Here is a 54,875-nt window from a genome sequence, read left to right as displayed (position 1 = left end):
CGAACGGCCTGGTCCGGCGGGACGATCCGTACGCTGGGGCCGCTCTCGTAGTCGAGCAGGGTCGTGATGCTCACCCCTAGCGCGTCGGCGATCTTCACCACGGTGCCGACGCTGGGGTTGGTCCGGGCCTGCTCGATCTGGATGAGCATGCCGCGGCTGACTCCCGCGCGGGTGGCGAGCGCCTCCAGGGTGAGGCCGCGCTCGGCGCGCCTGCGCTTGACGTTGCGGGCCAGGGACTGGGTCAGCAGATCGAGGTCCGACACATTCCGTCCATCATGGGGGGCCGCCCCCAAGGCAGCCGGACAATATTTTGAATGACAGGTTCAGTATAGTGAACTACGGTCCGCCGCACCGGACCGTTCACCGCACTGTACTGCGACGCACTCTCATGACGGCACTCTTCGCCCTGGCCACCAGCCTGCCGTGGGGGCCGGCCGGCTTCGGCGGCGGGCTGCCCACCCGGCGCGTCCCCCTGGTGGGCACGTTGCTGCCGGCCACGGGCCGACCCCGCGACGGCCCGGCGCCCGGGACCGACGAGACCGCGGGCCGCGGCCCCCTACGCCTCGTCGGCCGCCAGCTCCGCGACCGCGAGCAGCTGCTGCGGGGTGACCCCCTCGGGGATCGGCACCGGGGCGGGCGTGCGCAGCGGCGGCTGCCAGCCGTTCTCCCGGTCCCACGTCCGTACGACCCGGGCGGGCGCCCCGGCCACCACCGCGTGGTCGGGTACCTCGCCCCGGACCACCGCGCCCGCCGCGACGACCACGTTGCGGCCGAGCCGGGCGCCCGGCAGCACCACGGCGCCGGTGCCCAGCCAGCAGCCCGGCCCGATCTCCACGGGCTCCATCCGGGGCCACTGCTTGCCCACGGGCTGGTGGGGGTCGTCGTAGCTGTGGTTGGTGGAGGTGATGTAGACGTACGGGCCGCAGTACGTGTTCGAGCCGATGGTCACCGTGGTGTCCGCGATGACATGGCTGCCCCGGCCGAGCACCACGCCGTCCCCGAGAGTGAGGATCGGCTCGGCGCCGAGGTCGAGGCCCGGCATCATCCCGGCCGTCAGCGTGACCTGTTCGCCGATGATGCAATGGTCGCCCAGCTCGATCCACGGCTCGCCGAAGACGGTGCCCTGCGGGAAGGCGAGCCGGGTCCCGGCGCCGATCCGGCGGAACCGCAGCCGCCCGGGGTGCTCGGCGGTGACCGCTCCGGCCTGCTGCACCCACTGCCAGCCGCGCTGGACCGCGCCCGCGGCCAGCCGGCGGCGCCAGGCGGCCAGCGAGGAGAACGTGTTTCTGTTCTTCGGCACCCGCACACGGTACTCACCGCCGACCGCGCCGGTCGGCGCCGGGACCTGTGATCTTCCGCTCAGGCCGGACCTCGGCGGCGGTCAGCCGCCGTGCGCCGCGCGGTGGTCCCGGGCCAGGCCCACGTACATCAGCGCGTTGACCTTGAGGCCCTCGCGCTCCTCCTCGGTGAGCTCGCGCCTGACCCGGGCTGGCACGCCCGCGACCAGCGAACCGGGCGGTACCACCATGCCCTGGGGCACCAGCGCCTGCGCGGCGACCAGCGAACCGGCGCCGATCACGGCCCCGTTGAGGACGGTCGCGCCCATGCCGACGAGCACGTCGTCCTCGACCGTGCAGCCGTGCAGCACCGCGTTGTGCCCGACCGAGACGCGCTCGCCGACCCTCACCGGGAAGCCGGGGTCGACGTGGACCGTGCAGTTGTCCTGGATGTTGCTGTCGGCGCCGACCACGATGGGACCGCAGTCGGCCCGCAGCACCGTGTGGTACCAGACGCTCGCCCCCGCGCCCAGGGTCACCTCGCCGAGCACCACCGAGGTCGGGGCGGTGAACGCCGCCGGATCGACATGCGGTTCCTTGCCGCCCACTGCCACGACCAACGCCTGCTCCGCCATGCGCCACCCCTTTTCGTACGGATCCCGTCGCACCCAGGGGCACGGTAGGCGACGGGTCGCCGGGACGTGCGCCCGGGTGGCCCGTAGGCTCCTGGGATGGCACTCTTCCGGATCGAACGGGCCACGGAGGCGGGCCCCGCCGAGGTGTGGCGGCGGCTCACCGACTGGCCACGCCACTCGGGCACCGTCCCGCTGACCCGGATCACCGTCACCACGCCCGGTCCCACCGGCGTCGGCACGGTCTTCGTGGCGCGCACCGGCCGGGGGCGCCTGGCGTTCGAGGACCCCATGGAGGTCGTGGTGTGGCGGCCGCCCGCGGAGGGACGGCCGGGCCGCTGCCGACTGGAGAAGCGCGGGCGGGCGGTCACCGGCTGGGCCGAGATCGAGGTGCGTCCGGGCCCGCCGGGCTCCGGGGCCGGGGCGCTGGTGGTGTGGCGCGAGGACCTGCGGGTGCGGCGGCTGCCGCGCGCGCTCGACACACTGACCGCCCGGGCCGGGCGGCTGGTCTTCGGCCGCGCGCTGACGAAGATCCTCGGGCGCTGACCGGGCCGCTCACCCGGCGGGCGGGCGGTTCACTCCGCGGCGGACACGTTCTCGGCCGGGGCGGCGGCCGTCTCCAGCTCGGCCGAGGCCTTCTTGGCGCGGTTCTTGACGACCAGCATCGAGACCACGCCCAGCACGGCCGCTACGCCAAGCCCCACGTACGAGAAGTTCTTCAGCCAGGACTCGGCGACCACGCCGATGTAATAGATCGCGGCCGTGGTGCCGCCCGCCCAGCAGATGCCGCCCAGGACGTTGGCGATGAGGAACTTCCAGTACGGCATGTGCAGTACACCGGCCAGCGGGCCCGCGAAGATGCGCAGCAGCGCGATGAAGCGGCCGAAGAAGACGGCCCACATGCCCCACTTCTTGAAGGACTTCTCGGCCATGGCGACATGGCCCTCGCTGAAGTGGCGCGGGAACCTGGCGCCGAGCCAGGCGAGCAGCGGCCGGCCGCCCTTGCGGCCGATCGCGTAGCCGATCGAGTCGCCGATGACCGCGCCGGCCACGGCGGCGGCGCCGAGGATCACCGGGTTGATGTGACCCTCCTGGGACGCCAGCAGCGCGGAGCTGACGAGGACGATCTCGCCCGGCAGCGGGATGCCGAGGCTCTCCAAGCCGATGACCAGCCCCACCAGGAGGTAGACACTGACGGCGGGGATGTTCTCCAGCCACTCCTGGATGTGCAACGCCCGTTCCTCCCGATCGCGACGGGCCGACGCCCGGCGTGCGCCCCCCTGGCGCACCCCGGGCAGCCTACCTGCTCCTCTCGCGCCGACGGCGTGCCGGAACCCGCGCCGAGCGGGCGGGCGCCCGCCTGCTCGGCGCGAACGGTGAGGGGGTGGGTCAGCCGTTGGGGCGCAGGGTCCACACGACGGTCATCTCGCCGGTGACGGCGCCGTCCTCGCGGGTGATCTCGATGGCGACCGGGAACTCGGGACGCTGTCCCGCGTCCAGCTCCGCGACGACCTCCGCGATCGGACGGCCCAGAGTGGCGGTGGCGGTGACCACGCCCATGGCGAGCTTCTTGTAGCCGATCTCCGCCTTGACGGCGAGCGGCACGGCGCGGTTCATCTGGTCGCCGAAGGCGGCGATCACGATGGCGCCGCTGGCGGACTCGGCCAGGGTGAACATCGCGCCGGCGTGCGGTCCGCCCACATGGTTGTGGTATTCGGCCTGGTCGGGCAGCCGGACCACGGCCCGCTCGGGGGTGGTCTCCAGGAACTCCAGCTTGAGGGTCCTGGCCATGGGAACGGTCGCGGCGAGCATCTCGCCGACGGACATCTGATCAGCGCTCATGCCGTCGGATGTTACCCGTGAGTAGTAGACCTTGACCATCCCCTCACAGGGGCGGCCGTTGGAGGGGCCCCCGGGCCCCTCTATGGTTACTCGCCATGTGGCAAGGACAGCAGCCGCCCGGGGGCGAGCAGAATCCGCAGGACCCTGACCGGAACCCGTACCAGCAGCCGGGGTATCAGGCACCCAATCCGTACCAGCAGCCGACACAGCCCGCGCAGCCCGCGGTCGGCGGCTACCAGCAGCCGGGATACGGCTATCCGCAGCAGCCCAACCCGTACCAGCAGCCGACCGTGCCGCAGTACCCGGTGGGGGCGCCGCCCGGACCGCCGATGCCGCCGCAGAACGGCGACGGCGGCAAGAAGAGGACGACCCTGATCGCCATCGTCGCGGCGACCGCGGTCGTGGTCGCGGCGGTCGTCACCGGCGTCGTGGTGATGAAGGACGACGGCAAGAAGGACGACAAGGCCGCCGACCAGCCGTCCAAGAGCTCCTCCGCCCCGGCGCAGCCCTCCTCCCCCGCCGCCCAGCCCAACCCGCGCGGCGGCTCCACGGAGGACATGAAGCCGACCATCGAGGGCTGGAAGGTCATCGTGAACCCCAAGTGGGGCACGGCCTTCGACGTCCCGTCGGACTGGGAGTTCAAGGGCCCCTCGTGGGCCGGCGGCTTCGAGGACCACGCCAACCCGACCGGGAAGCCGATCATCATGCAGTCGGCGCCCGCGTACTACAAGCCCAAGTGGTGCACCGAGGACTCCAACCACGACGGCAACACCGAGGACACCGAGCTCGCGGGCACCGGCACCAAGGGCGCCAACGGCGCCAAGAACACCGACGAGGTGGCCGGGAACCAGGTGCCGTGGTGGGTGTACGGCGCGTACACCCAGCCGGACAAGAACATCATCAAGACCACCAAGCCCGTCCCGTACACCACGAAGTCGGGCATCGTGGGCAGTGTCGCCCGCGCGTCGGCGACCGGGGTCAAGAAGACCAGCAAGTGCGACACCGACGGCCAGGCGATCACCTTCGGGTTCAAGAACGCCAAGGGCGACTTCGTCGCCTGGAGCCTGTACTCGGCCACCGGCGTCAGCGGCGCGGTGGACGAGGCGACCATCCAGAAGATCCTCAGCACGGTCCGCCTCGCCGCGGCGCCCACCGGCTGACGTCCCGTCGTCGCGCGGTGACACCCCCGGCACCGCGCACGGCACGGCACGGCGAAACGGTTTGGCACTTCGAGGCGGCGGCGGCGATAGTCCCCAGGTGACATCTGCCGCCGCCGCTTCCCGTTTCCGCCGCCCCACCTGGGCGGGCCGCAACTACTCCCTGCTGACCGCCGCCGCGATCGTGACCAACCTGGGCAGCCAGGGCGCGCTCATCGCCTCGGCGTTCGCGGTGCTCCAGTCGGGCGGCGACGGCGGCGACGTGGGTCTGGTGGCGGCGGCCCGCACCGTACCGCTCGTCCTCTTCCTGCTCGTCGGCGGGGCATTGGCGGACCGGATACCCCGGCACCGGGTGATGGTCGCCGCCAACACCCTCAACTTCCTCTCCCAGGGCGCCTTCGCGCTCCTCGTCCTGACCGGCACCCCCGCGCTCTGGCAGATGCTGGCGCTCAGCGCCCTCGGCGGTGTGGGCCAGGCGTTCTTCGGCCCCGCCTCCGAGGGCATGCTGATGTCCAGCGTGCAGGGCGAGGAGGCCGGGCGGGCCTTCGCGCTGTACCGGATGGCCATGCAGGGCGCGGGTATCGGCGGCGCCGCGCTCGGCGGGGCGCTGATCGCCGCCGTAGGACCCGGCTGGGTGCTCGCGGTCGACGCGGCCGCCTTCGCCGTCGCGGGCGCGCTGCGCGCCTTCATCGACGTGCGCCACCTCCCGCCGCGCGCGCCCGGCGGCGGGATGCTGGCCGATCTGCGCGACGGCTGGCGGGAGTTCACCGGCCGCCCCTGGCTGTGGGCGATCGTGGCGCAGTTCTCGGTCGTCAACGCCGTGGTGGTGGCCGCCGACGCGGTGTACGGGCCGCTGGTCGCCCGCGACCACCTGGGCGGGCCCGGGCCGTGGGGCCTGGCACTCGCCGCGTTCGGCGCGGGTACGGTCGGCGGCGCCCTGGTGATGACGCGCTGGAAGCCGCGCCGGCTGCTGTTCGCCGGTTCGCTCTGCGTCTTCCCGCTCGCACTGCCCTCGGCCGCGCTGGCCGTGCCGGTGCCGATCGGGGTGCTGGTCGCGGTGATGTTCGTGACCGGTGTGTCGATCGAGGTGTTCGGTGTCTCCTGGATGACCGCGATGCACCAGGAGATACCGGAGGAGAAACTGTCGCGGGTCTCGGCGTACGACTGGCTGGGCTCGCTCGCCGTGGTGCCGCTGGCCACCGCCCTCGCGGGCCCCGCCGAGACCGCCTTCGGCCGGACCTCCGCGCTGTGGGGCTGCGCGGCGGTGATCGTGGTCCTGACCGCCGCGGTGCTCACCGTCCCGGACGTCCGCAACCTCACCCGCCGCACCACACCGGTGACCGGCCCGGCGGAGGCGCCCCGGGCGGCGGTCGCCACCGTCTCAGCCGATGCCGAACGCCCCCTCGGGGGGCTCGGGTGAGGGCTTCGCCTCGCTGTCCGGTACGGGCGCGGCGCCCCGGGTGAACCGCCGCAGCGCGTCGCCGTGCGCGACCCGGGCAGGGAAGGCGTCCCCGGCGGTGAGCCGGGCGAGCGGGGCCAGTGGCAGCGGGGCGTGCGAGGCGAGCAGCACCACGTTGCCGAACCGCCGCCCGCGCAGCACCGACGGCTCCGCGATCAGCGCCACCTCCTCGAACACGGCCCGGAAGGTGGCCAGCTGGGGGCGGAGGAAGTCGAAGGGGCGGCCGTCGGCGAGGTTGGCCGCGTAGAGCCCGCCGGGGCGCAGCACCCGCTCGGCGACGCGCGCGTACTCGACCGAGGTGAGGTGCGCGGGCACCCGGGAGCCGCCGAACACGTCCGCGAGGAGCAGATCGGCCGAGTCCGCCGGGGCGGCCTCGGCCCAGGCGCGGGCGTCGGCCGCGTGCACCCGGATGCCGCTGCCGCCGGGGACCGGCAGATGCTCGGTGACCAGGGCGAGCAGTCCCCGGTCGGCCTCCACCACGTCCTGGCGTGAGCCCGGCCGGGTCGCCGCCAGATAGCGGGGCAGGGTGAGCGCGCCCCCGCCGAGGTGGAGCGCGTCGAGCGGCGCGCCCGGCTCGCCCGCGCAGTCGACGACATGGGCGAGCCTGCGGGCGTACTCGAACTCGATGTACGTCGGGTCGTCGAGGTCGACGTAGGACTGCGGCGCCCCGTTCACGGTGAGCAGCCAGGCGCGCTCCCGGTCCACGTCGGGCATGAGCTTGGCGGTGCCCCAGTCCACGGTCCGGCTGACCGGTATCGGCTCGTTCACCGTCCCATTGTGCGCCGACGCCACCCGGGCCCCCGACGGCCCGCTAGGCCCAGAGCCCGGCCACGGCCTCCGCGTGGACCGCCGCCTGGGCGCGGCCGGCGCGGGCGGCCGGGGCGCGGCGGGCGGGTTCGAGGGAGTTGCGGCCGAAGGCGCGGCGGGCGGCGGGCCCGGGGGTGATGAGCTCCACGCGCGCGCCCGCGCCGACCAGCCTGGCCACCTGGGTGCGCGGCGAGTCCAGCGGGCCGCCGCCGAGCGCGAGCGGCGCGAGGACCAGCACCCGGTCGTAGCCGGCGGCGAGCTGGGCGTTGGCCGGGGAGTGCGCTCCCCCGTCGATCCAGCGGCGGCCCTCGATGGTGACGGCGGGCCACACCCCGGGCACCGCGCAGCTGGCGGCGACCGCGTCCACCAGCCCCACCCCGCTCTCCCGGTCGAAGACCCGCAGTTCGCCGCTGTCGGACGCGACCGCGGTGATCGCCAGCCGCCGCTCCGGCCACTCGTGGGCGACCAGCCGTCCGGCGATCACCTTGCGCCGGGCCGCCTCCTGGCCCGCGCCCCGGGCGAGCGCCATCCGGCCCAGCTTCCTGCCGTACTCCTCCGGCGTGCGGGAGGTCAGCGCCGCGCGGGCGAAACGGAGGAGGGCGGCCGGGCCGAGCTGGGCCGGGATCTCGCCGTCCGGCGGGGCGAGCTGCCGCTCGTAGAGTTGGCGCAGTCCGATCCGCCCCGAGGTGATCTGCGCGGCGACCACCGAGCCCGCCGAGCTGCCGACCACCAGTTCGGCGCCGCTCACGTCGACGCCCGCCTCGGCGAGCCCGTACAGCATGCCGATCTCCCAGCCCACGCCGGTGATCCCGCCCGCGCCGAGCACCAGTGCCGTGTCCGTCATGCGGGAAGCATGACGGAACTCCCGGGGCGCGTCTCCCCCGGGGGGCGGAGGGGAGGGGTCCGGATGATCGCCGCTCGGAGGAGGACGGTGACCGTGCCGCGCTCGGCGGGGGCGGGCGCGGCCGTTCGACCGTCCCGCGACCGACGGCGGCCACGGCCGTGGTCCGGCGGTCCGCACCGCCCGGATTCCGGCGGCCGGGCATCCCCGGCAGGGGCGCGACCGCTCGCGTACAGGCCGTGACGCGACGCCCGTTACGGCGATCACTGCCCGCGTCGGTTAGTCTCCCCGGATGCTCGACGACGCCGTCCGCCCGTCCGCAGGGCTCGCCGCGCGCTGCACCAGGGTCCTGCTCTCGCCCTGGTCGCGCCTCGCCCTGCTGGTGCTGGTGCTCGCGGCCGCCGCCACGACCGTGCTGCTCCTGGAGCCGCAGCGGCTGCTCGCCGACGGCCTGCCGCACCGGCTCGGCGGAGGCGCGGCGGTCGTGCTGTTCGGGGTGGCGTACGGCCTGTGCACCGCCGCCTTCGTACCGCGCCCCCTGCTCAACCTGGCGGCCGGCGCGGTCTTCGGCTCGCAGGCCGGGCTGCCGTCCGCGCTCGCCGGGACGGTGCTGGGCGCCGGGATCTCCTTCGGGCTCGGCCGGGTGCTCGGCCAGGACGCGCTCCGTCCGCTCCTGCGGGGCCGCTGGCTGAAGGCGGCGGACGGCCAGCTCAGCCGGCACGGCTTCCGCTCGATGCTGGCGATCCGCCTCTTCCCGGGGGTGCCGTTCGCCGCGGCCAACTACTGCGCGGCCGTCTCCCGGATGGGCTGGCTGCCGTTCCTGCTCGCCACGGGGCTCGGCTCGGTGCCCAACACGGCGGCGTACGTGGTCGCGGGCAGCCGGGCCGCCTCCCCTACCTCCCCGGTGTTCCTGGTCGCGATGGCGTTCATCGGGGTGTCGGGCCTGGGCGCGGCGGCGGTGGCGTGGCGCAAGCGGCACCGGCTGGCCGGGCGGACGGCGGCGCCGGAGCCGCGGGCGGCCGAGGGCGCCGGGGAGCCCGCGCCCGACAGGACCGCATAACTCCCGCTTCATCTGCGGCCTGTACGCTGCCCTGCGACCGGGCCACCGATCATATGGTCGTACCGGCTGTCGGATCGTCGTGCCCGCAACCGTCTTCAGCATCCGGGATGGCCCTCGCCCCATGTCTTGGTTCGAATCGTTCATCCTCGGGCTCGTCCAGGGGCTGACGGAGTTCCTGCCGATCTCCTCCAGCGCGCACCTCCGCCTCACCGCGGCCTTCGCCGACTGGCAGGACCCGGGGCCGGCGTTCACCGCCATCACGCAGATCGGCACCGAGACGGCCGTCCTCATCTACTTCCGCAAGGACATCGTCCGGATCGTCGGGGCCTGGTTCCGCTCGCTCACCGACCGGCGGATGCGCTCCGACCCGGACGCCCGGATGGGCTGGCTGGTGATCGTGGGCTCGATCCCGATCGGGGTGCTCGGCATCGTCCTCAAGGACCAGATCGACACCACCTTCCGCGATCTGCGGGTCATCGCCACGACGCTGGTCGTGATGGGCGTCGTCCTCGGCATCGCCGACCGCCGCGCCGCGCGGGACGAGGCGGGCGGGCGCCACCGCGCGGTCAAGGAGCGCAAGTCGCTTCAGGACCTGAGCGTCAGGGACGGTCTGGTCTACGGAATGTGCCAGGCCATGGCCCTGATCCCGGGCGTCTCCCGCTCGGGCGCCACCATCAGCGGCGGTCTGCTGATGGGTTACACGCGCGAGTCCGCCGCCCGCTACTCCTTCCTGCTCGCCATCCCGGCGGTCCTGGCGTCCGGTGTCTTCGAGCTGAAGGACGCGGGCGGCGAGGGCCAGGCCCCGATGGCCGAGACGCTCTTCGCCACGGTGGTCGCCTTCGGTGTCGGATATGTCGTCATCGCGTGGTTCATGAAGTTCATCTCCAGCAAGAGCTTCATGCCGTTCGTCGTCTACCGGATCCTGCTGGGCCTGGCCCTCTTCGCCCTGATCGCCGCCGGCACCCTCAGCCCGCACGCGGGCGAGATCGCGGGCGGCTGACGCAGGGCCGGGCCGCCTCACTCCCCGAAGGACCCGTGCCGCCCCGCCCCCGCGAACCGGCCGCCCCCTCCGCCGCCCGCTCCAGCGACCGCGGGCCGTGCGCGAGTTCGTTCCGCAGCGCCTCCGGCTCGGACAGGCCCTTCTGTTCGATCAGTGGCCCGGCGCGTTCACTGCGGACGGCGGGACCGGCGGTTTCGCTGGGTACGGTCATGGCGCCCACGGGCAGCACGCGGCGCCGAGCACCCACAAGAGCGGGTCCGGCCGGACCGGCGGACGCCGGGGCTCTTGGCCCCTCGCGCCCGCTGCCCGACACTGTGGCGATGACCCAGCGTGTGGAACTCTCGACCGTGATGGACCGGCTCGCCATCGATGAGATCGTCACCGGCTACGCGGCCGCCGTCGACGACGCCGACTGGTCCGCGTACGGGGAGCTGTTCACACCGGACGGACGCGCCGACTACCGCGCGGCGGGCGGGACGGAGGGGCCGGCGGCCGAGGTCGCGGCCTGGCTCGCGGAGACGATGCGGCTCTTCCCCGTCCGCCAGCATCTGATCGTCAACCGGCTGCTCACCCTCCAGGACCTCGGCGGCTACCCCGGCGACCGGGCCCGGGTGCGGGCCGACTACCTCAACCCGATGCGGTTCGACGCCGGGGCGAACGGCGGCGGTGAGCCGGGGGAGCCGAACTTCTTCTCCGGCGGCCGGTACGACTTCGGGCTGCTGCGCACCGACGCGGGCTGGCGGCTGCGCGAGGTGACCGTGCACGAGAAGTGGCGGCATGTCTCGGGGGCGCTCGCCGGCCGGTGAGCGGGCGTACGGGAGCGCGGCGGGGGCAGACTTGCCCGGCGTGTACGGCCCCGGTGGGCGCGACCCCCCGGGTGCCGCACACTGAAGGACACACCAGGACAGGCGCCCGGGCGGCAACGCCGCTCACGGGCGGAGCGAGGAGAGCGCCGCATGCGAGTACCGGCCGGAGTGCGGGACCGTCTCACGGGACCGCGCCACCTGGTGAGGATGTCGCCGTGGTGGCGGGGCGCGGCGGCGGTGCTCGCCGGGGCGCTCCCGGCGCTGGCGTTCCCGGCGCCGGGCCTGTGGTGGTTCGCTTACGTCGCGCTCGTGCCGTGGCTGCTGCTGATCCGGTCGGCGCGCGACGGGCGGCGGGCCGCGCTCGACGGCTGGCTGGGCGGCACCGGGTTCATGCTGGCGGTGCACCACTGGCTGATGCCGAGCCTGACGGTCTTCATCGTCGTCCTGGCGGCCCTCCTCGGGCTGCTGTGGGCGCCCTGGGGCGTCCTCGTGCGCTCCCTGCTCGGCGGCCCCGGAGCGGGCGAGCCCTCGCCGCGCCGCGCCACGGCCGCCCTCGCGGTGCTGCCCTGCGGCTGGCTGATGGTGGAACTGGTCCGCTCCTGGCAGGGCTTGGGCGGCCCGTGGGGGGTGCTCGGCTCCAGCCAGTGGCAGGTGCCGATGGCCCTGCGCCTCGCCTCGGCCGGCGGGGTCTGGCTGGTGAGCCTCGTGGTGGTCGCCGTCAACGTCGCGGTGACGGTGCTGCTCGTCTCCCGCCCGGCCCGCACGCCGGTGGTGGCCGCGCTCCTCGCGGCTGCCGTCGCCGTCGGGTCCGTGTGGGCCTGGGCGCCCCGCCCGGAGAAGGCGGGCCGCACGCGGATCGCCGTCGTGCAGCCGGGTGTCATCGAGGGCCCCGACGCCCGCTTCGCCCGCAGCGAGAGCCTGACCCGGTCGCTGGCGGGCCGGGACGTGGACCTGGTGGTGTGGGGCGAGAGCAGCGTCGGCTCGGACCTGACGGCCCGGCCGGACCTCGCGGCCAGGATCGCCTCGCTCTCGCGGGCGGTGGGCGCGGACATCCTGGTGAACGTGGACGCCCGCCGCGCCGACCGGCCCGGCATCTTCAAGAGCTCGGTCCTGGTCGGACCGGACGGGCCGACCGGCGACCGCTACGACAAGATGCGGCTGGTGCCGTTCGGCGAGTACATCCCGGCCCGTTCGCTGCTCGGCTGGGCCACCTCCGTCGGCAAGGCCGCGGGCGAGGACCGGCGCCGGGGGACGACGCCTGTGGTGATGACGCTGCCGGACGGGCTGCGGATCGGCCCGCTGGTCTGCTTCGAGTCGGCGTTCCCCGACATGAGCCGCCATCTGGTGCGCGAGGGCGCCCGGGTGGTCATCGCCCAGTCCTCGACCTCGTCGTTCCAGCACAGCTGGGCGCCCGCGCAGCACGCCTCGCTCGCCGCGCTGCGCGCCGCCGAGACGGGCCGCCCGGCCGTGCACGCCACCCTCACCGGGATCAGCGCGGTGTACGGCCCGGACGGCGAGCGGATCGGCCACTGGCTCGGCACCGAGCGCAGCACCGCCGCCGTCTACGACGTGCCGCTCGCCGAGGGCAGCACGCTCTACCTCCGGTTCGGCGACTGGGCGGTGTACACGGCGCTCCTCGTCGTCGCCGCGTACGGCGCCCTGATCGGGCGGCGCTCGTTCAGGAGGCCTGCTCCAGAGCCTCCCGTACCACCCGCTCGCACAGCTCGTGCGTCGCAAGAGCGTCCCGTGCACTGAGGAGCTTGCCCGCCCGGACGGCGTCGAGGAAGGAGCGCACGGCCTGCTCGATGCCGCGCTGGCGGGCCACCGGCACCCAGTCGCCGCGCCGGCGCACGGTCGGCTGGCCCTTGTGGTCGACGACGTCGGCCAGGTTCAGCACCTGCCGCTTGGTGTCCTGTCCGGAGACCTCCAGGATCTCCTCGGTGGAGCCGTTGAGCCGGTTCATGGTGCCGATGGCGGTGAAGCCGTCGCCGGAGAGCTGGAGGACGACGTGCTCCATCAGGCCCGCGCGGACCCGGGCCCGCACCACCGTGTGCTCGACGGGTCCCGGGGCCAGGAAGCGCAGGGTGTCCACCACGTGGATGAAGTCGTCCAGGACCAGGGTGCGCGGGTCCTCCGGGAGCCCGACGCGGTTCTTCTGCATCAGGATCAGCTCGCGGGGATGCTCGGCGCACTGCGCGTAGCCGGGGGCGAGGCGCCGGTTGAAGCCGACGGCCAGGCTCACCCCGCGCTCCTCGGCGAGCTCCACGAGCCGCTGGGAGTCGGCGAGTTCGTACGCCAGCGGCTTGTCGACGTAGGTCGGTACGCCCGCTTCGAGCAGCCGGGTCACGATCGCCGGGTGCACGGCGGTCGGCGCGTGCACGAAGGCCGCGTCCAGGCCCTGGGCGAGGAGCGCGTCGAGTTCGGTGTGGCGCTGGGCGAGCGGGAGGTGGTGGGTGTCGGCGACCCGCGTCAGGGTGGCGGGGGTGCGGGTCTGCAGATGCAGCTCCGTCCCCGGCAGGGCGGTCAGGACCGGCAGATAGGCCTTCTGCGCGATGTCCCCGAGTCCGATGCAGCCGACCTTCACGAAGTCTCCTGTCGCCGTCCTTGGATCCTGCTTCCTTGCCTGGTCAGCATACGTGGGCCCGGGCACGGCCGACCGGCGCGGCGGACCGGGCCGGTGGCGATAACCCGTGGCGGTCGCGGTGATGATCCGTGAGGATGGCCGCCATGACGACGACCGAGACGCCCGAACGCCAGGAGCCCGCCCTCGACGCCGACGAGCAGACGATGCTCGTGGGCTGGCTGGAGTACCACCGCGAGACCCTCGCCCTGAAGTGCGCGGGGCTCACCGACGAACAGCTCAGGTCCGCCTCGATGCCGCCCTCCGGGCTGACCCTGATGGGTCTGGTACGGCACATGGCTGAGGTCGAACAGCACTGGTTCAACAATGTCTTCGCCGGCGAGGAGGGCGCGCCGCACTTCTTCACCGACGAGGACCCGGACGGCGACTTCCACGTCGGCCCCGAGGACACCTTCGAGGAGGCGCTCGCCACCTGGCGCGGCGAGATCGCCAAGTCCCGCGCCCACGCCGAGGGCCACGCCCTGGACGAGCTGAGCACCGGCACCTCGCGGGGCGGACAGCACTTCAGCCTGCGCTGGATCTACACCCACATGATCGAGGAGTACGCGCGCCACAACGGCCACGCCGATCTGCTGCGCGAGGGCGTCGACGGCGCCACCGGCGACTGAGCCGGGGCGCTCCGGCGCCCGCGGCGTCACCGCGCGCCGTCACTCGTGCGGGCCAATCCCGGCCCGCACACGCGCGCAACGGCCCTCGCACCCAGCAGAGTTGAGCGGGTGCACCGAACCCGTACCGCAGTCAGGCTCCTCGCCGGGATGGCCGCCCTGGCCGTTTCCGGATGTGTCAGCGTCGAGCAGGGCCCCGCCGCGGGGGCGCCCCCGACGCCGGGCCCGGGGACGAGCGCGCGGGCCGACCGGAACGTGCGGCCCCAGGTCGTCCAGGCTCCCGTCCGCGAGGCGCTGGAGGCGGCACTGCCGCCCGACCCGGCGCCCCGGACCCCCGCCGCGCACCCGGCCCCCGCGCCCGTCCCGCGCCCCCGCGCCCATCCGCCGGCGCCGCATCCTCACCCGCATCCGCGCCACCCGCGTTCCGCGCCGCATCCGGCCGTACCCCGGGTGCCGACTCCTGCGCCCTTCATCGGGGACGACGTGTGCGACCTGGGCCGGTCGCTGGGCGGCTGGCGGGCGGACAGTCCGCAGGCACGCATCTGCGAGGGGGCCTACGGCGAGTAGCGACAGGCCAGGGGGCCGCGCCGGAGCCTCAGCCCGATTGTCGGCGCGGGCGGCTAGCGTCGAGGCGACGGGATGCGTACGACAGGCTCGCGGAGGCCGCAGTGGTGGAGCAGCAGGAGGCGTCGGAGGACGTCGTCATGACCCGGATCGGGCAGGCGCTGATGCTCCTGCACGGCGGCGACCGGGAGGAGGCGCGCAACCGCTTCGGTGTCATCTGGGCCGAGATCGGCGAGCACGGCGACCCGCTGCACCGCTGCACGCTGGCGCACTACATGGCGGACGCGCAGGACGACGCGGGCGACGAACTGGCCTGGGACCTGCGGGCGTTGGCGGCGGCCGACGCGCTGGGCCAGGACCGGCTCGACGCGCACCACGCCTCGCTCGCGGTCCGCGCCTTCTACCCCTCGCTCCATCTGAACCTGGCGGCGGACTATGTGAAGCTGCACCGCCCGGACGCCGCCCGCCTCCATCTGGACCGCGCGCACACCGCCCTGGACGCGCTGGCGGACGACGCGTACGGAAACGGGATCCGCGCCGCCCTCGACCGGCTGGAGCAGCGGCTCGAAGGCGCCTGAGCCGCTCGCAGCCGGGCGACCGCGAGGTCCGTCGCACGGGCGGGCCCCAGGGGGGTCAGCCCAGGTCGGGGATGCGCCAGTCGATGGGCTCGTGCCCCTGCGCCGCGACCGCCTCGTTGATCTGGGTGAAGGGCCGCGAGCCGAAGAACCGCTTGGCCGACAGCGGCGAGGGGTGGGCGCCCTTCACCACGGTGTGCCGCTCCTCGTCGATGAGGGGGAGCTTCTTCTGCGCGTAGTTCCCCCAGAGCACGAAGACCGCCGGGTCCGGGCGGGTGGCGACCGCGCGGATCACCGCGTCGGTGAACTTCTCCCAGCCCTTGCCCTTGTGGGAGTTGGCCTCGCCCTCGCGCACGGTCAGCACCGCGTTGAGCAGCAGGACGCCCTGCTGGGCCCAGGGCATCAGATAGCCGTTGTCCGGCACCGGGTGGCCGAGCTCCTCGTGCATCTCCTTGTAGATGTTCCGCAGCGACGGGGGTGTCCTGACGCCCGGCCGCACCGAGAAGCACAGCCCGTGGCCCTGGCCGGGGCCGTGGTACGGGTCCTGGCCGAGGACCAGGACCTTCACCTGCTCGTACGGAGTCGCCTCCAGGGCGGCGAAGACCTCCTCGCGCGGCGGGTAGACGGGACCCTTCGCCCGCTCCTCCTCGATGAAGTCGGTGAGCTCCTTGAAGTACGGCTTCTGGAGCTCCTCGCCGAGGACGCCGCGCCAGGACTCGGGCAGCATGGCGATGTCGGTCACGTCAACAACCTCCGTGGGGTGTCCGGTTCCCGCACCTGCGGTGCGAGTTACCGAAAAACCTACCGGTCGCCACTGACAAAGCCCGCCGCGCCCGTCGCGCCGGGCCTCCTACCAGCTGGTCTTGCGGTGCAGCTCCCACATGCACATGACCGTCTGGGGGTCGATGGCACGCTCGCCGCCCGCGATGTCGTCGCTGGCGGCCACATAGAGCTTGCCCTGCCACAGCGGCAGCAGCCGCACGTCGTCGGAGAGCACGTCCTGGGCCCGCTCGAACTTCTTGCTGACCGCGCCGCGGTCGGAGACCTCGCGCGTCTGCGGGATCAGCTGGTCGACGATCTCCTGGGGCTCGTACGGGGTGCCGACCGCGTTCTCCTTGCCGACGAAGGGCGCGATGAAGTTGTCCGGGTCCGGGAAGTCCGGGAACCAGCCGCGCCCGAAGACGGGGAACTCCCCGTCCTGCATCCCCTGCGTGTACGCCTTCCAGGGGCGGTTGCGCAAGGTGACCCGGAACAGCCCGGAGGCCTCCAGCTGCCGCTTGATCTCGGCGAACTCCAGCGCCGTGGAGGAGCCGTAGCGGTCGGTGGTGTACCACAGGCTCAGCGGCACCGGATCGGTGATCCCGGCGCGGCGCAGGATGCCCTTGGCCTTGGGGACGCTGGGGGCGCCGAAGGAGTCGAAGAAGCTCACGGTGTGCCCGGCCACACCCTTGGGCACCATCGAGTACAGCGGCTCGGCCGTGCCCTTGTAGACCTTGGCCACCAGCGCGTCGCGGTCGACGAGCTGGGCGACGGCCCGGCGCACGGCAGGGTTGGCGGCGAGCGGGTCCTTGGGGTTGAAGACCAGGAAGCGGATCTCGGTGCCGACCGTCTCGACCATCTGGAGCGGCTTGCCCGCGGTCTTCTCGTTCTGGACGTCCACGACCTCGTCGGCGGTCAGGCCCCGGTAGGTGACGTCGATCTGCTTCTTCTTGAGGGAGTCCACCATGGCGCCGGAGTCCTTGAAGTAGCGGATCGAGACCGCGTCGTTCTTGAGCTGCGCGAACCCCGCGTAGTGGGGGTTCTTCTTCAGCTCGGCCCGGTCGCCCGCCCGGTAGGACTCCAGGGTGTACGGGCCGGAGCCGGTGAGCCCGCCGTCGTCGCGCAGCTCGTTCGCCGGGTAGGCCCCGGGGTCCACGATGGACATGGCCGGTGCGCCCAGCACGAAGGGGAACGTGGCGTCCGGCTTGTTCAGATGGAAGGTGACGGTCCGCTCGTCGTCGGCGGTCACCCGGTCCAGGCTGGTGAGCAGGCCCTTGGGGCCCGCCTTCACATTGATCTTCACGATGCGGTCGATCGAGTACTTCACCGCCGCCGCGTCGATCTTGTCCCCGTTGGAGAAGACCAGGCCCTTGCGGAGGGTGCACTGGTACGTACGGCTGCCGACGTCCTTGAACCGGCAGCTCTCCGCCGCGTCCGGCTGGGGCGTGTTGCTGCCGGTCGGGAACGACAGGAGCGTCTGGAAGACGTTGCGGAACAGCTCCCAGGAGCCGTCCCAGGACGCGGCCGGATCGAGGGTGCTGGGCTCGCTCACCGTGCCGACCCTGATCGTCTGCTCGGTCTCCGAACCGCTGCCGGAGAGCAGCCCGCAGCCGCTCAGCAGGGCCAACGACGACATGGACGCAAGGGCCGCGGTGGTGCGCAGGCATATGGTCCGGTTGAACACGTGCACGCTCCTCGTTCAGCCATGGGTCGGCAGACCATACCGCAGCGCCCCGCCCGGTCAACTGGTGGACCGAACGGGGCACTTGGCGCAACAAGGGGCAAACCGGAACGCTACTCACCGGTATGAAGATCACCCTACTCCGGACACGCGCGCGTGGGCGCCGCCGCGCGCGTGCGCGGGGCCCCCGCGCGCGGGACGTCAGTGCACGCCCGCGCCGAGGAAGAGCCCGCCGTCGACCACCAGCGTCTGCCCGGTCACCCAGGCGGACTGCTCGGAGGTGAGGAAGGCCACCGCTCCCCCGATGTCCGAGGGCACCCCGAGGCGCTTGAGGGGGTAGGCGGCGGCCGCCTCCTCCTCGCGGCCCTCGTAGAGCGCCTGGGCGAACTTGGTCTTGACCACCGCCGGGGCGATCGCGTTGACCCGCACGTCCGGCGCGAACTCGTGCGCCAGCTGGAGGGTCAGGTTGACCATGGCCGCCTTGCTCATCCCGTACGCGCCGATGAAGGGCGAGGGGGCCAGGCCCGCGACGGAGGCGATGTTGACGATCGCGCCGCCGTTCTCCTTCTGCCAGGCCTTCCAGGTCTGCTGGGCGAAGCCGAGCGCGGAGATCACATTGGTCTCGAAGACCTTGCGCGCCACGTTCAGGTCGAGCTCGGCCATCGGCGAGTAGACCGGGTTGGTGCCCGCGTTGTTGACCAGGAAGTCGATCCGGCCGAAGGCCTCCATGGCGCGCTCCACCGCGACGCCCTGGTGCGCCTCGTCGTGGGCCTTGCCGGCGACGCCGATGACCCGGTCCGCGCCGAGCCGCTCGACGGCCTCCTTGAGGGCGTCCTCGCCGCGGCCGGTGATGCAGACGCGGTCGCCACGGGCGACCAGCGCCTCGGCGACGCCGTAGCCGATGCCCCGGCTCGCGCCGGTGACCAGGGCGACCCGTCCGGAGAGCTCCGGGAGCTGAGTGTCCGTCATGATCTGTTCTCCCGGCTTCAGTTGAGGGGTCCGCCGGCCACGTACAGCACCTGGCCGGAGACGAAGCCGGCGTCGTCGCCGGTGAAGAAGGCGATGGCGTTGGCGATGTCCTCGGGGAAGCCGACGCGCTGCACGGGGATCTGGGTGGCGGCCGCGGCCTGGAAGTCCTCGAAGCCCATGCCGACCCGGGCGGCGGTCTGCGCGGTCATCTCCGTGACGATGAAGCCGGGGGCGACGGCGTTGGCGGTCACGCCGAACTTGCCGAGCTCCTTGGCCAGGGTCTTGGTGAAGCCCTGGAGGCCCGCCTTGACGGCGGAGTAGTTGGCCTGGCCGCGGTTGCCGAGCGCGGAGGACGAGGAGAGCGAGACGATACGGCCCCAGCCGGCGTCGACCATGTGCTTCTGGACGGCCTTGGCCATCAGGAACGCGCCCTTGAGGTGCACGTTCATCACGGTGTCCCAGTCGGACTCGCTCATCTTGAAGAGCAGGTTGTCGCGGAGCACGCCCGCGTTGTTGACGAGGATGGTGGGCGCCCCGAGCTCGGCGGCGACGCGCGCCACGGCGGCCTCGACCCGGGCGCTGTCGGAGACGTCGCAGCCGACGGCGATCGCCCTGCCGCCCGCCGCCGTGATCTTCTCGACGGTGTCCTTGCAGGCCGCCTCGTCGAGGTCGAGTACGGCGACCGCGCGGCCCTCGGCCGCGAGCCGGACGGCGGTCGCGGCGCCAATGCCCCGGGCCGCCCCGGTCACGATGGCTACCCGCTGCTCGGTGGTGGACATGCTGTTCTCCTCGCCCTGGGGATCCGCGGCTCCTCGTCCCTGAGCAACCGCTTAGTAGCTTCAGCAGACGAGACGCTAGAAGCCCTGGCACCCGGTGTCAACGGCACACGGATCCCGTCGGGTGAAGGTCACACCCGCGCGGCTGGCGCCAAGGCCTCCGAGTCGCTGCGGCTCCGCGCCCCGCGGGGGGGCGCGGGGAGCCGCGCGACCGGCCACGCACGGCCCCCGGACGCAACCGCGCGCTTGTGGCCGGGCGTCAGCGCACCAGCAGGTCGAGCAGCCGCTCGGTCTCCGCCGCCGGGTCCGCGGTGAGCCCGGTGTGCACCGGGCCGGGCTGGACGACCGTCGAGCGCGGCGCGATCAGCCAGCGGAAGCGCCGCCCGGGGTCGTCGCCCGCCGCCTGCCCGGCCGACGCGCCGCCTCCGCAGACCCCCTCGACCGCCCGCAGCGCCGCCCGCACCCCGACGACGTCCGCCCGCGGGTCGAGCGCCCTCAGCTTGGCCTCGTCCAGATGCGTACGGGCCGCGACGAAGGACCTGGCCCGGCAGTACACCAGCACCCCGGCGTTGAAGCACTCCCCGCGCTCGACGCGCGGCACCACGCGCAGCAGCGCGTACTCGAAGACATCGCGGTCGCTCACTTGCCGTCCTTCTTGCCGGGCTGTCCGGTCTCGCTGTTCCTGGTGGGGTGCGGCCACGGCTTGAGGTGGTCGGTGAGCCAGCCGGGCGCCCGCGAGGGGGTGGCCCTGGCGGGCGCGTCCAGCGTGATCCGCTCGTGGATGTCGGCGGCGCGCGCCAGCAGCGGCTCCGCATACGCCCGGCGCAGCGCTTGGGCCGTCTCGAAGCCGGGCTCGTCCACCAGCCACTCGTCGGGCACCAGCGCGGTGACCTCGGCCAGCAGCTCCTCCGTCACCAGGGGCGCCAACGCGGCGGCGGCCGAGGCCACATCGGGGCCGAACGGGGCGAGGGCGTGGTCCGAGGCGTTGTAGGGCTTGGCTGCCGAGGCGGACGCGCCCGGCCAGTTGTGGTGCCAGATCATCGTGGCGCCGTGGTCGATGAGCCAGAGATCACCGTGCCACACCAGCATGTTAGGGTTCCGCCACGAACGGTCGACGTTGTTGATCAACGCGTCGAACCAGACGACCCGGCCCGCCTCGGCGGGGCTCACCTGGTAGGCGAGCGGGTCGAACCCGATCGAACCGGGCAAGTAGTCCATTCCGAGATTCAGCCCGCCGCTCGCCTTCAGCAGCTCCTGCACCTCCTGGTCCGGCTCGGAGAGCCCGATCACGGGGTCGAGCTGAATGGCGACCAGTTCGGGTACGCGCAGGGCCAGCCGTCGGGCCAGCTCTCCGCAGATCACCTCCGCCACCAGGGTCTTGCGGCCCTGTCCCGCGCCGGTGAACTTCATGACGTACGTACCGAGATCGTCGGCCTCGACGATCCCCGGGAGCGAGCCGCCCTCACGCAAGGGCGTGACATAGCGGGTCGCTGTCACTTCATTGAGCATCCGGCCAGGCTACTGGCGCGGATGCGACTGTTCGATCACTCAGACCCCGAAGGGACGCTTCGCCATGCCCGTGGAAGAGAACACCCAGGAGAAGACCGCCCGGCCGCGGGCGGCCGAGGACTTCCCCCTCCAGTTCGCCCGCACCAGGCGCTTCTCGCTCGGAGCGCCGAAGAACATCACCGTCTCCCCCGACGGCGAACGGGTGCTGTTCGTCCGTACCGCCGACGGGCGTTCGCCACTCGGCTCGCTGTGGCTGTTCGAGGACGGCGAGGAGAAGGTCCTGGTCGACCCGCGCGCGCTCGGTGATCCGGGCGAGGTGCCGCAGGCGGAGCTGATCCGCCGGGAGCGGGCGCGCGAGAGCGGCGGCGGGATCGTCGCGTACGCCACCGACGCGGCCGTCCGTACCGTGGTCTTCGCCCTCTCCGGCGCGCTCTGGCTGGCCGGGACGGACGGGAGCGCCCCGCGCCCTGTGCCCACGGCGGGCCCGGCCGTCGACCCGCGGCTGTCCCCGGACGGCACGCTCGTCTCGTACGTGACCGAACGCGCCCTGCACGTCGTAGGGACCGACGGCACCGGCGACCGGCGGCTGCTCGCGCCGGAGGGCCCGGAGATCTCCTACGGGCTGACCGACCACGTCTCGGCCGAGTCCATCGGCCGTGCCCGCAGCTCCTGGTGGTCCCCGGACGGCTCGGCGCTCCTCGTCGCGCGCGTGGACGACTCACCCGTGCAGCGCTGGTATCTGAGCGACCCCTCCCAACCGGCGGAGCCGCCGCGGGTGCTGGCGTATCCGGCGGCGGGCACGGCCAACGCGGTGGTGTCGCTGGTCGTCGTCCGCGTCGACGGCCAGCGGGTCGCGGTGCGGCCGCCCCGCTCGGCGGACCCGGCCTCGCACCCGCCGGGCGCCTGGACCGACCCGGCCTTCGAGTACCTGGTGGAGGGCGGCTGGGACGCGGCGGGCCCGTTCGCCACCGTGCAGACCCGGGACCAGCGCACCGCCTACGGCCTCGCCATCGACCCGGTGAGCGGCGCGACCGAGGTGATGGAGCGCCACCATGACCGGCACTGGCTGGAGTTCCTTCCCGGCGCCTTCGCGCCGGCCCGTTCCGCGCTCCGGCCCTGGGGCGGCCTCCCGCCCGGTCTGGAGGTGCGCGCGATCCTCGGCTCGGCGGGCGACACGGTCTACTTCACCGCGAGCGACGAGCCGACCGAGACCCACGTCTGGGCGTACGCCCCGGGCTCCGGCTGCACCCGGCTCACCGAGGAGCCCGGGGTGCACACGGCGGTCGTCGGCGGCGGCACCCTCGTCCTCGACAGCCGCACCCCGCACGACCACACCGTCACCGTCCTGCGCGAGGGCAGGCCGGTGGGCCGGATCGGCGTGCTGAGCGAGCGGCCGCTGGTGACACCGGCGCCGCTCTTCCTCTCCCTGGGCGCACGCGAGCTGCGCACCGCGCTCTATCTGCCGTCCTGGCACCGCGAGGGCACGGCCCGGCTGCCCGTGGTGGTCCATTCGTACGGAGGCCCTGGCACGCAGACCGTCGTACGGACCGGCGCCTGGCACCACGCGGTCAACCAGTGGTTCGCCGAGCAGGGCTTCGCGGTCCTCTCCGTCGACGGGCGCGGCACCCCGGGCCGCGGCGAGGCGTGGCGCACCAGCATCCACGGCGACCAGCTCACCCCGGTCCTGGAGGACCAGATCGACGCGCTGCGGGCGGCCGCCGAGCGCTTCCCCGACCTCGACACCGGGCGGGTGGGCATCCGGGGCTGGTCGTTCGGGGGGTACCTGGCCGCGGCAGCCGTGCTGCACCGGCCGGATGTGTTCCACGCGGCCGTGGCGGGCGCGGCCCCGACGGACCTCTCCCTCTACGACACCCACTGGAAGGAGCGGTATCTCGGCCACCCGGACGTGCAGCCGGAGAACTACGAGCGCTGCTCGCTGGTCGCGCACGCGCACAAGCTGACCCGGCCCCTGAAGCTCGTCCATGGGATGGCGGACGACAATGTGGTGCCCGCACACCTGCTGCGGTTCTCGCAGGCGCTGCTCGCGGCGGGCAGACCGCACGACGTGCTTCCGCTGGCGGGGCAGAGCCATATGGTCACCGCGGAGGGTGTGGCCGACACCCTGCTGTGGCTGGATCTGGAGTTCCTGAAGAAATCCCTGGGCGCGTGAACAGCCGGCCGCGCCGGACCGTATCCCTTCACGCAGCCCCCTGTAGCAAGGTGAAGGGAAAGCCAGTATGAGCACCCAAGCGCTTCCGTCCGGGCCGGGCCCGGCCCGCCGTACCGTCGTCGCGGCGGTCGGCGGTGTCGGGCTCGCCGCCGCGCTCGCCGCCTGCGGCGACTCGGACTCGTCCGGTGCCGCCAAATCCTCCGGTGACGCCGGGACCGGCGGCACGGCCGGCAAAGGCGGCGCCGGGGCCGCGGGCGGCGGGGTGCTGGCGAAGACCGCCGACATCCCGCAGGGCGGCGGCAAGGTCTTCCCCGATCAGGGCGTGGTGGTGACCCAGCCGACGGCGGGCACCTTCAAGGCGTTCTCCGCCACCTGCACGCACCAGGGCTGCATGGTGAAGGAGGTCACCGGCGGCACCATCAACTGCCCCTGCCACGGCAGCAAGTTCGACCCGGCGACCGGAAGCGTGACCGCGGGCCCGGCACCGCGGCCGCTCCCCGCGAAGCCGATCAAGGTGGAGGGGGACTCGATCACGCTGGCGTGAGCCCGCCCCCGTCGCGGCCCCGGTGGTGGTCAAAGACAGGCTCTCAGGTCCGCCGGGGCCGGCGCGGTGCCTTGAGGCAGTCCAGGATGGCGTCGGTGGTGGCGACCGTGGCGACCAGGGCCAGCGTGTTGCGGATCATCGCGGGGGTGTACTCGGCGGGCACCCCCGCGATCGCGTCCGCCGCCACCACGGCGGTGTAGCCGAGGTTGACGGCGTCGAACACCGCGTTCGGAATCGCCACGTTGGCCGAGACACCACTGACGATGAGAGTGCGGCAGCCGAGGTTGCGCAGCAGCGGGTCGACGTCCGTGCCCGCGATCGGCGAGAGGCCGTGCAGTCTGCGGACCACGAGGTCCTCGTCCGCCACCTCGATGCCCTCGGCGATCCGTACCGCCGTCGAGCCCGCGTACTGCTGCACGGGCAGACGCTCGGCGGCCCGGAAGAGCCGGGCGTTGCGGGAGGCGCCGCGCCCGTCGGGTCTGCGCTCGGCCACGGCGTGCACGACCTGTACGCCCGTCTCGTGCGCGGCGGCGACGAGCCGGGCGATGTTGTGCAGGGCGCCGGAGGAGCGGGCCTCCTTGGCGAGTTCGGGCAGCGCGCTGTCGGGGCCGATGACGCCCTGCTGGCACTCCACGGTCATCAGCACGGTCGAGGCGGGGTCCAGTTCCCCGGCCAGCCGTTGCCCGCGCGCGTCCGCCCGCTCGTTGCTCGCCATGGCGCCGGAGGCTAACGGCCATTGCGCGCGGGGGGAAGGGCACGCCATGATTTCTGACACTCAGTCAGCTCGGAGTGCCGGGCCGACCCGTGGGAGGAGCCGCCCGATGACCGCCACACAGCGCCGGGGCCGCCGGATCATGATGACGGACGCGGAGCGCGACGCGTTCCTCGCCCAGCAGCGCACCTGCCGGGTCGCCACGGTGGCCCCCGACGGCGAGCCGCACGTCGGTGCGCTCTGGTACGTCTGGGACGGCGGTGCCCTGTGGCTGTACTCCATCACCCGCAGCCTGCGCTGGGCGCACCTGCGCGCGGACCCCAGGATCGCGGTGGTGGTGGACTCCGGCGAGGCGTACGGAGAGCTGCGCGGCGTCGAGCTGCGGGGCAGGGCGGTGCCGGTGGGCGAGACACCCCGCACGGGCGAGCCGTGCCCCGAACTGGACGGGCCGGAGCGGGAGTTCGCGCGCAAGAACTTCGGCCTGGAGGAGATGATCCACGACGGCCGGCACGCCTGGCTCCGGCTGGCACCGGAGACGATCGTGTCGTGGGACTTCCGGAAGCTGGGGCTGCCGGGATCAGGGGGCACGTGAGGCACCTGGGGCCGCGCGCCCCGGGTGCCTCAGCCCGTCACGCCACGCCCCGCCTCGGCCAGCGCCTCCACGGCCGCGCGGATGGAGGGCCGCCGGTCGGCGTCCGCGCGCCACACCGCGTACACATGCCGGCGCATCGCGTCCCGCACCGGCACCACCCGCACCCCGGCGGGCACCGGCCCCCGCCCGAGCCGGGGCGCGACGCTCACGCCGAGCCCGGCCTCGACGAGGGCGAGCTGGGTGGCGTGCTCGCGTGCCACATGGCCGATGCGCGGCTCGACCCCTTTGCCGCGCAGGGTGAACATCAGCCACTCGTGACAGAACTCGCCCTCGGGCCAGGTGATCCACTCGTCCGAGGCGAACTCCTCCAGGTCCACGCTGTCGCGCCCCGCGAGCCGGTGCCCCATCGGCATCGCCACATCCGCCGAGTCGTCGAGGACCGACCGCTTCGCCAGCCCGTCGGGCAGCGGCAGCGGCTTGTTGTACCAGTCCAGGACGACGGCGAGGTCGAGGTCGCCGAGCAGCACGCCCCGCACCGAGTCCTCGGCCTCCAGCTCGTCGGAGCGGACGCGGAGCTGGGGGTGGTCGGCGCGCAGCGCGGTGAGCGCCGCCGGGAACAGGCCGCGCGCCGCGGTGGCGAAGCCCGCGATCCGCAGCTCGCCCACGACCCGGCCGCGCTGGGCCTCCAGATCGGCCTGGGCGACCTGGACCTGGGAGAGGATCCGCGCGGCGTGCTCGGCGAGGAGCCGCCCCGCGTCGGTGAGGCGGACTCCGCGCCCGTTCTTGGCGAGCAGTGGCTGCCCCGCCTCCCGCTCCAGCTTGGCGAGCTGCTGGGAGACGGCCGAGGTCGTCACATGCAGATTGTCGGCGGCGCCGCCCACCGAGCCGTGGCGGGCCAGCGCGTCGAGGGTCCGCAGACGCTCCAGGTTCAACATATAAGAAATGCTAACCGATCCAATCCATCTTTTCTCGCTTGTGCTACGAGGTTGAACAGGCCAGGCTTGCCCTCATGACCACCGCCACCCCACCCCGGTCCGTTTCGGCCCCCTCCTCCGCCCTGCGCCGCCCGGCCCTCGACTGGCGTGTCCGGTTCGCGGCGCTCTCGCTGGTCTGGGGCTTCAGCTTTCTCCTGATCAAGGTGGGCACGGGCGGGTACGCCCCGTTCCAGGTCACCTTCGGGCGGCTCTTCTTCGGTACGGCCGTGCTCGCCGTCGCGATGGCGGTCAAGCGGGAGCGGCTGCCGCGCGGCGCCCGCACCTGGCTGCGCCTGGCGGTGGCCGCGCTGCTCCTGAACGCCCTGCCGTTCTCCCTCTTCGCCTACGCGGAGCTGACGATCCCCTCGACGCTGGCCGGTATCTGCAACGCGACCTCCCCGCTGTGGGGCATGGCGCTCTCGCTGGTGGCGCTCTCCGAGGACCGGCCGACCCGGCGCCGGGTGGCGGGCCTTGACCTGGGCTTCCTCGGGGTGCTCACGGTCCTGGGTGCCTGGCAGGGCTTCGACGGCCTGGATCTGCGGGGCACCGCATTGGCCCTGCTCGCCTCGCTCTGCTACCCGGTCGGCTGGATCTACGTCCGCCGCACGCTGGCCGGGCACGGCCACTCCAACCTGTCGCTGATCGGCTCCCAGCTGGGTGTCGCGACCCTCCAACTGGCGTTGGTCACCCCGCTGTTCGCGGGCTTCCCGACCGCCTTCCACCCCCTCCCGCTGCTCGCCGTCGCCGCGCTCGGCGCCCTCGGCACCGGCTTCGCGGTGCTCGTCCAGTACGGCCTGGTCAACGAGGTCGGGCCGACGACCGCCCAGATGGTCACGTACTTCATCCCGGTCATCGCCACGGCCGCCGGAGTCCTGCTCCTCGGCGAGGGCCTGAGCTGGAACACGCCGGTGGGCGCGGCGATCGTGCTGGCGGGGGCCGCCCTGACACAGACCCGCGGCCCGAAGGGAGCACGGCGGGACCGGTCACCCGCCCGGTGAACCGCCTGCCCGCCGCGGCCCGGGGCCAGTTGCAGGAACCGCGCGACAAGCTCCCACCGGCCGCACCCCGCGGAGCTAGTCGTACCGCCTCCCCGGCGACGACCCCGTCGCCGTCACCACCGCGTCGGCCGCGGGCCCGATGTCGGCCGGGGCGAGCCGGGAGACGGTGAGCCGGATTCCGGGCGCGGCCGACAGCCGGAAGCGGGCACCGGCCGCCACCGCCCACCCCGCGTGCAGCAGCCGCGCCACCGCGGCCGTCTCGTCCGGCACCGGCACCCACACACTGAACCCGCTGCGGCCGTGCGCCGCGACACCCCGCGAGCGCAGCGCCCGCACCAGGGTGTCGCGGCGTTCGCCGTAGGAGCGCGCCACGGCGGCGGAGTCGAGGACGTCCGAGGTCCACAGGTGCACGACGGTCCGCTGGAGCAGCCGGCTGACCCAGCCGGGCCCCAGCCGCTGGCGCCCGCGCACCCGGTCCAGGGTCACCGTGTCCCCGGTGAGCACCGCGAGCCGCAGATCCGGTCCGTACGCCTTGGCCACCGACCGTACGAACGCCCAGTGCGGGACCACCGGGGACAGCGGCGCGAGCGGCACGTCGACCATGCCGTGCCCGTGGTCGTCCTCGATCAGCAGGACCGACGGATGAGCGGACAGCACCTCGCGCAGCGCACGCGCGCGGTCCGCGCCGACGGCCGCCCCGGTCGGGTTCTGGGCGCGGCAGGTGACGACGAGCGCGCGCGCACCGGCCGCCAGCGCGCTCTCGACGGCCTCGGGCAGCGGCCCCTCGTCGTCGAGCGCCACCGGCACCGGCCGCAGCCCGAGCGCCGGGACGAGGTCGAGCAGCGCGCCCCAGCCCGGGTCCTCGATGGCGACGGCGTCCCCGGGCCGCAGATGCGCGGCCAGCACCCGCTCGATCGCGTCGAGCGAGCCGGAGAGGACGCCGACCGGTCCCGGCGGCACCCCGTCGGCGTCCAGGGCGGCCCGGGCGAGCCGGGCGAGGTCCGGGTCCACCGGCTCCTGCCCGTAGAGGGTGGGCCGCTCGGCGTGGTCGCGGGCGGCGGCCGCCAGCGCGTCGCCCAGCGGCGGCAGCAGGGCGGGGTCGGGGTTGCCGTCGGAGATGTCCCGCACCCCGGCGGGCACCTCGATGCGCTGGGCGTCGCGCGCGGTGCTGGCGGGACGCGGACGCACCCGGCTGCCCCGGCGGCCCCCGGTCTCGATGACACCCCGGTCGCGCAGCAGGCGGTAGGCCGCCGCGACCGTGTTGGGGTTGACACCCAGCTCGCTCGCCAACTCCCTGAGCGGCGGCAGCGGCTGCCCCGGCGCCAGCTGTCCGGCGCCCACCGCGCGCTCCACGTCGGCCGCGATGTCCGAGGCACGCCGACCCGAGATCCGATACTCTCCTAGCACAAACACGATTATGCACTAGTGCAATGGAGAATTCAAATGCCCGACACCCCTTCCTACGAGCCCACGGGGCGCACCGTGCCGACCCGCTCGCGCGAGCGGGCGTCGTACGACCGTGAGCTGGTGCACGCGATACTCGACGAGGGGTACGTCTGCCACCTCGGTTTCGTCCGCGACGGCGCCCCGGTCGTGCTGCCGACGCTCTACGGCCGGATCGGCGAGCGGCTGTACGTGCACGGCTCGACGGGTTCGCGGCCGCTGCGCATGACCGGCCAGGCCGATCCGGGGCTCCCGGTCTGCCTGACCGTCACGCACGTCGACGGCCTGGTCCTGGCCCGCTCCGCCTTCCACCACTCCCTCAACTACCGCTCGGTCGTGGTGCACGGCCTCGCGTACGAGGTCACCGACCCCGAGGAGCGCCGAAGCGCCCTGGACGCGCTGGTCGACCAGGTGGTGCCGGGCCGCTCCTACGACGCGCGGCAGGCCAACGCCAAGGAGCTCGCCGCGACCGCGGTGATCCGTCTGGACCTCGACGAGGTGTCGGCGAAGCTGCGCACCGGCGGCCCCAACGACGATCCCGAGGACAGCGGCCTGCCGCACTGGAGCGGGGTGATCCCGCTGGTCCGCACCCACGGGACGCCGGTGCCCGCCGACGACCTCGACCCGTCCGTGGCTCTGCCCGACTACCTCGCCGCGCTCTGACGCGGCAGGGGGGTTCCCCGGGTGTCCCGGGGAAGCCCCCCGAGGTTCAGGCCGCGACCGGTTCCCGGCGGGCCCGCACGGCGGTCCGCGCCTCGGCCCCGGCGAGCCCCACCACCGCGACCAGCAGCAGCACGGTGCCCAGGACCGTGGCGGCGGTCAGCCGTTCACCGAGCACCGCGACCGCGAGCAGCGCCGCGCTGACCGGCTCCAGAAGCATGATCACGGAAACGGTGGCGGAGCGGACGACGGCCGCGCCCGCGAAGTAGAGCGCGTACGCCAGCGCCGTGGGCACCGCCGCCACGTACACCAGCAGCACGGCCACCCGCGCCGGCTCAACGGTGTGCGGCATCATTCCCTCCGCCCCGGCGAGCGGCAGCAGCAGGACCGCGGCCACGGCGAACGCCCAGGCGGTGGTGGCCGAGGGGTCGGCGCTCTCGCCGTTCCGGCCGAGCAGACGGGTGAGGAGCGTGATCCCCGCGTATCCGGCGGCCGACAGCAGAGCGAGCAGCACCCCCGCGGGGCGCACGGCGCCGGCGCCGTTGCCGAGGACCAGCACCGAGAGCCCGGCCAGGGCACCCGCGACGGCGGTCAGTCCGGCGCCGCCGATCCGCTCACCGAGGACGAGGCGGGCGCCGACCGCGATGAGCACGGGCCCGGCGCCGAGGGTGACCACGGTCGCCACGGCCAGGCCGGTCGAGGCGACGGCGGCGAAGTAGGCGCTCTGGAAGACGGCGAGTCCCACGCCGTTGCCCAGGACGCGCGCCGCCCTCCTGGCCGCCGGTTCGGCGGGCCGGTGCGCGGGGCGCCGCCGCAGGGCGCGGGCGGCGAGCAGCAGGGCGAGCCCGCTGACGCAGCGCCAGAAGGACAGGGCGAGCGGGCCGAGGTCGCTGGCGTCGAAGACCAGCGCGGCGGCGCCGCCGGCGGTGCCCCAGGCGACACCGGCGAAGACGAGATAGAGCAGGCCGCGCCCGACGGGCAGGGCGGAGGAAGTCGATGCGTTCGACACGTACGTACTCCGGGGAGGAAGAAGACGGGAAAGGTCGCGTGCCTGGAGTACGCGGGCAGCGACGAGCCGCTCGGCACCTGTCCGAGCCCGGTCTTCGTCAGGGGTGCGGCCGCCCGCGTTACGCGGCGGGAGGCGGCAGAACGGTCGAATGCATGATCGTCACCCTACGGCGCGGTCCGGCCGGCCGACAACTCCCCCTCGGGCGCGGGCTTCTCCCGCACCGGCAGCGGATGCCCGTCGCCGCCCGCCAGCGGCCCGGTGGCCTCCTTCGGCGCCGAGGACTGCGCGATGAGGGCGCCGACGAGGACCACCGCGCCGCCCGCGATCTGCGGCGCGGCGAGGTGCTCGCCGAGCAGCACCCAGGCCAGGACAGTCGCGATGACCGCCTCCAGACAGGCCACGACCCCGGCCACCTGCGGCGAGAGCCTGCGCACCGAGATGACCCCGGTGACGTAGGCGATCACGGTCGCGATCAGCACGATCCAGCCGAGCAGCAGCGCCGCGGGCACCTGGGTGCCGTTCATGTCGGCGCTGCCGCCGAGCACCGACCAGTCCATGCTCCAAGGGCGGGCGACGAGCGTGAGCAGGACGGAGCCGATGAGCAAGCCGTACGCGATGACGCCGAGCGGGTCGGGCGCGTCGTCCGCGTCGCCGCCCTGGTCGGAGAGGACGAAGTAGCCGACCTGGCAGCAGGCGGCGCCGAGGGCGAGCAGCAGACCGAGGAGGTCGAAGCTCAGCCCGGACCAGATCTCCACCACACTGGCGAGGCCGCCGACGGCGAGGACCACGCCGATGGCCGCCGCCCTGGTGACCGGCCTGCCCTGGACGAACCGGACCCAGCCGAGGACGAGCGCGGGCGCCAGATACTCGACGAGCAGGGCGACGCCGACGGGGATGCGGGATATCGCCGCGAAGTAGCAGGCCTGGACGCCGGCGACGGCCAGCAGCCCGAATCCGGCGAGCAGCGCGGGCCGGCGCAGCAGCAGGCTCCGGTGGCGCCAGGCCACGGGCAGCATGACGAGCGCGGCGCCCGTCACCCGCAGCCACACCACGTGCAGCGGGTCGAGGCCCGCCTCGATGAGCGGCTTGGCCGCGACACCCGATCCACCGAACGAGAACGCCGAGGCCAGGGCCAGTCCCAGGCCGACGTTTCTTCCCCGAGACGCCTGCATCGGCACATCATGCCAGGAGAAGTCAGGACCGTCACCCCTGTGACACCTGTCGAGACGGCGGGGCCGGGAGGAGCCGCTCGGAGAGCTCCCGGGCATCGACTCCGGCGTGGTCGAGGACCTCCACGGCGCGGCACTCCGGGTCGGCGGCGAGCGCCGCGAGCAGATCCGTGCCCCTTACCCGCGCGTCCCCCCTTGCCTCGGCCCGGGCCAGTGCGCCCTCCATGGCGGTGACCGCGGCGGGCGACCAGCCGGGCTGTCCGAGCAGCGGCAGCGCCCCCGAGTCCTCCACCGCCCCCTGCCAGCGGAGCCCGTAGCCGATGGAGCGCTGGACGAGATAGCCGAGCACCCGAGCCACCTGCGGCGCGCCCTCGAACGCGGCCCGCACCTCCGGGTCCGTCTCCAGCACCGAGTGCAGCAGATGAGCGGTGTCGATCTGCCGGTCGCCGTCGCGCAGCGCCCTCCTGCGGGCACCCGCGACCACCGAGGCCATCGCATCGGTGAGCCGGGCTTCGAGGTCGCAGGCGGCGGGGACCGCTGCCGGGACGGCCGGGACCCGCGGGATCGGAGGGTGCACCCTCCTACTCCATCAGGCGGGACGCGGCGGAACATCCCCGCCGGGAAGCATTCCGCATCCGACGTGGGGTGGGGACGGATGACCGGGTTCTCCTCCTTCCGGATGAGATTTGCGTTTTACGCCCCGGGGGCGCGCATCTCCCGGCCGTACGCCCGGCGCGCAACCGCACCGCCCCGGAAAACGTCCCCTCCCGTACGACACAGCCGCCACGGCAACCGCGGGAGGGACCCGATGTGCTGGATGGTCGCCCTGCTCGCCGAGGACGGGCTGCAGTACGTGTACCGCGTGTACGCCCCGAAGGACGCCCTCCCGGGTGATCTGTTCTGGGCCGCGTTCCACTGCCACGACGAGTCCTCGCGCCCACGCGCGTCCGACCTCTTCGACTCGGCGCGGATATGGGCGCTGCCGCTCAGCGGTTCCATGATCTGACGGCGAACCCCCGACTGCGGCGCGCCACAATCTGACGGCCCATCAGTATTGAATGTTCACCGGCCCCCGGCTACGTTCCGCGACACGTTCGCAGGACGCCAAGGACTCGAAGGGGTGGTCGTATGGCCGAGGTCAGCGCCGAGGCGCGCCTTGAGGCTCCGGCGGAGAAGGTCTGGGAGCGGCTGACCGACTTCAGCGCGTACGGCGAGTGGAACGCCACCCACACCAGCTTTCCGCACGGCGGCCCCGAGACACTGGAGCTCGGCGCGACCTACGCCGAGAACATGAGGCTCATGGGGTTCCCGGCCGAGGTCCTGTGGACCGTGGAGGAGTTCGAGGCGGGCCGTCTGCTCGGGGTCAGGGGCAAGGGCCCGATGGGGGTGAACGTCGGCAACCGCTACCTCCTGGCACCGGACGGGGATGCGACGGTGGTGCGGATCGAGGGCGAGTTCACCGGCGCGGCCGTCTCGCTCATGGCGGGCAAACTCAAGGACTCGGCGACGGCCGCGCTGAACGAGTCGCTGCGCAAGCTGGGCGGCCTGGTGGCCTGACGCTCCCGAGCGCCGCGGCCCGCGCGCGGGAGAGCCCCTTCCACCCGCCACACCTGCTCCAGCCGCGGCCCGCGCGCGGGAGAGCCCCTGATTACCCAGCTGCTCGGCCTGCCGTCCAGCCGTGGCCCGCGCGCGGGAAAGCCCCGCGACCGGTGCGGTCGCGGGGCTCTCTGCGGCCGGCGGGGTCAGTCCTCGTCGGCCAGGATCAGATACAGCTTCTTACGGGCGTCGTTGATGACCCCGAGCGCCTTCCGGCGCTGCTCGGCGGTGCCGGTCTTCCAGACCTGGCCGAACGCCTCCATCAGGCCGAACCCGGCCTGGCGGATCTCGTTCATGCTCTCCCAGTCGACTCCGCGCCCGGCCTCTTCCCACGGGGCCTCGGACCCCGACTCGGCTTCGGTGCGCCCGGCGTCGGTGAGCGTGAACAGCTTCTTGCCGCCCTCGCTCTCACTGGTGATCAGGCCCTCGTCCTCCATCATCTGGAGGGTCGGGTAGACCGAGCCGGGGCTGGGCTTCCACGCCCCGCCGCTGCGCTCGCCGATCTCCTGGATCATCTCGTATCCGTGCATCGGCCGGTCCTTCAGCAGGGCCAGGATCGACGCGCGGACATCCCCGCGCCGCGCCCTGCCCCGAGGACCGCCCCGGCCACCGCGGCCGGGCCCGAAGGGGCCGCCGCCGAAGCCGGGCCCGAAGGGACCGAAGGCGGCGCGCCGGCCCTCGAAGTCGCCCCGGCCGTGCGGGCCGGGTCCGTGCTGTCCAGGTCCGTGTCCATGTGAACGCATCGCTACGCTCCTTCCATCGGTGATCCGTCGCGATGCCTCAACGATATATCGGAACTGTTCGGTTAACAACCCTCCGATACAGCAGTCCCGGGAGCCGGGCACCGAATCGCCCCACAAAGAGCCACCGAAAGGGCCACCAAAGGAGCCACCGAAAGGGCCAACCATCCCGGATTGGCCTTGGCCGGTGGCCCGCTCCGGCCCGTACCGTCCTGTCCATGCGGATACGAATCGTCGACGCCTTCACCGACCGCCCGTTCGCCGGAAACCCGGCCGGGGTCCTGCTCCTCGACGACTTCCCGGACGACGCGTGGCTGCGGGACGTCGCCCGGGAGGTCAACCTCTCCGAGACCGCGTTCGCGCATCCGCTGCCGCCCGGCGGCGCGGCCGACTGGGCGCTGCGGTGGTTCACCCCGGCCACCGAGGTCGCCATGTGCGGGCACGCCACACTGGCCACCGCCCATGTCCTGCACACGACAGGCGCCGCGACGGGGACGGTCACCTTCACGGCCCGGTGCGGCATCCTCCGCGCGACCGCGCACGAGGACGGGTCGATCACGCTCGACTTCCCCACCTCGCCGCTGACCCCGGTGGAGATCCCGGACGGCGTGCCCGAGGCGCTGGGGGCGCGGCCCGTGTCCGTCCACGACTCCTCGGAGTTCATCGGCGACCTGGTCGTCGAGCTGGCGGACGAACGGACCGTGCGGGCCCTGACGCCCGACTTCAAGGCCCTGGCCGCCTACTCCAAGCGCGGCGTCATCGTCACGGCCGAGGCCGAGGACCCCTCGCTCGGCTACGACTTCGTCTCGCGGGGCTTCTTCCCCGCGGTCGGCATCGACGAGGACCCGGTGACGGGCAGCGCGCACACCGCGCTCGCGCCGTTCTGGTCGGCGCGCCTGGGCCGCACCGAACTGACCGGCCTGCAGGCCTCCGCCCGGACCGGCCTGGTGCGCACGTCACTGCGGGGCGAACGCACCCTGCTGACCGGTACGGCCGTCACCGTCATCGAGGGCGAGCTGCTCACCGCTCCGTAGCGGCCCCAGGACCCGACCATGAGTAAGGGGCGTACGCCATGGCCGTACGCCCCTTACCTGGCCGCCGCTCTCTGTCGCCGCCTGCCCTCGTCTGGCGCTCTCTGCCGCGCGGGTGTCCGGCGCCGCCGCGGCCCGGCCGTCACCCCGTGGGCAGCCAGTCCACCTTCCCCGCGAGCAGCGCGTACCCCACGAACGCCCCGATGTCGAGCAGGGAATGGGCCACGACCAGCGGGCCGACCCGCTGCCAGCGCCGGTAGAGCAGGACGAAGACGACGCCCATCGCCATGTTGCCGAGGAAGCCGCCGATGCCCTGGTAGAGGTGGTAGGAGCCACGCAGGACCGAGCTCGCCGCCAGCGCGGCGAGCGGGGTCCACCCCAACTGGCCGAGTCTGCGCAGCAGATAGCCGACGACGATCACCTCCTCCAGTACGGCGTTCTGCACCGCCGACAGGACGAGCACCGGGTACTTCCACCAGACGTCCGGCAGCGACTCGGGGACGACCGTGAGATTGCCCCCCACCGCCCGCGCCAGCAGATAGAACCCGAGCCCCACGCTGCCGATCCCGGCCGCGATCAGCGCGCCCCTGCCGAGGTCCGGTCCGGGCCGCCGGCGGTCGAACCCGAGCACGCGCAGACCGCCCGCTCCCTCCCGCAGCAGCAGGTGCGCGACGAGCGCCACGGGCACCAGCGCGCTCGCGATGCCGAAGAGCTGCCAGGCGAGATCCAGCCAGGGCCGCCCGGGGGCGTGCGAGGTGTTGAGCCTGGCCGCCTGGTCCTTGAGGCCGCCCGGCCTGGTCACCGATCCGACAAAGCTGATCAGCGCCGACACACCGCTCGCACCGAGCGAGAGCGCCAGCACGAGCACCGTCTCGGACCGGAGGATCCGCGGTGAGGCCCCCCGTTCGGGAAGAGAATCAGCCACACGCCCCGCCTCCACCTGCACACCTGCCTCCAGTTGAACGAACCCGTCCCACGCCCACCACTGCCCCGCTAGGGTCTCGAAAGAAAGTACGAAGATCGCGCGCGACAGGCCGGGGGGCGAGCGCCATTGCGATGGTGCGTTCCCCTTTTTCCTTGTACGGGATTCAAGGAGGGCACCACCGCCATGGGACGTCACAGCTTGCCCGACGCGCACGCGCCCGAGGGAACCCGGGGCCGTCCGGCCTCCCCCCGCCGCCGTACCGTCGCCGTCGCCGCCCTGCTCGTCCTCCTCGTCGCGGGCGGCGCGGCCGTCGCGGCGAGCACCGGACTGCTCTCCTTCGGCGACGCGTGCCGGGACTCCGCGGTGCGGCTGGATCTCGTCGCCTCTCCGGATGTCGCCCCGGCCGTCCGGTCCGTCGCCGAGCGGGCGCGCGCCGACAAGGTCACCTCCGACGGCTCCTGCATCGACGTCCGGGTCACCGCCCGTGAGCCGTACCGGGTGGCCGCAGCGCTCGGCGCGGGCCGCGAGCCGGACTTCGCGGTGTGGATACCGGACTCGGCGCTCTGGGTGGACCGCGCCAAGGAGGGCGGCGAGAGCGTCCCGGTCGCCACGGCGGGCCATGTCGCCGCCTCACCGGTCGCGCTCGCCCTGGTGGCACCCGCCGCCAAGTCCCTGGGCTGGCCGTCGCGCACGTACACCTGGGCAGAACTCGCCGCTGCCGCCACCCGCTCGGACACCTTGCGGCTGGGCGCGGCCGACCCGGCCCGCTCGGCCGCGGGACTCCTCGCGCTGAGCAGCGTCGGGCGCTCCACGGCCCGCCAGGGCGCGGACGACGGCGCCGGGGCGGCGGCCGTGGCCAAGGCGCTCGCCCAGCGCACCTCCGACACCGACGCCCAGGTGGTCGCCACACTCGCCCGGGGCGGTGCGGACGGCGGGAGCGGCGATTTGCGCCTCAACCAGGCCGTCGTCCTGTCCGAGCAGGCGGCGTACGCGTACAACACCGGCCGGGGCGCCGGGCAGGAGCTCGACCTGTTCTACCCGAAGGACGGCACGCCGCTGCTCGACTACCCGTACATCATCGTGCGCGAGAACCGGCTGAGCACCGACCGCAGCCGCGCCGCGATGCGGTTCCTGACGCTGCTGGGCGAGCCGGAGTCCCGGCGGATCCTGACCGGGAGCGGCTTCCGTGTCCCGGGTGAGGCGGCGGACGAGGAGGCCGTGCGGAAGGCGGGCGCGGCGGCCCCGCAGCCCTACGCCACGTCCACCGCCGAGGCCCCGAGTGCCAAGGAGCTCACGGACGCCCTCGGCATGTGGATGATCATCGTGCAGAGCGCCCGGCTCACCACCGTCGTGGACGCTTCGGGGTCGATGGCCGCGCCGGTGCCGGGCGCGGGCGGCCGTTCCCGGATGGACGTCACCAAGGCATCCCTGCTGGGGGCGCTGGCGCAGTTCACGCCACAGGACGAGATCGGCCTGTGGGACTTCGCCACCCGACTGGACGGCCCGCGGGACTACCGCGAGCTGGTGCCGACCGCCCGCCTCGGCGACCCGGTCAGGGGCGGGCGCACCCAGCGCGACCGGCTGGCCGCCGCCTTCGACGCGCTCCGCCCGGTGCCGGACGGGGCGACCGGCCTGTACGACACGATGCTCGCCGCGTACCGGCAGGCCACGGCGGGCTACCGGCCGGGGAGGTTCAACGCGGTGGTGATCCTCACGGACGGCGCCAACGAGGACCCGGGCAGCATCTCGCGCGGGGAACTCCTCACCCGGCTCCAACGGCTCTGCGACCCGGCGAAACCAGTACCGGTGATCGCCATCGCCGTGGGTCCGGACGCGGACGGGCAGTCGGTCAGGGAAATGGCCCGGGCCACCGGTGGCGCGGGCTACCAGGTCACCGACCCGGCCGAGATCCAGGCGGTGATCCTCAAGGCCGTCATGACGGTCGGCCGGGGCGGCGCCGCGGGCTGAGACGCCCCCGCCCGCGGCCCGCACGTGTCCCGGTCCTCACCCCGGCGTCGGGACCCCCACCGGCCAGGTGTGGACCGGTTCACCCTGGTGCGTCAGCTCGCGGTAGCGGCGGGTGGTGGCGGCCAGCGCCGCCTCCCGGGTCAGCCCCGTCTCCAGAGCGCGGTGGTAGGTGTCGACCTGCCAGGACGCGCCGTTGACGCGGCGCCGGCAGCGCTCCTCGATGATGCCGAGGTAGCGGTCCCGGTCGGCCGGCTCCACCCCCCACGCGTCGAGCCCGGCGTGCGCCAGGGGCAGGAGTTCGTCGAGGACCAGCTTGACGGCCGGTACGCGCGCGACGCCGCCCGTCCGGCGCGGCACCGGCCACAACAGCTCGGCGTCGATGCCCTGGCGGCAGGCCGTTTCGAAGTTGGCGGCGGCGTCCTCGAACGGCAGGCGGTTCCACACCGGCCTGCTGTCCTCGGCCAGGGAGCGCACCAGACCGTAGTAGAAGGCCGCGTTGGCGATGACGTCGGTGATGGTGGGGCCGGCCGGAAGCACCCGGTTCTCCACCCGCAGATGCGGCACGCCGTCGGCGATCCCGTACACCGGGCGGTTCCAGCGGTAGATCGTCCCGTTGTGCAGCACCAGCTCCTGGAGGGAGGGAATCCCACCGTCCGCCAGCACCCGCAGCGGGTCCTCCTCGTCGCAGATCGGCAGCAGCGGCGGGAAGTAGCGCAGGTTCTCCTCGAACAGCTCGTACGCCGAGGTCACCCAGCGCTCGCCGAACCAGGTGCGCGGGCGTACGCCCTGGGCGCGCAGCTCGGCGGGCCGGGTGTCGGTGGCCTGCTCGAACAGCGGCGGGCGCGACTCGCGCCACAGCTCACGGCCGAAGAGGAAGGGCGCGTTGGCTCCGACCGCGATCTGTACGGCGGCGACGGCCTGGGCGGCGTTCCACACCGCCGCGAAGCGGGCAGGCGTGACCTGGAGGTGCAGCTGCACCGAGGTGCAGGCGGCTTCCGGGGTGATGGATCCGGAGGTGCAGACGAGGCGTTCGACGCCTTCGATGTCGAGGGTGAAATCCTCCCCGCGGGCGGCCACGATCTGGTCGTTGAGCAGCACGTAGCGGTCCGCGTCGGAAAGGTTCGCCGAAACGAGGTCCCGCTGGGCGAGCGTCGGAAGAATTCCGATCATCAGGATCCCGGCGCCGACCTCGCCCGCTTTGCGTTCGGCGTACCCGAGGCCGGTCCGCAGCTCCTCGGAGAGCTGGTCGAAGACCCGGCCGCCGAGCCGGTGCGGGGCGATATTCACTTCGAGGTTGAACATCCCGAGTTCGGTCTGGAAATCCTTGCTCGCAATGCGCTCCAGAACCTCCGCGTTCATCATGCGCGGCATACCGTCGGGCCCCACGAGGTTCAGCTCGATCTCCACACCCATCAGATTCCTCGGGCGATCGAACCTCCGTTCGGTCAGGAGCCGCCCCAGCCCCTCCAGGCACTGCTGGAGCTTCTGCCGGTACGCGTGCCGATCGGACAGGTCGACCTCGCCCGCCACGACCTTCTCACCCATCTAAGCGTCCCTCCTCGGATGGGCAGCCGGTCCGTCCGGCCGCGTGCGTCACGGTCGATAATGCCCCGGTTGGCTGATCTATAACGTCCCCTGGGCGGGGCCCGGGTAGTAAGCTGGTACGAACCGGCCCCGGGCACATGCTTTCGGCATACAGCAACATGCGGATTCCGCTCCTTCGGGAATCGTGAAAAACACCGACGCGTTTCGGCCGACCGCCCTGGGCGGACCTTTCCTGGCCAGCCGTGTACCCCGTTCCTCGAACCGGGATGAATGCCGCATCACCAGGACCTGAATCCGACTTGCCCGTAATACAGCGGACCGCTAGCCGAAACACCCCCTGAACACGTGTCGTATAAACTTTGCGAACGAGGCAGAGAGTTGGCGACCCGGCCCCTGTCACCCCGGCCCCCCTCTGACCCCGCGTCATCGCAGACAGCGCCGTCCGCAACGCCCACGCGTCACCGTGTCTCCGAAGTGAGAGGCGACCCACCATGCCGCTGCATGTTCCCCCGGCTCCCGCGCCCGCCCTGCGCAGCGTCCTCGCGGCACTCGGTTCCCCCACCGCCGTCCGCGCGGCCCACACCCCCGCCCTGCGCGCCGCGCAGGGCCCGCTGACCCCCGAACTCCCGCTGCCGGTCCACGTGCTGGACCGCATCACCCCGGGCGCCCGCGCCCCGCACAGCCGACTGGCCGGCTGGCGCTTCCTCATCAGCGACGCGGGGAGCGCGGTCGCCGCGGCGGACACCATGCTCACCCCGGACGGCTGGGCCTTCTCGCACTTCTTCGAAGGGCCCTACATCGCCTCCACCCAGCGCGCGCTGCGCCAGGCCGAGGCGCTCACCACGGACGTCGAGGCCCGGCTGCTCTCGGTGCCCGAGCTGTACATGCTCACCCTGTGGCTGCGGCGCGACCTCACGGCCGACCCCGAGTCGGGCGAGCTGGACCCGGCCGACCTGCTGGTGCCGCTGGCGCCCGCCCCGCCCGGCATCTGCGCCCACCGGCCGCACCGGGTCTCCGAGCTGCTGCCGGTGATGACCCTGCGGCTCACCCCCGCGCCGCTGCTGAGCCAGCCCGCCTGACGGGCCGGCGGGCCCGCCGAGCCGGCCGGCCCGCCACCGCGGTCGCGCGCCTGCCAGGACCACCACAGCGCCCCGGAGCCCCCTGCGGCCCGGGGCGCTGTCGCGTACGCCCGCGCGCGCTCTCCTCCGTACGGGCTAGTCCGTAACGGTCAGTACGAACCACCCGAAGAGGCAGGGCAGTTGAGTTGAACCGGCCGCACGAGTGATGCGTCAATATGCGGTAGGAAGTGGTGCCGTGAAATCCCTGCGGATTGACGTCCGTGGGGCAACACTGGGAGCGCACCGACCGACTGAGCAACGGGGGGCGGCCATGAACACCGCATCGAGCCGCAGGACATTCACTACTACGACGCAGCGAGAGAACGCATCCATGTGCCAGCACCAGCCAGCCTGCCCGACAGCCGACTCCGCCGACCGGGAGGCCGCGCAGCTCGTGGCGCACCACCCGGAGCAGGGCTGGAGCCTGCTGTGCAACGGCGTCCTGATCTTCGAGGACACCGGTGAGCTGCTGCCGGACGGGCGGATCATCGCCCCGCACCGGGCACTGACCGCAGGACAGGTGGCGAAGGCCGCTTAGCGCGGGCCACGGGCACGGACGCCGCGCCGCGCCGCACAGGAGAACAGCACCGCACAAGAAGGGGCCGGCCCGGGGAGGAACTCCCCGCACCGGCCCCGACGTATGTCAGCCGTAGACGGCCCTACGTCAGTGGTCGTACTCGTCCAGCGGAGGGCAGGAGCAGACCAGGTTGCGGTCGCCGAAGGCGCCGTCGATGCGACGCACCGGCGGCCAGTACTTGTCGGCCTTCGAGACCCCGGCCGGGAAGACCGCCTCCTCGCGGCTGTACGCGTGGTTCCACTCGCCGCCCAGCGCCGCCGCCGTGTGCGGGGAGTTCGCCAGCGGGTTGTCGTCGGCGGGCCACTCGCCCGAGGCGACCTTTTCGATCTCGCCACGGATCGCGATCATCGTCTCGCAGAACCGGTCGATTTCGATCAGGTCCTCGGACTCGGTCGGCTCGATCATCAGCGTGCCGGCCACCGGGAACGACATGGTCGGCGCGTGGAAGCCGTAGTCGATCAGACGCTTGGCGATGTCGTCGACGCTGACGCCGGTCGCCTTCGAGAGCGGCCGCAGATCCACGATGCACTCGTGCGCCACCAGGCCGTTGGGGCCGGTGTAGAGCACCGGGTAGTGCGGCTCCAGGCGCTTGGCGATGTAGTTGGCCGCGAGGACCGCGACCTGCGTGGCGCGCTTGAGGCCCTCGGCACCCATCAGCCGGACGTACGCCCACGAGATCGGCAGGATGCCGGCCGAGCCCCAGGGGGCGGCCGAGATCGGGCCGACACCCGTCTCGGGGCCGGCGGTCGGCTGGAGCGGGTGGTTGGGCAGGTACGGCGCGAGGTGCGCGCGCACACCGACCGGGCCCACACCGGGGCCGCCGCCGCCGTGCGGGATGCAGAACGTCTTGTGCAGGTTCAGATGCGAGACGTCGCCGCCGAACTTGCCCGGCTTGGCGAGGCCCACCAGCGCGTTGAGGTTGGCGCCGTCCACATAGACCTGGCCGCCCGCGTCGTGCACCTCGCCGCAGATGTCCGCGACGTGCTCCTCGAACACCCCGTGCGTGGACGGGTAGGTGATCATCAGCACCGACAGCTCGTCGCGGTACTGCTCGATCTTGGCGCGCAGGTCCGCGATGTCGACCTCGCCGTCGTCGGCGGTCTTCACCACGACCACCTTCATCCCGGCCATCACGGCGCTGGCCGCGTTGGTGCCGTGGGCGGAGGACGGGATCAGACAGACCGTGCGCTGGTCGTCGCCGTTGGCGCGGTGGTAGGCGCGGACCGCGAGCAGACCCGCGAGCTCGCCCTGCGAACCGGCGTTGGGCTGGATGGACACCGCGTCGTACCCGGTGACCTCGGCGAGGCGCTCCTCCAGCTCATGGATGAGCGTGAGGTAGCCCCCGGCCTGCTCGACCGGCGCGAAGGGGTGGATCTGCCCGAACTCGGGCCAGGTGACCGGCTCCATCTCGGTGGTCGCGTTCAGCTTCATGGTGCAGGAGCCGAGCGGGATCATGCCGCGGTCCAGCGCGTAGTCACGGTCGGCGAGCTTGCGCAGGTAGCGCAGCATCGCGGTCTCGGAGCGGTGCTGGTGGAAGACCGGGTGGGTGAGGAACTCGTCGGTGCGCAGCAGCGCGCCCGGCAACGTGTCGGGGGCCGAGGCGTCCAGCGCCTCGATGTCGCCCTCGGCGCCGAAGGCGGCCCAGACGGCGGCGACGCGCTCGCGGTCGGTGGTCTCGTCGCAGGCGATCGAGACGGTGTCGGCGTCGACCAGGTGCAGGTTGACCGCGCCGTCCCGGGCGGCGGCGACGGCCTCGGCGGCCTTGCCGGGGACCCGGACGGTCAGCGTGTCGAAGTACGAGCCGTGCACGACCTCCACACCGGCGGCGCGCAGGCCCTCGGCGAGGATCACCGCGTACCGGTGGGTGCGGCGGGCGATCTGCCGCAGGCCGTCCGGGCCGTGGTAGACCGCGTACATGCCCGCCATGACGGCGAGCAGGACCTGCGCGGTGCAGATGTTGCTGGTGGCCTTCTCGCGGCGGATGTGCTGCTCGCGAGTCTGCAGCGCTAGGCGGTACGCCTTGTTGCCGTCCGCGTCGACGGACACGCCGACCAGACGACCGGGCAGGCTGCGGGCGAACTTCTCCTGGACCGCCATGTAGCCGGCGTGCGGGCCGCCGAAGCCCATGGGGACGCCGAAGCGCTGGGTGGTGCCGACGGCGATGTCCGCGCCGAGCTCGCCGGGCGAGGTCAGCAGGGTCAGGGCGAGCAGGTCGGCGGCGACGGTGACGATCGCGCCCAGCTCGTGGGCCTCGTCGATGACCGGCTTGAGGTCGCGGACCTCGCCGGAGGCGCCCGGGTACTGGAGCAGTACGCCGAACACACCGCGCTCGGCCACCTCGGCCGGGATGCCGCGGCTCAGGTCGGCGACGACGACCTCGACCCCCGTCGGCTCGGCACGCGTCTCTATGACGGCCACCGTCTGCGGCAGGGTGTCGGCGTCGACGAGGAAGACCCCGCCCTTGACCTTGCCGACGCGGCGGGAGAGCGCGAGCGCCTCGGCGGCCGCGGTGCCCTCGTCGAGCAGCGAGGCGCCGGAGGTGGGCAGTCCGGTGAGGTCGGCGACGACGGTCTGGAAGTTGAGCAGCGCCTCCAGTCGGCCCTGCGAGATCTCCGGCTGGTACGGCGTGTACGCCGTGTACCAGGCCGGGTTCTCCATGACGTTGCGCAGGATCACCGGCGGGGTGAACGTGCCGTAGTAGCCCAGGCCGATCATCGGCGCCAGGACCTTGTTGCGGTCGGCGAGGGAGCGCAGCTCGGCCAGGACCTCGGCCTCGGTGCGGGCGCCGGGCAGACCCAGCGCCTCGGCGCTCTTGATCACGTCCGGCACCGCCGCGGCGGTCAGCTCGTCGAGCGAGCCGTAGCCGACCTGCGCGAGCATCTTCGCCTGGGCCTCGGCGTCGGGCCCGATGTGACGCTGCTCGAAGGGGATGCCACGCTCGAGCTCGGTGAGCGGCATGCGGTTGGCGGTCATTACGGAGGCCTCCTGGTCTGCACGACCTGCGAGGGGCACCGCGGCGCGGGTGCCCGGACGGCCTCCCCCTCTGTCATCTCAACCTGAGAGCTTCACCGGGGCGCGTGGGGGCGTCCCGGCTTTCACCGTCGGTGAGGAAGGGGTGCGCGCTCGGGCCTTCGCCCGTACGTCCCCCGTCCTGCTTTCCAGAGTGACCTCGTCCGCGCGGTACGTGGGCCTGAGAGATTCCGGGGAGGATTTGCTCCTTCGGCGCCTCCGGACATCTTTCCGGAGGACTCTCCCGCACGGGGTCAGCAGCCATCGCCAGCCTACCAGCGCGTCCCGGCCCTGATCCTTCGAGTGGCCGACACCCCGGTTGTGCACTTTCGTAGTGTTACGAGCAGTTGCGACCTGTTGGAGGGACCGTGCAGACCGATATCGATCCGCGCAGCCTGATCGGCCGCAAGGCGTTCGACCGTAACGGCAACAAGATCGGCACGGTGGACGAGGTCTACCTCGACGACGCCACCGGAGTCCCCGAGTGGGCCGCCGTACGCACCGGCCTGTTCAGCCGGGACGCCTTCGTCCCCCTGGAGCCCAGCGCCCTCGTCGACGAGGCGCTGCACATCCCCTACGACCGGGCGCTGATCAAGGACGCTCCCGACTTCGGCGTCGGCCGCCACCTCTCCCCCGAACAGGAGCTCCAGCTCTACCACCACTACGGTCTGGACATCGCCGCCCCCGATCCGCTGCCCGGCACCGACCGGGACTTCGGACGGCTCGCGGGCGAGGAGGACGACGCCTGACCCAGCGCACCGCCGGGCTCTCCCGGTCCGCCGTCACCCGTCTGCTCCTGCCCGGCCCCTTCACCCGTCCGCCCGCCCGCCCCGTGCCCTGCCGGGTCCACCAGCGGCAGCGGCTCGGATGGCTCCAGGTCGGGGTCGTCCACCCGGAACGTCCGCACCCGGCCGGGCACGGGGGAAGTGGGCGTCTCGAACCGGACGGTCACCCGGCCCACTCCGCTGCCCTGCACCCAGCCGGGGCCGAAAACGCGGTGGTGCACATCGTGCCCTGCCAGCCAGCGCCGCTCGGCCGGGTCCACCGTCTCGGGCTGCTCGGGGGCCACCGCCTCCGCCTCGGTCCCGTCGGGCGCCGGCTCGGCCGGGTCCTGCCCGCCGGCCGCGCGCTCGCCCGCCGCCTGGGCGAAGAGGTCCTCCTGGGTGAAGTCGGCGAGGCCGCTGACCCCGACACCCAGCAGACGCACGCCGCCCGTGGTGTCGACGGAGTCGAGCAGCCGGCCGGCCGCCTCGCGCACCACGGCGAGGTCGTCCGTGGGCCCGCGCAGCGTCTCCGACCGGGTCAGGGTGGAGAAGTCGTATCTGCGGACCTTCAGGACGATCGTGCGGCCGGAGTGCCCGGACGCCCGCAGGCGCTGCACACAGCGGTCCGCGAGCCGTCCCACCTCGGTCATCACCCGCACCCGGTCGTGCAGGTCCACGTCGAAGGTGTCCTCCACCGACACCGACTTGGTGTCCCGCTCGGCCACCACCGGCCGGTCGTCCAGCCCGAGCGCCATCCGGTGCAGCGAGGCCCCGTGCGCCTTGCCCAGCAACCGGACGAGCTCGTCCTCCCCCGCCTCGGCCAGATCCGCCACCGTCGTCATCCCCGCCCTGCGCAGATGCTCACCCGTGGCGGGCCCCACGCCCGGCAGCGTCCTGACCGGCATCGGGGCGAGCAGCTCCCGCTCGGTGCCGGGCTCGATGAGCATCAGCCCGTTCGGCTTCGCCTCCTCCGAGGCGATCTTCGCGAGCATCTTGGACCCCGCCAGCCCCACCGACCCCGTCAGACCCGTCACCGCCAGGATGTCCGCACGCAGCCGCTGACCGGCCTCACGGGCCGACTGGGCGTCCCGCGCCACTCCCCCGGCCTCCAGGTCCACAAAGGCCTCGTCGAGGCTCAGCGGCTCCACCAGGGGCGACAACCGCCCCAGCAGCTCCATCACCTGCTCGCTGATCGAGCGGTAGAACGTGAAGCGCGGGACCAGATACGCGCCGTTGGGACAGAGCCGTCTCGCCTGCGCCATCGGCATCGCGGAGCGCGCGCCGAAGCGCCGTGCCTCGTACGACGCGGTGGCCACCACACCGCGCGGCCCCAGGCCGCCCACGATCACGGGTTTTCCGCGCAGGCTGGGCTTCGACGCCTGCTCTGCGGCGGCGAAGAAGGCATCCATGTCCAGATGCAGGATGGTCGGCGCGGCTCTCACACCACCGATGCTGCCTCACACCACTGACAATCGGCCCTCCCGGGCCCGGCCGCCCCTCAGACCGCGCGGTTGCGGCGCCGGGCCAGCTCGTCGGCCGGGTTGTTCCCGACCAGCGTCTCGCCGGTGTCGACCCGCTCGCCGTGCAGCTGGGACAGCGCGGTCTCCACATCGCGCCACACCACGCCGACCGCGATGCCGAAGACCCCCTGGCCGCCTTGGAGCAAGGTGACGACCTCGTCGGGCGAGGAGCACTCGTACACGGTCGCCCCGTCGCTCATCAGCGTCATCCGCTCCAGATCACGAAAGCCGCGCTCCCGCAGGTGCTGTACCGCGGTGCGGATGTTCTGGAGGGCGACCCCGGTGTCCAGGAATCGCTTGACGATCTTGAGGACCACGACGTCCCTGAAGCTGTACAGCCGCTGGGTGCCCGATCCGTACGCCGGACGCACACTGGGCTCGACCAGGCCGGTACGCGCCCAGTAGTCGAGCTGCCGGTAGGTGATCCCCGCCGCCGCGCACGCCGTCGGCCCCCGGTATCCGACGGTGTCGGCATCGTCCTCGCTGTCGTGAAGGGGGTGGCCACCACTCGTACCCGGCAGAGAGCTCGCAAGCGGATACGGCCCGCTCTCCCCCGGACGTCCGGGGGCCTCCCCTGCCGTACTGTCGCCGCCGCTGCTTCTCACGCCGACCCTCCGTCCTTGAACTGCCCTCACGACGGTAGGCAGTCACTCGGGGTGCGTCAACGATCGCCACACTCGGCACGCCGAGTGATAATCACCCTGAGAGTGGTTTCGCGTACCCCTCTTCCGGGAAAGGCTACTCGAATGCCCTGGAGCCGCCGGGTTTCACGGGGCTCCGGGCGCGCGGCTCACTGGCTGTTGGTGCCGAAGTCCTCGGGCGAGATCTGGTCGAGGAACTCGCGGAACTTCTCCACCTCGTCCTCCTGCTCGTCCGGGATGGCGATCCCCGCGTCGTCGAGCACCCCGTCACTGCCGTAGATCGGCGTGCCGGTGCGCAGGGCGAGCGCTATGGCGTCCGATGGCCGCGCGCTCACCTCGACCCCGCTGGCGAAGACCAGCTCCGCGTAGAAGACACCTTCGCGCAGGTCCGTGATGCGGACCTCGGTGAGCTCCTGACCCACGGCTTCCAGCACGTCCTTGAAAAGGTCGTGCGTCAGCGGCCGCGCCGGAGCCATCCCCTGCTGGGCGAAGGCGATCGCGGTCGCCTCCCCTGGACCGATCCAGATCGGGAGGTACCGATCGCCTCCCACTTCACGCAGGAGCACGATCGGTTGGTTGGAGGGCATTTCCACCCGGACACCCACGACGTCGAGCTCGTTCACACAGCAACCCTAGGACGTGCCCGGCCGGTTTGGGTAGTCGGGGACCCCCGAGGTCAGTGCAGCCGGACCCCGAGAGCGGTCTGGACCATGGCCGCGTGGAGCCGCACGGTGAGCGCCGCGAGCTCCCTGACGGTGGCCTCCGCATGCGCCCTGGTCTGCGGGTTGCGGTGCAGACGCAGGGGTGCGACCACCTGTTCGACCAGTCCGGCCTCGCGGTCGGCGGCGGCCTTCATGGCGCGAAGATGACGCGGTTCGAGACCGAATCGGCCCAGGTCCGCCACAAGACGTGCCACGTTCACCGACTCCGCGTCGTAGCCGCCCTCAGGACCGGACGAGATCAGCCCGTAGGACTCCCACTCGGTCAGCTCCGCCTCGGTGACCTCAGCGGCCACCAGAAGCTCCGTACGCCCCACACGGGACGCCGTGGGGCGCTCGGGGTCGCCCTCGCCCCCGCCGTCCGCCAGATCGCGCGCTCCGCCCGCGGTGGGCAGCGCCGGCTGCTCACCCCGGCCGAGCGCGTCCAGATGCTCGCGGATGACCTTCAGCGGAAGATAGTGGTCCCGCTGCATCCGCAGGACCTGGGCGAGCCGCTCGACGTCCTCGGGGCTGAACTTGCGGTACCCCGACGGCGTGCGCCGGGGTTCCACGAGCCCCTCGGACTCCAGGAAGCGGATCTTGGAAATGGTGACTTCGGGGAACTCCTCGCGCAGCTGGTTCAGCACCGTACCGATGCTCATCAGCCGGTCGCCCGCGGTGGCGGTGCCGTTTCCGGCACCGCCCGTCGGTGTGTGCAGCATGGGCCTTCCCTGATGGGTCTTCCCCCTTGCGGGTCCCCCCGGACGGAGTCTGGGAGAGGGTCAGACGCCGTGCTGGCTCGCGTAGAACACCAGCCGGTACTTCCCGATCTGCACCTCGTCGCCGTTGGACAGGTCGATCGAGTCGATCCGCTCCCGGTTCACATACGTGCCGTTGAGGCTGCCGACGTCCGAGACGGTGAAACGGCCGTCCGGGTTGCGACGGAACTCCACATGGCGGCGCGAGACGGTCACGTCGTCCAGGAAGATGTCGCTCTGCGGATGCCGGCCCGCCGTGGTCAGCTCGCTGTCCAGCAGGAAGCGGCTGCCCGAGTTGGGCCCGCGGCGCACCACCAGGAGGGCGGAGCCCAGCGGCAGCGCGTCCACCGCGGCCTGCGCCTCCGGCGACAGCGACGGCAGCGCCGTCTGGCCCGTCACCTCGGAGTCGTAGGCCTCCAGACCGGAGATCGAGATCGTCGACGTGGTCTCCGCGGCACGCTCGGGGACCGCACCCGGGCGCAGCGGCGCCCCGCAGTTGGAGCAGAAGCGGCTCGCGGCCGCGTTGCTGTGCCCGCACCTCGTACACACCGGCATGGACGGATCCTCCTGCCCCGGCTGGACCGCGTGGGAGCTGGTCGCGTACGGATCGGACGCGAACCCGCCACCCTGCCCCGCACTCGACGGGTCCTGGAAACCTATGCGGCCGGGACCGGCAGGGTCAACAGAAGACGCGCCCGGACCGCCCGGAATGTCGCCACCGGGGTGGCCCACCTCATCGCGGAACAGCGGGCGCTCGCCGCCCTGCTCCTCCGTCTGTCCACGACCCCGGGCACGGTGCCGGGCGGAGCCGGAGCCACCGTCCTCACGTGCGCTCTTGCCGAACAACTTCGCAAACAACTTCACGGGCGATTCCCCTTGACCGAAACAGACCCGCCCGTGGGGCAGGACGAACCCAGAATCAACACACCGGCCGACCCGGACATCCTCACAACGTCCGTATCCGCCAAACAGTTTCCACCACGCACCACGAGTTGGGTGCGCCGACCCCCCGCAAGCTCATGCCCTTGTGCGGTCCGGGACATGCGGCCCCGCGTCACCGCGAGGACGACCGAGCGTAATCAGGCCGCTTCACCGGTCGCAAGGCATCCACGACGATCTTGTCGGAACGGACCACCGTGGCCGTGGCCTGCTCCTTCTCCAGAGTCTGCACCACACCGCCGGGGATGTTGAGCGCGGGTTCGAGATCCTGTGGCTTCCCGATCACCTTGAAGACGTAAGGCGCGGTGGCCCGGTGGCCGTCGATCTCGATACCGCCGTCCGCGTCCGAGAAATAGGTGTTGGCGACCACCCGGACGTCGTTGACCTGGATGGCCTCCGCGCCGGCCGCCCGCAGCTCCTGGATGGTGTCGAGCAGTTTGTCCGCCTCGACCGCCTTCTTGGAGTCGGTGATGGTCAGCGTGATGCCGGGGCCCTGAGCGGCGACCGTGCCGGCCAGGATGCCCAGCTGGCGCTCCTTCTCCAGGGTCTGCTTGCGCGCCTCCGCCGCCTGGTTGGAGCTGGTCTCCAGCTCGGTGCGCTGCCCCTCCAGCCGCGTCTTCTCGTCCTCCAGCCGCTTGGTACGGGAGTCGAGCTCGTCGAGGATGCGCACCAGGTCCTCCTGGCGCGCCCCGCGCAGCGCGCTGTTGTCGCTGGTGGAGCGGACCTGGATGGCCAGTCCCAGCCCCAGCACGAACAGCAGCAGGGCCACGATCAGTTGGGCCCGGGTCACCCGCGGCGGCCACAGCCCGGCGGCCAGCCGCTGGCGGCCCGTCACCTGCGGACCCGAAGGCTCCTGGGGCTCGGGGGCGGGCGCGGGGGGCGCCGGGGGCGGGCCGGGAGGCACCGGCGTACCAGGGGTTACCGGTGTACCGGCGGAATTCGGCAGGCCGGGGGCGCCGGGCGTGTCGGGCCGAGGCGGCTCCGGCGTGGAAGGAGTGCCTCCGGCGCCCGGACCCGGCGTGCGCCCCGGCTCCTGCGCGGGCGTTTCTTCGCTGCTCATCGGCCTCACGCCCGGAAGACGTGGCGGCGGATGGCCGCGGCGTTGGAGAAGATCCGGATGCCGAGCACGACGACCACGCCGGTCGACAGCTGCGCGCCCACCCCCAGCTTGTCACCGAGGAACACGATCAGGGCCGCCACCACGACGTTCGACAGGAAGGACACCACGAAGACCTTGTCGACGAAGATGCCGTCGAGCATGGCCCGCAGACCACCGAAGACCGCGTCCAGCGCGGCGACGACGGCGATGGGCAGATACGGCTCGACCACCGCGGGCACCTCGGGCCGGACCAACAGTCCGACCACGACTCCCACGACGAGGCCAAGTACGGCGATCACGATGTGCCTTTCCTTGTGGCGGCCGCGCCCCTGCCGGCGCCGGTGGCCTGCGGCTGTGCTGTACGTACGATCAGGCTCGGCGCGGCCGGCAGGCGCACCTCTGTCTGCTCCGAGATGCTGGAACGGATGCCGTAGTTCTCCTGGAGCACATGGAGGTACTGGCCGTCGGCACTGTCCTGGAAGGCGGTGCTGAGCTTCTTGCCGTCCCCCACCGCGAGCACCGTGTACGGCGGCACCAGCGGCCTGTTGTCGACCAGTATGGCGTCGCCCGCCGCCCTGATCGCCGAAAGAGCGGTCAGCCGCTGTCCGTTGATGGCGACGGCCTCCGCGCCCGACTGCCACAGGCCGTTGACCACGCGCTGCATGTCCCGGTCGCGGACCCGGCCGGTGTCGGAGAAGCCGCTGTTCTCGCGCGGGCCGCCACCGCCGCCCGTCTCGGTGTTCTTGGCGTCGTCGACGACCAGCTTCACCCCGGGGCCGTGCACCTCGGTCGCGCCCGACAGCAGAGCGACCAGTTCACCCTGGTCACCGCCGTGTTTCTCCAGTGCCTTGCGCTGGCGGTCACCGACCTCGCCACGCAGGGAGTCGACCCGCTTCTGCAGGTCGTCGGCCGCCTTGGTCTCCGCCTCCACGCGCCCGATCAGCTCCTGGCGCTCCTTGGCCACCACGGGCGCCGTTATCCGCGCCTGCGCGGCACCGACGGTCACCACCACGGCGGCGAGCACCAGACCTGCGGCCAGCCCGAGCTTCGCGCTCAGGGTACGGGGCATGCCCTCGTGACCCTCGGCCCTGCGCCGGGCCGTCGCCTCCGCGTACCCGTCGTCGAGGGCGTGGTCCATCACATTGGTCAGCAGCGACATGGACGCGTCGGGGCGGGACGGCGGAGACGGAGTGCTCCGAACGGGGGGCTGCTGCGACATGCCGCACATCGTCGCACGTCGGCGCCCCTGCCGCCGAATGGCCCCACCGGTGTGCCGGGCGGCGTCCCATGACACCGCCCGGCACCCGGTACGGACCTCAGTGGCCCGCGCTGTCCACGATCGCGGACCACTCGTCGAGCAGCGCCTGCGCGGAGGCGTCGTCGGGCCCTTCGGCCCACAGATGGGTGACCGCCTCGGCGGGGTCGGGCAGCACCATCACCCAGCGCCCGTCCGCCTCGACCACGCGGACACCGTCGGTGGTGTCCACCGAGCGGTCCCCGGCGGCCTCCACCACACGACGCATGACCATGCCCTTGACCGCCCACGGCGTGGCCAGGTCCCTGCGCAGCACATGAGCACGCGGTATCCGCGCGTCGATCTGGCTGAGCGTCAGCTGCGTCCGGGCCACCAGACCGATGAGGCGTACGAAGGCGGCGGCACCGTCGAAGACGCTGCTGAACTCGGGAATGATGAACCCGCCGCGTCCGTCGCCACCGAAGATGGTCGACTCCTCACGGCCCACCCGCGTCAGGTCGTCGGCCGATGTGGTCGTCCACTCCACCTGCGTACCGTGGTACGCGGCGACCTGCTCGGCGATACGGGTCGTGGTCACCGGCAGCGCCACCCGCCCGCTGCGCCGCTCGGCCGCGACCAGGTCGAGCATCACCAGGAGCGCCCGGTCGTCCTCGACGATCCGGCCCCGCTCGTCGACGAGCGACAGCTTCTCGCCCACCGGGTCGAACCGCACACCGAACGCGGCACGGGACGATGCCACGATCTCGCCGAGCCGCACCAGACCGGCCCGCCGGGCGTCGGCCGTCTCGGTCGGCCGCGACTCGTCGAGCCCCGGATTGATGACGAGCGAGTCGACCTGGAGCCGCCCGAGCAGACTGGGCAGGACCAGCCCCGCACTGCCGTTGGAGGCGTCGACCACGACCTTCAGCCCGGCCTCCGCGACGCCGGTCGTGTCGACCTTGCGCAGCAGCGATCCGGTGTACGAGTCGAAGACGCTGCTCGGGAACTGCAGGTCACCGATCTCACCGGGGAACGCACGCCGGTACTCCTGACGGGCGTAGACCCGGTCCAGCTTGCGCTGCCCGGCCTGGGAGAGGTCCGCGCCCCGCTCGTCGAAGAACATGATGTCCACGGAGTCCGGCACACCGGGCGAGGTCCGGATCATGATGCCACCGGCACTGCCTCGCGCGGTCTGCTGTCTGGCCACCGGCAGCGGCACGTTCTCCAGATCGCGTACGTCGATGGCGCTGGCCTGGAGTGCCGAGATCACCGCGCGCTTCAGTGCGCGCGCACCACGCGAGTGGTCACGGGCCGTGGTGACGGTCGAGCCCTTCTTCAGCGTCGTCGCGTACGCACCGGCCAGCCGTACCGCCAGCTCCGGGGTGATCTCCACGTTCAGGACGCCGGAGACACCGCGCGCCCCGAAGAGATGGGCCTGGCCGCGCGACTCCCAGATCACCGAGGTGTTGACGAACGCGCCCGCCTCGATGGTCTTGAACGGGTAGACGCGGACATTGCCCTGAATGATCGATTCCTCACCGACCAGACACTCGTCCCCGATGACGGCCCCGTCCTCGATCCGGGCCGCCCGCATGATGTCGGTGTTCCTGCCGATCACACAGCCGCGCAGGTTGCTGTGCTGCCCGATGTAGACGTTGTCGTGGACGACCGCCTTGTGGAGGAAGGCGCCCTCCTTCACGACGACGTTGGAGCCGATGACCGTGTGCTCGCGGATCTCGGCACCGGCTTCGACCTTCGCGTAGTCGCCGATGTAGAGCGGGCCGCGCAGCTCGGCGTCCGGGTGGACCTCGGCGCCCTCCGCGACCCAGACGCCTGGCGAGATCTCGAAGCCGTCGATGTCGACATCGACCTTGCCTTCGAGGACGTCGGCCTGCGCCTTCACATAGCTCTCGTGCGTGCCCACGTCCTCCCAGTAGCCCTCGGCGACATAGCCGTAGATCGGCTTGCCCTCCTTCATCAGCTGAGGGAAGACGTCACCGGACCAGTCGACGGACGTGTCGGCCTCGACGTAGTCGAAGACCTCCGGCTCCATCACATAGATTCCGGTGTTCACCGTGTCCGAGAAGACCTGGCCCCAGGTCGGCTTCTCCAGGAAGCGCTCGACCTTTCCCTCTTCGTCCACGATGGTGATGCCGAATTCCAGCGGGTTGGGCACCCGGGTCAGGCACACCGTGACCAGTGCGCCCTTCTCCTTGTGGAAGTTGATGAGATCCGTCAGATCGAAATCGGTGAGGGCATCACCGGAGATGACGAGGAAGGCATCGTCCTTCAGGGCCTCTTCGGCGTTCTTGACGCTGCCCGCGGTGCCGAGCGGCTTCTCCTCATGGGCATAGGTGAGCTCCATTCCGAGCTCTTCTCCGTCGCCGAAGTAGTTCTTGACCAGCGAGGCCAGGAACTGCACGGTTACGACGGTTTCATGCAGCCCATGCCGCTTGAGCAGCCGTAGCACATGCTCCATGATCGGCCGGTTGGCCACCGGCAGGAGCGGCTTGGGCATGCTCGAGGTCATGGGGCGAAGGCGTGTTCCTTCGCCACCGGCCATCACGACGGCCTTCATGTCGGAAGCGTCCTCCTTGACGAGACAACGGTCTAGCCGACTGCACCCGTCCGGGTGGGATCCCTGGCATCAAGCGCGGATCCCTCGGCTCCGAAGGACCGCCGACGAGCTCAATCGGCCTCTGAGTCCGCCTTGACCAGCCGGCGGACCTGAACCACATACAGGATCCCTGCCCACCAATACAGAGTTGTACCCCATCCGGCGAACGCCCATCCGAAAATCGCTGCCAGATCCGCGAGCCATCCGCTTCCATCGCTCAGCAGTAGCAACGGGAAGGCGTACATGAGGTTGAAGGTGGCGGCCTTACCCAGGAAGTTCACCTGCGGCGGCGGATAGCCGTGCCTGCGGAGGATTCCCACCATCACCAGAAGCATCAGCTCCCGGGCCAGAAGGGCAGCGGTCAACCAAAGAGGCAGAATCTCCCGCCAGGTGAGCCCGACGAGGGTGGAAAGGATGTACAGCCGGTCCGCGGCCGGGTCGAGCAGCCGGCCGAGACTGCTGATCTGGTTCCAGCGCCGGGCGAGCTTGCCGTCCAGGTAGTCACTGACACCGCTGAGCGCCAGGACGAGCAATGCCCAGCCATCGCTCTTGGGCCCGCCGAACTCGGGGCGGAGGATCAGCCACAGGAACACGGGTACGCCGACGAGGCGCGCCATGCTGAGGATGTTGGGGATGGTGAGCACCCGGTCCGTCTGAACGCGAGTCTCCTGGACCTCCACCCGGGGGCCTCCTGTGAACGTGCCAACGATGCCCCCTGACCTTACCGGCAGCGCAAGGGCACGAGTGCACAGGGGTGCGAGGCCGATCCGAACGGGTCCTGAACGCAAAAATGCCTCAACCCCCGGCCCAAAAGGGCACGGGGGTTGAGGCTAAAGATTGTTCGGCGGCGTCCTACTCTCCCACA

Annotated in this window: 56 protein-coding genes and 2 riboswitches (1 of these 58 running past the window's edge); of the genes, 22 read left to right on the top strand and 34 right to left on the bottom strand. The window is 72.5% G+C overall.

Annotated elements, in window-relative coordinates; all coding sequences use genetic code 11:
• The 3 genes from ACZ4MU_RS16670 to ACZ4MU_RS16660 all read right to left on the bottom strand — a co-directional run.
• A protein-coding gene (locus ACZ4MU_RS16670) for a helix-turn-helix domain-containing protein (RefSeq protein WP_467876529.1) crosses the window boundary here: on the bottom strand, positions 1 to 263 show its start. 310 nt of this gene lie to the left of the window's left edge; 263 of the gene's 573 nt are visible here — the first part of the coding sequence; it begins with the start codon at positions 261 to 263; its stop codon lies off the left edge, out of view.
• 293 nt (positions 264 to 556) lie between these two features.
• Entirely contained in the window at positions 557 to 1,300 is a 744-nt protein-coding gene (locus tag ACZ4MU_RS16665; RefSeq protein ID WP_467876526.1) for an acyltransferase, read from the bottom strand.
• An 81-nt stretch (positions 1,301 to 1,381) separates the two neighbouring features.
• Positions 1,382 to 1,912 (bottom strand): gamma carbonic anhydrase family protein, encoded by a 531-nt coding sequence (locus tag ACZ4MU_RS16660; RefSeq protein WP_467876523.1) that lies wholly within the window; start codon positions 1,910 to 1,912, stop codon positions 1,382 to 1,384.
• 96 nt (positions 1,913 to 2,008) lie between these two features.
• Here ACZ4MU_RS16660 and ACZ4MU_RS16655 point away from each other — a divergent pair, with 96 nt between their 5' ends.
• Positions 2,009 to 2,455, top strand: coding sequence for an SRPBCC family protein (locus tag ACZ4MU_RS16655; protein WP_467876521.1), 447 nt, complete (start codon positions 2,009 to 2,011; stop codon positions 2,453 to 2,455).
• Positions 2,456 to 2,484: 29 nt separating this feature from the next.
• Here the strand turns inward: ACZ4MU_RS16655 and ACZ4MU_RS16650 are convergent, their stop codons facing one another.
• Together ACZ4MU_RS16650 and ACZ4MU_RS16645 are read right to left on the bottom strand one after the other, a co-directional pair.
• On the bottom strand, positions 2,485 to 3,141 hold the full coding sequence (locus ACZ4MU_RS16650) for a DedA family protein (RefSeq protein ID WP_467876518.1): 657 nt from the start codon (positions 3,139 to 3,141) through the stop codon (positions 2,485 to 2,487).
• Positions 3,142 to 3,298: 157 nt separating this feature from the next.
• Positions 3,299 to 3,736, bottom strand: a complete 438-nt coding sequence (locus ACZ4MU_RS16645; protein ID WP_467877195.1) for a DUF4442 domain-containing protein — start codon at positions 3,734 to 3,736, stop codon at positions 3,299 to 3,301.
• Between the two features lie 110 nt (positions 3,737 to 3,846).
• Between ACZ4MU_RS16645 and ACZ4MU_RS16640 the strand changes: the two genes are divergently transcribed.
• Together ACZ4MU_RS16640 and ACZ4MU_RS16635 are read left to right on the top strand one after the other, a co-directional pair.
• On the top strand, positions 3,847 to 4,911 hold the full coding sequence (locus ACZ4MU_RS16640; RefSeq protein WP_467876516.1) for a DUF8017 domain-containing protein: 1,065 nt from the start codon (positions 3,847 to 3,849) through the stop codon (positions 4,909 to 4,911).
• A gap of 97 nt (positions 4,912 to 5,008) precedes the next feature.
• Positions 5,009 to 6,328: an MFS transporter gene (locus ACZ4MU_RS16635; RefSeq protein WP_467876513.1), complete on the top strand. Its 1,320-nt coding sequence runs from the start codon at positions 5,009 to 5,011 to the stop codon at positions 6,326 to 6,328.
• Here the strand turns inward: ACZ4MU_RS16635 and ACZ4MU_RS16630 are convergent.
• On the bottom strand, positions 6,290 to 7,135 hold the full coding sequence (locus tag ACZ4MU_RS16630; protein ID WP_467876510.1) for a spermidine synthase: 846 nt from the start codon (positions 7,133 to 7,135) through the stop codon (positions 6,290 to 6,292). The genes ACZ4MU_RS16635 and ACZ4MU_RS16630 overlap by 39 nt on opposite strands.
• Before the next feature lie 43 nt (positions 7,136 to 7,178).
• A complete protein-coding gene (locus tag ACZ4MU_RS16625) occupies positions 7,179 to 8,018 on the bottom strand; it encodes a patatin-like phospholipase family protein (protein WP_467876507.1) in 840 nt (279 codons plus the stop codon).
• A gap of 289 nt (positions 8,019 to 8,307) precedes the next feature.
• On the opposite strand from ACZ4MU_RS16625, the gene ACZ4MU_RS16620 reads away from it, so the two are divergent.
• From ACZ4MU_RS16620 to lnt, 4 genes are all read left to right on the top strand, one after another.
• Positions 8,308 to 9,075: a TVP38/TMEM64 family protein gene (locus ACZ4MU_RS16620; protein ID WP_467876504.1), complete on the top strand. Its 768-nt coding sequence runs from the start codon at positions 8,308 to 8,310 to the stop codon at positions 9,073 to 9,075.
• Between the two features lie 121 nt (positions 9,076 to 9,196).
• Positions 9,197 to 10,075: an undecaprenyl-diphosphate phosphatase gene (locus tag ACZ4MU_RS16615; protein WP_467876501.1), complete on the top strand. Its 879-nt coding sequence runs from the start codon at positions 9,197 to 9,199 to the stop codon at positions 10,073 to 10,075.
• Positions 10,076 to 10,395: 320 nt separating this feature from the next.
• Positions 10,396 to 10,881, top strand: a complete 486-nt coding sequence (locus tag ACZ4MU_RS16610) for a nuclear transport factor 2 family protein (RefSeq protein WP_467876498.1) — start codon at positions 10,396 to 10,398, stop codon at positions 10,879 to 10,881.
• Positions 10,882 to 11,031: 150 nt separating this feature from the next.
• A complete protein-coding gene (lnt, locus tag ACZ4MU_RS16605) occupies positions 11,032 to 12,636 on the top strand; it encodes an apolipoprotein N-acyltransferase (protein ID WP_467876496.1) in 1,605 nt (534 codons plus the stop codon).
• On the opposite strand, the gene ACZ4MU_RS16600 is transcribed toward lnt, so the two are convergent.
• The gene (locus ACZ4MU_RS16600) at positions 12,560 to 13,465 is read right to left on the bottom strand and encodes a Gfo/Idh/MocA family protein (protein ID WP_467876494.1); all 906 of its coding nucleotides are present in this window, start codon (positions 13,463 to 13,465) and stop codon (positions 12,560 to 12,562) included. The genes lnt and ACZ4MU_RS16600 overlap by 77 nt on opposite strands.
• A 143-nt stretch (positions 13,466 to 13,608) precedes the next feature.
• Between ACZ4MU_RS16600 and ACZ4MU_RS16595 the strand changes: the two genes are divergently transcribed.
• The 3 genes from ACZ4MU_RS16595 (at position 13,609) to ACZ4MU_RS16585 (ending at position 15,269) form a co-directional block, all read left to right on the top strand.
• Positions 13,609 to 14,130, top strand: coding sequence for a DinB family protein (locus ACZ4MU_RS16595; RefSeq protein ID WP_467876493.1), 522 nt, complete (start codon positions 13,609 to 13,611; stop codon positions 14,128 to 14,130).
• Positions 14,131 to 14,238: 108 nt separating this feature from the next.
• Entirely contained in the window at positions 14,239 to 14,694 is a 456-nt protein-coding gene (locus tag ACZ4MU_RS16590; protein WP_467876491.1) for a hypothetical protein, read from the top strand.
• A gap of 101 nt (positions 14,695 to 14,795) precedes the next feature.
• Positions 14,796 to 15,269, top strand: a complete 474-nt coding sequence (locus tag ACZ4MU_RS16585) for a hypothetical protein (RefSeq protein ID WP_467876489.1) — start codon at positions 14,796 to 14,798, stop codon at positions 15,267 to 15,269.
• A 55-nt stretch (positions 15,270 to 15,324) separates the two neighbouring features.
• On the opposite strand, the gene ACZ4MU_RS16580 is transcribed toward ACZ4MU_RS16585, so the two are convergent.
• The 6 genes from ACZ4MU_RS16580 to ACZ4MU_RS16555 form a co-directional block, all read right to left on the bottom strand.
• The gene (locus tag ACZ4MU_RS16580; RefSeq protein WP_467876486.1) at positions 15,325 to 16,008 is read right to left on the bottom strand and encodes a uracil-DNA glycosylase; all 684 of its coding nucleotides are present in this window, start codon (positions 16,006 to 16,008) and stop codon (positions 15,325 to 15,327) included.
• Between the two features lie 108 nt (positions 16,009 to 16,116).
• Positions 16,117 to 17,661 (bottom strand): ABC transporter substrate-binding protein, encoded by a 1,545-nt coding sequence (locus tag ACZ4MU_RS16575; RefSeq protein WP_467877193.1) that lies wholly within the window; start codon positions 17,659 to 17,661, stop codon positions 16,117 to 16,119.
• Between the two features lie 246 nt (positions 17,662 to 17,907).
• The gene (locus ACZ4MU_RS16570) at positions 17,908 to 18,675 is read right to left on the bottom strand and encodes an SDR family oxidoreductase (RefSeq protein WP_467876483.1); all 768 of its coding nucleotides are present in this window, start codon (positions 18,673 to 18,675) and stop codon (positions 17,908 to 17,910) included.
• Positions 18,676 to 18,692: 17 nt separating this feature from the next.
• Entirely contained in the window at positions 18,693 to 19,454 is a 762-nt protein-coding gene (gene fabG / locus ACZ4MU_RS16565) for a 3-oxoacyl-ACP reductase FabG (RefSeq protein ID WP_467876481.1), read from the bottom strand.
• A gap of 256 nt (positions 19,455 to 19,710) precedes the next feature.
• Positions 19,711 to 20,094: a DUF3037 domain-containing protein gene (locus ACZ4MU_RS16560; RefSeq protein WP_467876478.1), complete on the bottom strand. Its 384-nt coding sequence runs from the start codon at positions 20,092 to 20,094 to the stop codon at positions 19,711 to 19,713.
• Positions 20,091 to 20,960 carry a HipA family kinase gene (locus tag ACZ4MU_RS16555; RefSeq protein WP_467876475.1) on the bottom strand — a complete coding sequence of 290 codons (870 nt, stop codon included), beginning with the start codon at positions 20,958 to 20,960 and terminating at the stop codon, positions 20,091 to 20,093. The genes ACZ4MU_RS16560 and ACZ4MU_RS16555 overlap by 4 nt, the downstream gene beginning before the upstream one ends.
• 64 nt (positions 20,961 to 21,024) lie before the next feature.
• On the opposite strand from ACZ4MU_RS16555, the gene ACZ4MU_RS16550 reads away from it, so the two are divergent.
• Complete coding sequence (locus tag ACZ4MU_RS16550; RefSeq protein ID WP_467876473.1) at positions 21,025 to 23,130, top strand: S9 family peptidase; 2,106 nt, start codon at positions 21,025 to 21,027, stop codon at positions 23,128 to 23,130.
• A 67-nt stretch (positions 23,131 to 23,197) separates the two neighbouring features.
• Positions 23,198 to 23,674, top strand: a complete 477-nt coding sequence (locus ACZ4MU_RS16545) for a Rieske (2Fe-2S) protein (RefSeq protein WP_467876471.1) — start codon at positions 23,198 to 23,200, stop codon at positions 23,672 to 23,674.
• Between the two features lie 43 nt (positions 23,675 to 23,717).
• Here ACZ4MU_RS16545 and ACZ4MU_RS16540 read toward each other — a convergent pair whose 3' ends face one another.
• Complete coding sequence (locus ACZ4MU_RS16540; protein WP_467876468.1) at positions 23,718 to 24,389, bottom strand: cysteine hydrolase family protein; 672 nt, start codon at positions 24,387 to 24,389, stop codon at positions 23,718 to 23,720.
• Positions 24,390 to 24,495: 106 nt separating this feature from the next.
• Here ACZ4MU_RS16540 and ACZ4MU_RS16535 point away from each other — a divergent pair, with 106 nt between their 5' ends.
• Entirely contained in the window at positions 24,496 to 24,978 is a 483-nt protein-coding gene (locus ACZ4MU_RS16535; RefSeq protein WP_467876465.1) for a pyridoxamine 5'-phosphate oxidase family protein, read from the top strand.
• A 29-nt stretch (positions 24,979 to 25,007) separates the two neighbouring features.
• On the opposite strand, the gene ACZ4MU_RS16530 is transcribed toward ACZ4MU_RS16535, so the two are convergent.
• Positions 25,008 to 25,913 carry a LysR family transcriptional regulator gene (locus tag ACZ4MU_RS16530; RefSeq protein ID WP_467876462.1) on the bottom strand — a complete coding sequence of 302 codons (906 nt, stop codon included), beginning with the start codon at positions 25,911 to 25,913 and terminating at the stop codon, positions 25,008 to 25,010.
• A gap of 74 nt (positions 25,914 to 25,987) precedes the next feature.
• Between ACZ4MU_RS16530 and ACZ4MU_RS16525 the strand changes: the two genes are divergently transcribed.
• Positions 25,988 to 26,950 (top strand): DMT family transporter, encoded by a 963-nt coding sequence (locus ACZ4MU_RS16525; RefSeq protein WP_467876459.1) that lies wholly within the window; start codon positions 25,988 to 25,990, stop codon positions 26,948 to 26,950.
• Between the two features lie 75 nt (positions 26,951 to 27,025).
• Here ACZ4MU_RS16525 and ACZ4MU_RS16520 read toward each other — a convergent pair whose 3' ends face one another.
• Positions 27,026 to 28,357 (bottom strand): aminotransferase class I/II-fold pyridoxal phosphate-dependent enzyme, encoded by a 1,332-nt coding sequence (locus ACZ4MU_RS16520; RefSeq protein ID WP_467876456.1) that lies wholly within the window; start codon positions 28,355 to 28,357, stop codon positions 27,026 to 27,028.
• A 36-nt stretch (positions 28,358 to 28,393) separates the two neighbouring features.
• Between ACZ4MU_RS16520 and ACZ4MU_RS16515 the strand changes: the two genes are divergently transcribed.
• Positions 28,394 to 29,056, top strand: a complete 663-nt coding sequence (locus tag ACZ4MU_RS16515; RefSeq protein ID WP_467876454.1) for a pyridoxamine 5'-phosphate oxidase family protein — start codon at positions 28,394 to 28,396, stop codon at positions 29,054 to 29,056.
• Positions 29,057 to 29,102: 46 nt separating this feature from the next.
• On the opposite strand, the gene ACZ4MU_RS16510 is transcribed toward ACZ4MU_RS16515, so the two are convergent.
• The 3 genes from ACZ4MU_RS16510 to ACZ4MU_RS16500 all read right to left on the bottom strand — a co-directional run bounded on the left by ACZ4MU_RS16510 (position 29,103) and on the right by ACZ4MU_RS16500 (position 31,808).
• On the bottom strand, positions 29,103 to 30,062 hold the full coding sequence (locus ACZ4MU_RS16510; RefSeq protein WP_467876451.1) for a DMT family transporter: 960 nt from the start codon (positions 30,060 to 30,062) through the stop codon (positions 29,103 to 29,105).
• 164 nt (positions 30,063 to 30,226) lie between these two features.
• Entirely contained in the window at positions 30,227 to 31,234 is a 1,008-nt protein-coding gene (locus tag ACZ4MU_RS16505) for an EamA family transporter (RefSeq protein WP_467876448.1), read from the bottom strand.
• 31 nt (positions 31,235 to 31,265) lie between these two features.
• On the bottom strand, positions 31,266 to 31,808 hold the full coding sequence (locus ACZ4MU_RS16500) for a peptidase (protein ID WP_467876445.1): 543 nt from the start codon (positions 31,806 to 31,808) through the stop codon (positions 31,266 to 31,268).
• A 231-nt stretch (positions 31,809 to 32,039) separates the two neighbouring features.
• On the opposite strand from ACZ4MU_RS16500, the gene ACZ4MU_RS16495 reads away from it, so the two are divergent.
• On the top strand, positions 32,040 to 32,237 hold the full coding sequence (locus ACZ4MU_RS16495) for a hypothetical protein (RefSeq protein WP_467876444.1): 198 nt from the start codon (positions 32,040 to 32,042) through the stop codon (positions 32,235 to 32,237).
• A 122-nt stretch (positions 32,238 to 32,359) separates the two neighbouring features.
• Positions 32,360 to 32,788: a type II toxin-antitoxin system Rv0910 family toxin gene (locus ACZ4MU_RS16490; protein WP_467876441.1), complete on the top strand. Its 429-nt coding sequence runs from the start codon at positions 32,360 to 32,362 to the stop codon at positions 32,786 to 32,788.
• A 185-nt stretch (positions 32,789 to 32,973) separates the two neighbouring features.
• On the opposite strand, the gene ACZ4MU_RS16485 is transcribed toward ACZ4MU_RS16490, so the two are convergent.
• Positions 32,974 to 33,570: a PadR family transcriptional regulator gene (locus ACZ4MU_RS16485; protein ID WP_467876438.1), complete on the bottom strand. Its 597-nt coding sequence runs from the start codon at positions 33,568 to 33,570 to the stop codon at positions 32,974 to 32,976.
• A 215-nt stretch (positions 33,571 to 33,785) separates the two neighbouring features.
• On the opposite strand from ACZ4MU_RS16485, the gene ACZ4MU_RS16480 reads away from it, so the two are divergent.
• The gene (locus tag ACZ4MU_RS16480; RefSeq protein ID WP_467876435.1) at positions 33,786 to 34,601 is read left to right on the top strand and encodes a PhzF family phenazine biosynthesis protein; all 816 of its coding nucleotides are present in this window, start codon (positions 33,786 to 33,788) and stop codon (positions 34,599 to 34,601) included.
• Between the two features lie 139 nt (positions 34,602 to 34,740).
• Here ACZ4MU_RS16480 and ACZ4MU_RS16475 read toward each other — a convergent pair whose 3' ends face one another.
• Positions 34,741 to 35,544 (bottom strand): CPBP family intramembrane glutamic endopeptidase, encoded by an 804-nt coding sequence (locus ACZ4MU_RS16475; protein ID WP_467876433.1) that lies wholly within the window; start codon positions 35,542 to 35,544, stop codon positions 34,741 to 34,743.
• A gap of 162 nt (positions 35,545 to 35,706) precedes the next feature.
• Here ACZ4MU_RS16475 and ACZ4MU_RS16470 point away from each other — a divergent pair, with 162 nt between their 5' ends.
• Complete coding sequence (locus tag ACZ4MU_RS16470) at positions 35,707 to 37,491, top strand: substrate-binding domain-containing protein (RefSeq protein ID WP_467876430.1); 1,785 nt, start codon at positions 35,707 to 35,709, stop codon at positions 37,489 to 37,491.
• A 36-nt stretch (positions 37,492 to 37,527) separates the two neighbouring features.
• Here ACZ4MU_RS16470 and ACZ4MU_RS16465 read toward each other — a convergent pair whose 3' ends face one another.
• A complete protein-coding gene (locus tag ACZ4MU_RS16465) occupies positions 37,528 to 39,036 on the bottom strand; it encodes a glutamate-cysteine ligase family protein (RefSeq protein ID WP_467876427.1) in 1,509 nt (502 codons plus the stop codon).
• A 491-nt stretch (positions 39,037 to 39,527) separates the two neighbouring features.
• On the opposite strand from ACZ4MU_RS16465, the gene ACZ4MU_RS16460 reads away from it, so the two are divergent.
• Complete coding sequence (locus ACZ4MU_RS16460; protein WP_467876424.1) at positions 39,528 to 40,115, top strand: hypothetical protein; 588 nt, start codon at positions 39,528 to 39,530, stop codon at positions 40,113 to 40,115.
• A 370-nt stretch (positions 40,116 to 40,485) separates the two neighbouring features.
• A complete protein-coding gene (locus ACZ4MU_RS16455) occupies positions 40,486 to 40,692 on the top strand; it encodes a DUF5999 family protein (RefSeq protein ID WP_067155431.1) in 207 nt (68 codons plus the stop codon).
• Between the two features lie 126 nt (positions 40,693 to 40,818).
• On the opposite strand, the gene gcvP is transcribed toward ACZ4MU_RS16455, so the two are convergent.
• Complete coding sequence (gene gcvP, locus ACZ4MU_RS16450) at positions 40,819 to 43,704, bottom strand: aminomethyl-transferring glycine dehydrogenase (RefSeq protein WP_467876421.1); 2,886 nt, start codon at positions 43,702 to 43,704, stop codon at positions 40,819 to 40,821.
• Between the two features lie 60 nt (positions 43,705 to 43,764).
• Positions 43,765 to 43,899, bottom strand: a riboswitch (glycine riboswitch).
• Positions 43,900 to 43,997: riboswitch (glycine riboswitch) on the bottom strand.
• Positions 43,998 to 44,108: 111 nt separating this feature from the next.
• Between gcvP and ACZ4MU_RS16445 the strand changes: the two genes are divergently transcribed.
• The gene (locus ACZ4MU_RS16445) at positions 44,109 to 44,489 is read left to right on the top strand and encodes a PRC-barrel domain-containing protein (protein ID WP_467876418.1); all 381 of its coding nucleotides are present in this window, start codon (positions 44,109 to 44,111) and stop codon (positions 44,487 to 44,489) included.
• On the opposite strand, the gene ACZ4MU_RS16440 is transcribed toward ACZ4MU_RS16445, so the two are convergent.
• The 10 genes from ACZ4MU_RS16440 to ACZ4MU_RS16395 form a co-directional block, all read right to left on the bottom strand.
• Positions 44,402 to 45,946, bottom strand: coding sequence for a DNA polymerase IV (locus ACZ4MU_RS16440; RefSeq protein WP_467876414.1), 1,545 nt, complete (start codon positions 45,944 to 45,946; stop codon positions 44,402 to 44,404). The two genes, ACZ4MU_RS16445 and ACZ4MU_RS16440, sit on opposite strands and share 88 nt — an antisense overlap.
• A gap of 56 nt (positions 45,947 to 46,002) precedes the next feature.
• Complete coding sequence (locus ACZ4MU_RS16435) at positions 46,003 to 46,629, bottom strand: MerR family transcriptional regulator (RefSeq protein WP_467876411.1); 627 nt, start codon at positions 46,627 to 46,629, stop codon at positions 46,003 to 46,005.
• A gap of 185 nt (positions 46,630 to 46,814) precedes the next feature.
• Complete coding sequence (locus ACZ4MU_RS16430; RefSeq protein WP_006123076.1) at positions 46,815 to 47,288, bottom strand: bifunctional nuclease family protein; 474 nt, start codon at positions 47,286 to 47,288, stop codon at positions 46,815 to 46,817.
• A 53-nt stretch (positions 47,289 to 47,341) separates the two neighbouring features.
• Entirely contained in the window at positions 47,342 to 48,085 is a 744-nt protein-coding gene (gene ftsR / locus ACZ4MU_RS16425; protein ID WP_467876408.1) for a transcriptional regulator FtsR, read from the bottom strand.
• 60 nt (positions 48,086 to 48,145) lie between these two features.
• A complete protein-coding gene (locus tag ACZ4MU_RS16420; protein WP_467877191.1) occupies positions 48,146 to 49,093 on the bottom strand; it encodes an FHA domain-containing protein in 948 nt (315 codons plus the stop codon).
• 82 nt (positions 49,094 to 49,175) lie between these two features.
• Complete coding sequence (locus tag ACZ4MU_RS16415; RefSeq protein WP_467876405.1) at positions 49,176 to 50,120, bottom strand: DUF881 domain-containing protein; 945 nt, start codon at positions 50,118 to 50,120, stop codon at positions 49,176 to 49,178.
• Between the two features lie 5 nt (positions 50,121 to 50,125).
• Positions 50,126 to 50,458: a small basic family protein gene (locus ACZ4MU_RS16410; RefSeq protein WP_003970459.1), complete on the bottom strand. Its 333-nt coding sequence runs from the start codon at positions 50,456 to 50,458 to the stop codon at positions 50,126 to 50,128.
• Positions 50,455 to 51,387, bottom strand: a complete 933-nt coding sequence (locus ACZ4MU_RS16405) for a DUF881 domain-containing protein (RefSeq protein ID WP_467876403.1) — start codon at positions 51,385 to 51,387, stop codon at positions 50,455 to 50,457. The genes ACZ4MU_RS16410 and ACZ4MU_RS16405 overlap by 4 nt, the downstream gene beginning before the upstream one ends.
• Positions 51,388 to 51,475: 88 nt before the next feature.
• A complete protein-coding gene (locus tag ACZ4MU_RS16400; protein ID WP_467876401.1) occupies positions 51,476 to 53,971 on the bottom strand; it encodes a sugar phosphate nucleotidyltransferase in 2,496 nt (831 codons plus the stop codon).
• A gap of 110 nt (positions 53,972 to 54,081) precedes the next feature.
• Positions 54,082 to 54,690: a CDP-alcohol phosphatidyltransferase family protein gene (locus tag ACZ4MU_RS16395; protein WP_467876399.1), complete on the bottom strand. Its 609-nt coding sequence runs from the start codon at positions 54,688 to 54,690 to the stop codon at positions 54,082 to 54,084.
• Positions 54,691 to 54,875: the final 185 nt, after the last annotated feature.

This window comes from Streptomyces sp. NPDC026377 (assembly GCF_055567715.1).
Note: the sequence above shows the minus strand (reverse complement) of the source record. Positions and strands in the feature narration are given on the sequence as shown.

Bases quoted from the DNA above. Each gene is read 5' to 3' on its own strand.
- ACZ4MU_RS16660 (WP_467876523.1), bottom strand. From the start codon at position 1,912: ATGGCGGAGCAGGCGTTGGTCGTGGCAGTGGGCGGCAAGGAACCGCAT.
- ACZ4MU_RS16655 (WP_467876521.1), top strand. From the start codon at position 2,009: ATGGCACTCTTCCGGATCGAACGGGCCACGGAGGCGGGCCCCGCCGAG.
- ACZ4MU_RS16645 (WP_467877195.1), bottom strand. From the start codon at position 3,736: ATGTCCGTCGGCGAGATGCTCGCCGCGACCGTTCCCATGGCCAGGACC.
- ACZ4MU_RS16640 (WP_467876516.1), top strand. From the start codon at position 3,847: ATGTGGCAAGGACAGCAGCCGCCCGGGGGCGAGCAGAATCCGCAGGAC.
- ACZ4MU_RS16625 (WP_467876507.1), bottom strand. From the start codon at position 8,018: ATGACGGACACGGCACTGGTGCTCGGCGCGGGCGGGATCACCGGCGTG.
- ACZ4MU_RS16620 (WP_467876504.1), top strand. From the start codon at position 8,308: ATGCTCGACGACGCCGTCCGCCCGTCCGCAGGGCTCGCCGCGCGCTGC.
- ACZ4MU_RS16615 (WP_467876501.1), top strand. From the start codon at position 9,197: ATGTCTTGGTTCGAATCGTTCATCCTCGGGCTCGTCCAGGGGCTGACG.
- ACZ4MU_RS16610 (WP_467876498.1), top strand. From the start codon at position 10,396: ATGACCCAGCGTGTGGAACTCTCGACCGTGATGGACCGGCTCGCCATC.
- lnt (WP_467876496.1), top strand. From the start codon at position 11,032: ATGCGAGTACCGGCCGGAGTGCGGGACCGTCTCACGGGACCGCGCCAC.
- ACZ4MU_RS16595 (WP_467876493.1), top strand. From the start codon at position 13,609: ATGACGACGACCGAGACGCCCGAACGCCAGGAGCCCGCCCTCGACGCC.
- ACZ4MU_RS16575 (WP_467877193.1), bottom strand. From the start codon at position 17,661: ATGTCGTCGTTGGCCCTGCTGAGCGGCTGCGGGCTGCTCTCCGGCAGC.
- ACZ4MU_RS16570 (WP_467876483.1), bottom strand. From the start codon at position 18,675: ATGACGGACACTCAGCTCCCGGAGCTCTCCGGACGGGTCGCCCTGGTC.
- fabG (WP_467876481.1), bottom strand. From the start codon at position 19,454: ATGTCCACCACCGAGCAGCGGGTAGCCATCGTGACCGGGGCGGCCCGG.
- ACZ4MU_RS16555 (WP_467876475.1), bottom strand. From the start codon at position 20,960: ATGCTCAATGAAGTGACAGCGACCCGCTATGTCACGCCCTTGCGTGAG.
- ACZ4MU_RS16550 (WP_467876473.1), top strand. From the start codon at position 21,025: ATGCCCGTGGAAGAGAACACCCAGGAGAAGACCGCCCGGCCGCGGGCG.
- ACZ4MU_RS16545 (WP_467876471.1), top strand. From the start codon at position 23,198: ATGAGCACCCAAGCGCTTCCGTCCGGGCCGGGCCCGGCCCGCCGTACC.
- ACZ4MU_RS16540 (WP_467876468.1), bottom strand. From the start codon at position 24,389: ATGGCGAGCAACGAGCGGGCGGACGCGCGCGGGCAACGGCTGGCCGGG.
- ACZ4MU_RS16535 (WP_467876465.1), top strand. From the start codon at position 24,496: ATGACCGCCACACAGCGCCGGGGCCGCCGGATCATGATGACGGACGCG.
- ACZ4MU_RS16530 (WP_467876462.1), bottom strand. From the start codon at position 25,913: ATGTTGAACCTGGAGCGTCTGCGGACCCTCGACGCGCTGGCCCGCCAC.
- ACZ4MU_RS16525 (WP_467876459.1), top strand. From the start codon at position 25,988: ATGACCACCGCCACCCCACCCCGGTCCGTTTCGGCCCCCTCCTCCGCC.
- ACZ4MU_RS16515 (WP_467876454.1), top strand. From the start codon at position 28,394: ATGCCCGACACCCCTTCCTACGAGCCCACGGGGCGCACCGTGCCGACC.
- ACZ4MU_RS16505 (WP_467876448.1), bottom strand. From the start codon at position 31,234: ATGCAGGCGTCTCGGGGAAGAAACGTCGGCCTGGGACTGGCCCTGGCC.
- ACZ4MU_RS16495 (WP_467876444.1), top strand. From the start codon at position 32,040: ATGTGCTGGATGGTCGCCCTGCTCGCCGAGGACGGGCTGCAGTACGTG.
- ACZ4MU_RS16490 (WP_467876441.1), top strand. From the start codon at position 32,360: ATGGCCGAGGTCAGCGCCGAGGCGCGCCTTGAGGCTCCGGCGGAGAAG.
- ACZ4MU_RS16485 (WP_467876438.1), bottom strand. From the start codon at position 33,570: ATGCGTTCACATGGACACGGACCTGGACAGCACGGACCCGGCCCGCAC.
- ACZ4MU_RS16480 (WP_467876435.1), top strand. From the start codon at position 33,786: ATGCGGATACGAATCGTCGACGCCTTCACCGACCGCCCGTTCGCCGGA.
- ACZ4MU_RS16470 (WP_467876430.1), top strand. From the start codon at position 35,707: ATGGGACGTCACAGCTTGCCCGACGCGCACGCGCCCGAGGGAACCCGG.
- ACZ4MU_RS16465 (WP_467876427.1), bottom strand. From the start codon at position 39,036: ATGGGTGAGAAGGTCGTGGCGGGCGAGGTCGACCTGTCCGATCGGCAC.
- ACZ4MU_RS16460 (WP_467876424.1), top strand. From the start codon at position 39,528: ATGCCGCTGCATGTTCCCCCGGCTCCCGCGCCCGCCCTGCGCAGCGTC.
- ACZ4MU_RS16455 (WP_067155431.1), top strand. From the start codon at position 40,486: ATGTGCCAGCACCAGCCAGCCTGCCCGACAGCCGACTCCGCCGACCGG.
- gcvP (WP_467876421.1), bottom strand. From the start codon at position 43,704: ATGACCGCCAACCGCATGCCGCTCACCGAGCTCGAGCGTGGCATCCCC.
- ftsR (WP_467876408.1), bottom strand. From the start codon at position 48,085: ATGCTGCACACACCGACGGGCGGTGCCGGAAACGGCACCGCCACCGCG.
- ACZ4MU_RS16415 (WP_467876405.1), bottom strand. From the start codon at position 50,120: ATGAGCAGCGAAGAAACGCCCGCGCAGGAGCCGGGGCGCACGCCGGGT.
- ACZ4MU_RS16405 (WP_467876403.1), bottom strand. From the start codon at position 51,387: ATGTGCGGCATGTCGCAGCAGCCCCCCGTTCGGAGCACTCCGTCTCCG.
- ACZ4MU_RS16400 (WP_467876401.1), bottom strand. From the start codon at position 53,971: ATGAAGGCCGTCGTGATGGCCGGTGGCGAAGGAACACGCCTTCGCCCC.